The sequence below is a fragment of the uncultured Alteromonas sp. genome (genome assembly GCF_963976965.1).
Taxonomy (GTDB): Bacteria; Pseudomonadota; Gammaproteobacteria; order Enterobacterales; family Alteromonadaceae; genus Alteromonas; species Alteromonas naphthalenivorans.
The window spans coordinates 57672-115342 of record NZ_CAXBMP010000012.1; the positions used below are offsets into that span (position 1 = coordinate 57672).

Below are 57671 nucleotides of genomic sequence, written 5' to 3' on the forward strand. Positions count from 1 at the left end.
TGGCTGATGATGACGATGAGGAAGCCGAAGAAAGACCCGAGTACGTAGTGTTATCTCAAGAACGGATGCTTGAACACGATATCGTGACTGCATCGGCCGCATCAGGAACATTATCGCTCACAACCAGAACCTTTGGGCGGATAGTTCATGATCCTGCGTCACTGAGTCATATTCGTGCCCGCTTCGACGGTGTTGTAAAACGTATCATGGTGAATATTGGAGATAAAGTAGAAAAAGGTGACACGCTGGCAATCATTGAGTCAAACGAGAGTTTAAATCAATACTCAATCACCTCACCGATGTCTGGAAAAATCATAGCTAGACACGCCAATGATGGTGAGCTCACCAACGGTCAAGTGCTGCTTTCTGTTGCTAATTACTCTCGCGCAATTGCTCAATTGGCTATTTTCCCCAAACAACGTACTCATATTGCCGCTGATATGGAAGTCACTTTAAGGCTTGAGGAATTGCAGCAACAATCAAGTATAAGCCACATTACGTCCTCACCAGATGACAAACCCTATTCTATCGCGTTTGTGAACGTTAATAATGGCAGTGGTTATTGGCCTTTAGGCGCTATGGTAGAGGGTAATATTCAGATTGGTTTCCAAGAAGTCAATCTGGCACTCCCCAAAAGTTCAATACAAGAGTTAGATGGGCAAACCATTGTTTTTGTCAAAGAAGGGGAACGATTTTACCCCCGCCAAGTAAAACTTGGGAACACGGACAACCGTTTAGTAGAGATTGTGAAGGGCGTGCAAATAGGCCAGCAAGTCGTTGTAGAAAATAGCTATCTACTAAAAGCTGATTTATTAAAAATGGAGGCGGGCGATGATGACTAATTACTTGCGCATTTATTGTCAAAAGCAAAGCCAAGTCCATAAAAACGGTGAGGTGAGAGCATGATTGCACGAATACTCCGTCTATCCATTGAGCGCCGTGGTGTCATGATGTTGTTCGCCTTGTTTGTCGCCTTTTTTGGTATGTACAGTTACAAACAACTGCCGATTGATGCTGTGCCTGATATCACTAACGTGCAAGTGCAGATAAATACCGCAACCCCAGGTTACTCGCCTTTGGAGACTGAGCAACGCATAACGTTTATAGTTGAAACCTCGCTGGCCGGTTTGCCTAATTTATCGTATACCCGCTCGATATCACGCTATGGCTTGTCGCAAGTCACAGTCGTGTTTAAAGAGGGCACCGATTTATATTTCGCACGAAATCTCGTCAACGAGCGTCTCACCGCCATCGCGGCGCAATTGCCAACAGGGTTAACCCCTGAAATGGGCCCTATCGCCACAGGCTTGGGTGAAATTTACATGTACTCGTTAAGTGCTGAGCCTCAGGCGCGACAGGACAACGGTCAACCCTATGATGCTATGGCATTAAGGGAGATCCATGATTGGGTAGTTAAGCCCCAATTGTCGCTTGTTGAGGGGGTGACCGAGGTTTATGCGGTAGGCGGATTTGAAAAGCAATATCATGTGAATCCTAATCCAGTCGCAATGATAAACTTTGGGATAAGTACAGGTGACCTTCTCAGTGCGCTAGAACGCAACAATGCGAATCAAGGCGCTGGTTTTGTAGAACAAAATGGGCAACAAGTACTGATCAGATCGGAAGCCCAACTGAAGGGCATCGACGATATCGGCCAAGTGGTTGTTAAGATCATTGATGGCGTACCGGTAAAAATTCAAGACATCGCCCAAATCAACCTCGGTAAAGAGCTGCGCTCTGGAGCCGGCACGTTAAATGGCCAAGAAACAGTGATTGGCACGACAATGATGTTAGTGGGAGAAAACTCTCGTACGGTCGCCAAAGCTGTGGACAGTAAGCTCGAAACCATTAAAACAAGCTTACCCGAGGGCGTTATCCTTGAAGCGGTTTACGATAGAACAAGCCTCGTTGACAAAACCATCGACACAGTACAAAAAAACCTCGTCGAGGGCGCTTTACTTGTCATCGTTGTGCTATTCGTTTTGCTTGGGAATGTGCGAGCTGCACTTATTACAGCCGCTGTAATACCCATGGCAATGCTTGCCACGATATCGGGTATGGTCAAAACCGATGTGTCTGCTAACTTAATGAGTTTAGGCGCACTGGATTTTGGCTTGATTGTCGATGGCGCAGTTATCATTGTTGAAAACTGTATCAGACGATTATCCGAATCCCAGAAACAAAACGGCGCTACTCTACCGCTCAAAGAAAGGCTGAATGTTGTTTATGAAGCCACTAATGAAGTCATACGCCCCAGTTTGTTTGGTGTATTGATCATTACCATTGTTTATATCCCCTTGTTCACGCTCACTGGCGTCGAAGGTAAAATGTTCCACCCCATGGCAGCGACCGTGATAATGGCTTTGCTTGCCGCAATGGTATTTTGTTTTACCGTAGTGCCTGCGGCGATAGCAATTTTCATGAGAGGTAAAATTAGCGAAAAAGAAAGCCCAATTATTAAAGGTGCAAAGGCAGTCTATCGTCCTGTTTTAACCGGAGCGCTGCGTTTTAGATGGCTAGTGGTAGTAGCAGCGAGTGCTTTGGTTGTCGGCAGTTTATGGATGGGCAGTAAATTAGGCTCCGAGTTTATTCCCCAGCTCAATGAAGGTGATATCTTAGTACAAGCCATTAGGATCCCTGGGACAGGGGTAGAACAAGCAGTTGAAATGCAAAAAACTCTTGAAGCGAAACTTATGCAGTATGAGCAAGTACAGACGGTATTCGGTCGCACGGGTACGGGTGAGGTCGCCACCGACCCTATGCCACCAAACATTACTGATACGTTTGTTATTTTAAAGCCTAGGGAGCAATGGCCCGATCCATCAATGACAAAAGCTGAGTTAGTGAAAACGTTTGAAGAGGACTTGTTTACTTTGCCCGGCAATAATTATGAATTTACGCAACCTATACAAATGCGTTTTAACGAATTGATTAGTGGCGTAAGGGCAGATTTGGGGATAAAGCTATTTGGGGATGACTTAGATACGCTCTTTGCATCTGCTTCTGACATTTTGACCGTTATTTCAACGATTGAAGGAGCTGATGACGCGAGGCTTGAGCAGGTAGAAGGCATTCCAATCTTCACCGTCACACCAAAGCCTGATCAATTGGCACGCTTTGGTTTGGATATAGCCGACTTGCAGTTATGGCTCAATGCTGCGACAGGTGGAGAAACCGCTGGAATGATTTTTGAAGGCGACAGACGCTTTGAGATTGTCGTGCGATATGGCGACGACATTCGAAATGAACTCACTCAGCTTGAGAGCGTTCCCATCGTCACGCCCTCTGGTGAGCATGTACCGATAAGCGAATTAGCCACACTGGCATTTAAAGAAGTACCTAGCCAAATAAGCCGGGAAAATGGCAAACGTAGTATTGTTGTCACAGCAAATGTGCGTGACAGAGATATTGGTTCTTTTGTCGAAGAAGCGAAAGCGAGGATAAAAAATGAAGTCAATTTGCCAGCTGGATACTGGCTTGATTATGGTGGCACCTTTGAGCAGCTTGAAAGTGCAAGCCAACGCTTGACTATTGTAGTACCTGTCACCTTATTTGTGATTGTGACTATGTTGGTAATTGCGTTTGGCTCAATACGTGACGCTTTAATTATTTTCACTGGCGTCCCGTTGGCACTGACGGGTGGTGTTATGGCGCTTTGGTTACGGGGTATGCCATTGTCGATATCTGCTTCAGTAGGATTTATTGCCTTGTCAGGAATTGCAGTGCTCAATGGTTTGGTGATGTTGTCGTTTATCAAGCAACGTTTGTTGGAAACGGGCGAATTGATGAACAGCATCGTTGAAGGCGCACTTATTCGTTTGCGGCCAGTATTGATGACGGCACTAGTGGCAAGCCTCGGATTTGTACCCATGGCGCTGAATACAGGTATTGGTGCAGAAGTACAAAGACCGTTGGCCACTGTTGTGATAGGCGGCATTGTATCATCGACACTACTGACGCTTGTCATTCTTCCGGTTCTTTATCGCATAGTATATGCAAAACGAGAAGGTGTTCTTAATTAGAGTAGATGAAGTAATCAGAACTTGTCATTGATTACTTCACCTTTTTGCTTGATAAAACATTATAAACGTATATTCTAACTTGCATTAATATGTGTGTATAGGTATATTGGAATATATGAATATAAAAGAAATGCGACGGTCTGCCGAAGTAGCATCGGAACTAATGAAAATTTTATCGAACGAAAATCGACTTATGATCCTGTGTCAATTAGTCGATGGTGAAAAATCCGTGGGTGAATTAGTTGAATTATTGGACTTAAACCAACCCACCGTATCACAACAGTTATCTAGAATGAAAAACCAAGGGCTTGTCAGTTATAGAAAAAATGCGCAGACAGTGTATTACTCACTCAAAGGTGAAGCGGCGCAAAAAGTGATCACAGTGCTTTATGAGCTCTATTGTGAATAGCCAAACATAGATACGTAAATAAGAACGATGTATCCCGATAGGTACGTCAATAACGAACGTTTTTAAGTAGAAAGGTAGAGAGGTTATATGAAAAATTTAATAGTAAAGAGCGGCTTATTGATAACGTCTATAAGCACCAGTAGTGTAGCTTGGGCTCAGCAAACAGGTCGGTATTATGACCATAATATGATGTGGGGTGGTAGCGTTTATGGTTGGCTTTTTGGCGTCTTTATGATGCTTTTGTTTATCGCGTTGGGTACCGCTGTGGTGATGCTAGTTGTGAAAGCGCTTGGAGGTCATAAAAAACAATCCGTGTCTACACAATACGACGAAAACACCGATGCGATAAGTATTCTGAAGAAACGGTTCGCAATGGGTGAAATTGATAAAGACGAGTTTGAGCGAACGAAGATATTGTTGGAGCAATAAATTTTAAAATACTGTAAGTGGTTGTTATACCACATGTGCAACGACAACAACGGTGAATTGAAATGAGTAAGTTACAGATAAAAGCATTTTTTGATGATGAGACCAAAACTGTGACCTATGTGGTTTTCGACCGATTAACAAAGGATGCAGCCATTATCGATCCTGTATTTGATTTTAACATGGCATCAGGTGAATTGAGCACGGACAGTGCAGATACTCTGATCCAGTTTATTAACGAAAGTACACTTAATTTAAATTGGATTTTAGAGACGCATGCGCATGCAGACCACATTACATCGGCAACCTATTTGCAACAAAAGTGCGGTGGGAAAATAGGGATTGGTGAACATATCAAGGATGTACACGATGCGTTTGGAGAAACGTTCAACTGTAAAGAACAGCTCACCTGCAATATTGAGCTGTTTGATTGTCTATTCAAAGATGGCGATGTTATTGAACTGGGGCAATTCAATATAGCCGTTATCCATACGCCTGGCCATACACCTGCCTGCGTTAGCTACAAAATAGAAGATAATGTTTTTGTTGGAGATACGCTATTTATGCCGGACTTCGGGACAGCAAGAGCAGACTTCCCGGGTGGTGACGCCAAAACGCTGTATCGCTCAATACAGCGAATACTATCGTTACCTGATGATACTAAAATTTACGTCGGCCATGACTATAAATCACCAGATCGAGCAAAATATGCATGGGAATCCACGGTAGCAGAACAAAAACGTGGTAACGTTCATGTTAGAGACGGAAAGTCTGAACGTGAGTTCGTTCAAATGCGCTCGGATAGAGATGCCGAGTTAGCTGTCCCTAAATTGTTATTTCCATCCATTCAGTTAAATATTCGTGCTGGAACACTCCCCATCGCTGAAGATAACGGTATCGCTTATGTGAAGGTACCGTTAAGCATGAGTAAAGGCTAATCATGCTTAATTTAAGTGTTTGGCTCGCGGCATTACTCATGGGTGTGTTGCTTGGACTATTGGGAGCGGGGGGCAGTATTCTCACGGTTCCAATACTAGTGTATCTTGCTGATCAACCCGAAAAGCTAGCAATCGCTGGGTCATTATTCATCGTCGGCATGACTGCATTAGTCGCATGCATAGCCCACAGTCGTAAAAACCATCTGCACATACAATCTGCGCTGTTTGTTGGTATTCCAAGTATGATATCTGCATCCGGTGGGGCCTATCTCTCTCAGTTCGTAGAAGGGGAAGTGCAGATGATCACACTTTCTCTAATAATGCTCTTAGCTAGCTTAGTGATTCTTTTCCCAGTTAATCTGAACAGGGATTCGTCATATACGACATCCTATTCTAAGGCTAAATTGTCTATTGCTGGTCTATTAATAGGATTGATAACGGGTTTTGTGGGGATTGGTGGTGGATTTCTTATCATTCCAGCCTTATTGATCTTCTCAAAGTTAGCAATGAAACAAGCAATCGGTACAAGTTTATTAATCATTGCCATGCAAGGTTTTTCAGGCTTTGCTAAACACGCATTTTTACTCAAGCAAAATGCAGAGCAATTAAATTGGATGCTTATCATGTTAATCACTGTGTTTTCGATTCTTGGCACTTTAGTTGGCTTTAAAGTAAGTAAGCGGATGTCACAATATCACTTAAAAAGGTTGTTTGGTTTATTGCTGCTTCCGCTCTCTGGTTTTGTGCTGTTCAACAATATTTAAGGAATTGTTATGGAGATTATTTCGATTACTGATAACTATTCCGTATCGGGTGAATTGAATAGAAATACTATCGAAAAATTGGCGAATTTAGGCGTTGGTAGCTTAATAAATGTGCGCCCTGATGGTGAAGAGCAAGGCCAAATGTCAAGTCGAGAGTACGCCGCTATATGTCAAGATTTCGGACTGACCTACATTCATATCCCAGTGACGAGCGGTGAATACAGTGATCATATAATTGCAGAGTTTAAACTAGCGATACACGGTGATCTTGAGCAAGCGAAAGTACATTGTGTCTGCCGCACGGGCACTCGGGCCGTGCATTTATGGGCATTGATGAATCGTGCCTCGAAGACTTTTGAAGCGTTAAATTCTTTAACCACTCCTAAAGGATACGAGCTTATTGCAATCAAAGAGCAGTTTATTCATTTTTGTAAGAAAAACAGGTGATGTCAGGGTGTTAAAGTTGAAAGATATCAAGAGAGATCTATTGGATTTAAGTTGTGATCGGGCACCTGCTCCTATTGAGAAAGCCTTACCAGTTATCAAAGCATTAGCAAATAAAACTCGGCTGTTAATTATTGATTTATTACTGACAACCGAGCGAAGTGTAGATTCAATTTCGTTTCAATTGGCATTACCGCAAGCTGTTGTTTCACAGCATCTAAAAATTTTAGCTCGTAGCGAATTAGTCCGTTGTCATCAACAAGGTAGGCAACGTATATATGGTGTACACCGAAAACATGCCTTACTTATTGGTTTAATTTTCGAGTTAATGTCAGAAAAAGGGAATGGTTAAAATGCGCGAATTCAAGTTCGAAGTGCACCACTCACTAAATTAGGCCGCTCCGCGTAATTGATTAAATACAACTTCAGGTTGTTTGTAACCAAGGCACTTCCTTGGTCTCAAATTCAGAGCACGTTGTGCTTGCGCAATCTGCTCATCTGTTACCGTGCTTAGGTCTGTGCCTTTGCTAATGAACTGCCGCAGTAACCCGTTAAAGTTCTCATTTAAACCTCGTTCCCAAGACGAATAGGGATTGGCGAAGTAGACGTCTGTTTTCAGCTTTTCAGCAACCAACTCATGAGCACAAAATTCCGTGCCGTTGTCTGCGGTAATCGTGTGCACATGCCTGCGATAGCGCCATAACATACCAACCATTGCACGACTGACTTCCGCTGCGCTCTTCGCAGGCACCTTACGAATTAGGTAGAACTTACTTTTCCGCTCGACCAGACTCACAATCGCACCTGTACCGTTTTTGCCTAATACGGTGTCTGCTTCCCAATCGCCAAAGCGTTTCTTTCTATCAACGATAGCAGGCCTATGCTCAATACCAACGCGGTTAGGGATAATCACTCGCTTCGCGCGACTGCCTTTTCGATACTTACGTCGGCCATGGCGCAGCTGTGTGTGTAACTTGCCTCCCGATAATTTATCGCGTTGAACATACCCATAAATCCACTCATGACTAACTGGATGGCCGATAAGTTTACCCACACCGGCTATTTGCTCAGGACTCCACTTTTCAGTCAGGCCAAACTCGACAAAGACAATAGTAAGTGCTGATACACGATATTTTGCTGCACTTCGCCGTCGCTTAACCGTTTTTGATTGCGCAACCTCAGGAAGATAATGTGTACCGCGAATTCTATTACGCCGAACCTCTCGACTTATCGTACTGTGGCTAACTTTCAAACGATTTCCGATTTCTCGATAACTGAAACCCTCGCGTAAGTAGGCTTCTATCTGGTATCGTTGTCCCTCGATCAACTGCTTGTAACTCATGGTAACTACTCTTGTTTTTTGGCGATTACAGAGTACCACCAACAGGCAGTTGATCTCTTCTCACCATTTAACCAAGAGTGGTGCACTTATTATCTGAATTCGGGTGAACTTGATTGCAAAAAAGATAATACATCACTGTACGTCCTCACCAAGATTGGTCTATGTTTTATTGCTACTTATAACCACTGTATTCATCGCACAAATCCCGAGTATCATAATCGATACTGACCCGGAAAATATGCTTGATGAAACCCATCCTGCTCGCCTATTTCATAACGAAGTGAAGACTAAATTTGCAATGCACGATTCCATTGTGGTGGGTGTTGTAGATACTCAGAGTGACAGCGGTATATTCACCTCTCGAACATTGAAAGACATTTTTGAAATTACAAAACAAATCATGGCTTTTGATGGTGTGATTTCAGCGGATGTGATGTCGATATCAACGGTTGACAACATAACTCAAAATGACTCCGGAACGATACGATTCGAATGGCTTATGTCTAAGCCGCCAATCAGTGAATTTGAGGTTATGAAGATTAAGCAAAGTCTTTCTCGGTTACCACTGTTACAAGAGACGCTTGTGTCCAAAAATGGCAAAGCTGCCGCGATTTATATCCCTATTAAAAATAAAAATGAAAGTTTTAGAATTGCTGAGAAAATCCGCTTAGCGACTAGTTCTCTGAGTGGCAATGCTAAATGGTACGTGACAGGATTACCAGTAGCTGAAGATCAGTTTGGTGTGGAAATGTTTAATCAAATGATAGTTGCTGCACCTTTAGCGGGTCTCACAATATTTATATTGTTGTTAGTGTTTTTTCGTAATCTTCCTCTGATCATTGCACCGATGATAGTTGCAATGGCGACAGTCTTGATAACTATGGGGGCTTTGATTGGAGCCGGATTTACTGTGCATATCATGTCTTCAATGATTGCAATTTTTTTAATGCCAATTGCAGTCGTAGACTCTGTGCACATATTATCCGAGTTTAGCGGTCGTTACAAACCCGGCAATGATTTGAAAGAAACCGTTGAGGGGGTTGTCGGGCATTTATTTACACCAATGTTATACACCTCAATCACTTCGTCCATAGGTTTTTATTCCTTGATGTTAACCCCAATTCCACCGGTTCAAATATTTGGTGCTTTTGTAGGGACGGGGATCTTACTCGCATTTTTAATCACCATCACGTTCATTCCGGCATTTCTAACAAGATTGTCAGATAAATCTTTGAGATCGTTGCAAACCACCATGCACTCGAAGGAAAGCAGCAATAAACTGCTCCGCTTTGTGAAATCTACTGGAAGATTCGCGATAAAGAACCGAGTGTCGCTTCTCTTTGTTTTTGTCGCAGTTTTTGTCGTTTCTGTTTGGGGGGTAAGTAAAATTCAAATAAATGACAACCCTGTTCGTTGGTTTAAAACTGATCACGAAATTAGAGTAGCGGACAAAGTACTGAATGAGAATTTTGCAGGCACATATGATGCCTATATGGTTTTGACGTCTACTCAACCACTATTATCTGTTGTGGAAATATTAAATAAAGAACTTCCACACACTTTATTTGAGTGGGTGAAAGAGCAGTCCGATGCGATCATAGAAGCGAGTCTTCATACTCAATATCAAAACATGATCATCATTATTGAGGATAAACTTTTCACTGATCTATCAGGTGAAGAAGTCAATTATTTAGAGAATACGTTGCAGCAACTGGAAACGACGTTAAGTAGATCTAAAGCATTTCAGTCACCAGAACTGCTTCGTTATATTGCTGACTTGCAAATCCATCTAAATGGATCTGGTTTAGTTGGTAAATCTAATTCACTGGCAGATGTCACCAAACTGGTTGCGCGTGAGCTTCGGTCAGGTGAGAGTAAAGATTATCAAATTCCGAATTCTCCTCAAGCAGTTGCCCAAACATTTTTACAATATCAATCCTCACACAGACCAGATGATCTGTGGCACTTTGTGACTCCTGATTTTCAACAAACACTTGTATGGTTGCAATTGAGATCTGGAGATAACCAAGATATGAGTCGAGTGGTTAATCTTGTAGATGAGTATATAGAAAAAAATCCGCTTCCGAAATTTATAAAGTTGGATTGGGCAGGTAAAGCTTATCTTAATGTTGTATGGCAAGAAAATATGGTTGCTGGAATGCTTGACAGCCTTATTAGTGCTTTCGTAATTGTGTTTATTATTATGGTGGCTTTATTTCGTTCCCTGATATTTGGCTTGTTGGCAATGCTTCCACTCACCATTACCATCACTTTTATTTATGGACTTATTGGAATTATCGGCAAGGATTACGATATGCCAATTGCCGTTTTATCAGCATTGACACTAGGACTATCGGTAGATTTTGCGATTCATTTTCTAGAGCGTGCAAGAGAAACGTTTAAATCTACGCAAAGCGTTAAAAAAACTTTTGATTTAATGTTCGAGGAGCCCGCAATCGCGATATCTCGCAACGCAATTGTAATCGCCCTTGGATTTACACCTTTGTTATTTGCGCCACTCGTACCGTATATCACTGTTGGTGTTTTTCTTGCAAGCATCATGGCAATTTCGGCATTGGTGACGTTGCTTATATTGCCATCGGTCATGATTTTAGGTGCTCGTTGGGTTTTTGGTCAGTCATTTAGAGGAGAATAGAAGAATGAAGGTATACAAAATAGCAATAGCAACAACGTTGTTAGCTTTAGTATTGAATAGCGTTGTTTATAATGCTGATGCGGCTATCACGCAGTCCGTTAATGTAGATGAAATAGTGCGAGAAGCAGAGAAGGCTGCCTACTATTCCGGAGAAGACGGCATTGCCGATGCGCGGATGCTGATAATAGACGCACAAGGTCGTAAGCAAATGAGGCAATTTACTATTTTACGTCGTGACATCACTGATAACGGTGATCAGCAAATGATGGTGTTTTTCTCTAGGCCATCTGATGTTAGGGACACGGTATTTCGTGTTGAAAAGCATGCAGATTTAAAAAAGGATGATGATCGTTGGTTATATATGCCAGCGTTGGATCTGGTTAAGCGTATATCGGCTGGGGACAAACGAACTTCATTTGTGGGCTCTCATTTTTTCTATGAAGATGTATCTGGCCGCACAGTCTCTGAGGATAACTTTGAATTAATCGAAGAAAACAAAAAGTACTATGTATTAAAAGGAGTGCCTCTTGACAAATCAACTGTAGAGTTTGATTACTATTCTGTTACGATTGATAAGAAAAGCTTTTTACCCATTCTCATTAACTTTTATAAGGAAAGTGATGACAACTATCGACGAGTAGAGGCTGTTGAAATTCAGGATGTACAAGGATTTCCTACCGTAGTGCGTTCCAAAGTTTCAGACCTCAAGACCGGTGGGTATACGTTGATGGAGTTTAGGAACATAAAATACAACGTTGGCCTTGATGACGACGTATTCAGCGAGCGCAGTTTACGCAATCCCCCTAGACGTTGGCTAGACTAACGCTATGATAATGAGCCGGTTTAACAAAGAGGACATGCAAAGGCGCTTGCTTCAGCGAGTTCTGAGTATAATCATATTCATTGTTTGTGTTCATGGCGAGGTATATTCCAAACCTTTTCCTGAACCATATGAAGATGATTGGGGAATGATTGATTGGGAAGAGGAAAGTGAAGACATTTATCAGCTGAGCGGATTTCTAGAAATGGCTTCAGGCGTCCGCTTGTCGAATGATCCTATTATTGGAACAGACAAAACCCTCAGTGATCTACGTCTACAAGTGCAGTTTGATTATGACCTTCAGGCCTCCCAGTTTTCTTTTGTATCAGACGCATATTTTGATGGTGTCTTGGAACAGACAAGAATAAACATCAGAGAAGCTACATGGGAGGCTCGCCTTGGTTTTTTGGGTGCATGGGGAAACAGATTTGATGCGAAGGTTGGTCAACAAGTTTTGACGTGGGGAACTGGAGATAATGTTTTTTTAAACGATCTTTTTCCGAAAGACTTTCAATCATTTTTTGCGGGACGAGAGGTTGAATATTTAAAGTCTCCATCATTGTCTGCAAAGGTATCGGCGTATTTTGATGTGTTTAATCTAGATGTAGTTTTGACACCTGAATTTGAACCTGACGTATACATCAATGGCGACTATTTTTCATTTTTTCTCCCCACTGCAGCCACTCAGGTAGCATTAGGTTTTGATGTCACTCCTCCCCTGAGACCCCAATCGCCTGAGTATGCGTTGAGGCTATATAAATCGGTAGGCACATCAGAGTACGCGGGGTATTTTTACAGTGGATTTCATAAAAGCCCTAATAGTCTTACACAAGACTATAGACCTACATTTTCATCATTGAACGTCTACGGAGCAAGCTTTCGCACTACGTTGGGAAATGGTATATTTAATGCCGAATTTGCTTATTACGATTCGGTTGATGATAAAAATGGCGATAACCCGTTAGTACCTAATGGGCAAGCTCGATGGTTACTCGGATATGAACAGGAAATTGTTGGAAACCTCGAAGGAAGCCTCCAACTATACACCGAAAGCATCCTCGATCATCAAGCGTTGATTCAAAATTCACTGACGCCTAAATTTGAGCCTAAACAACATCGAGTATGGTTTACGCAAAGATTGCGTTATAAAGGTATGCAGCAAGCATTGGTATTAAATGCCTTTAACTTTTATTCAACCACAGATAAGGATGGTTATTTAAAAGTTAGTGCAGAATATAGCCCTGTTGATTTATGGCGATTATCAGGTGGTTTAAACATTTTTTATGGTAAACAACCTTTTACTTTTTGGGGACAGTTCGAGGATGCCTCAAATTTTTTTGTTCGTTTTCGGTATTTTTATTAAGGAGTTGTCATGTCTTCAGAGAGAGCACTCACTGCATTTGCAGGTTTTATGGTTTTGTTGTCTGTTATTCTAACTATTTGGCTACACCCATATTTCGTATGGTTCACTGTTTTTGTCGGCGTAAATTTGTTCCAACAAAGCTTTACGGGCTTTTGTCCAGCAACCATTATACTCAAAAAATTATTCGGTCTTAAAAGTGAGAGGGAGATTGCGCTTGAAGCTGTATCTACACATCGAGAGTAATGCAAAAAAGTCACTATTCAATAGATATAAGACAAGATAAAGAACGGGGTTTTATATGCTAAGTGAATCCATACAAACATAATAAGGTAAATGCATTATTGGAAATTAAACATGCACAGTCATAATCATTCACATAGCCATACGCACTCAGATGGCAATTCAGACGATGCATCAAAGCGCATTGGCTGGGCGTTCCTTCTAAATGTGGTGTTCACCATCATCGAATTTATTGGTGGTTGGCTAACCAACAGCACCGCTATCATGGCTGACGCGGTGCATGATTTGGGCGACAGTTTGTCGATTGGTACTTCTTGGGGCTTAAATAAACTTAGCGATAAAGATGCCAATCGCACTTTTTCCTATGGCTATAAGCGGTTTTCACTATTGGGGGCGTTAATCAACGGAGTTGTATTGACCATAGGCTCTATTTGGATCTTGTTTGAAGCAATCCCTCGTTTAGCAGAGCCTGAAATGCCCCAAGTAGAGGGAATGTTAGCCTTATCTATTTTTGGTATGGCAGTAAACGGTTTTGCCGCTTATAAACTAAGCGAAGGAACGTCATTAAACGAACGAGTGCTTAATTGGCACTTGTTAGAAGATGTTCTCGGTTGGGTGGCAGTATTTATCGTATCCATCGTCTTAATGTTCAAGCCTTGGGCGATTTTAGATCCCATCTTATCCATTGGCTTCACTTTGTTCATCCTCTTCAATGTGTTTCGTAACCTAAAAGAAACCCTGATGCTATTTTTACAGGCAACGCCAGATGAAGAGCAAATGTCAACAATCCGAAACGACTTGCTTGCAAACGATAAGGTAAGCGACCTCCATCATTTTCATATTTGGTCGTTAGACGGAGAGCGCAATGTTATGACTGTCCACCTTGTCTTAAAAGGAGAAGTTAGTGTTGAACACATTCAGTCATTAAAAGAGAGCATACAAAGCTCATTAGCCAAGTATCATTTTGAACATACTACAGTTGAGCTAGAATTTGCCGATGAACAATGTCGTGACGAAATGAAATAGGTTTGGTATGCTACTTGTTATGAAAAATTTAAAACGTATATGTTACATCATGATCTCGCTGATACTCTTTCAGTCGTTTTCTGCTGTGGCCAATTCGTTAGATTTTGATGCAATAGACACTCAACATTTGCAACATGAACACAATCATGCTGAGCATGATAAGAGTTTGTCATCAACAAGTACGCAAGATGCAAGTACCGACCAAGTACAGGGGCAGCATAATCCAGCCGACTGTCATCACTGTGGTCATTGCCATGGTACACATGTTCAGTGGGTCGGTCATGACAGTATCAATAAACACCATCACGTGGTGTCAAACCACAACTTTAACTATCTAGATGCTCTTATAGACGCACCTATCAACCGCTTACTGCGCCCACCTAAGCAAAAATCCTAAATTCTGTTTAAAGCTAGTCGCGATAACCTTAAACGCGACGTCCGTTATTATTTAATTTTAGGATTATTATGAATCTTACTCATTTTATTGGGCGTGACCTGCATGTCAGGTCGCCACTGCTATCTGCGCCTTTTAAGCGTATTCAAACAACAAAAGCCACATCATTGAGACGGCTTAGCTTACTTACATTTAATGGCACCAAACTGCTGTGCACTTGCTTATTGTTTGTACCGATTTTTGCTCATGCGCAAAATCAGAACTGGGAAAGTTGGTTCTCTTCACAGATAAACAAACATCCCGATATTGTCGCGGCCAAAGAACAATTGTTAAGCACAGGTGCGCTCGCTGATGCTTCTGAACGAGCCCTTTATAACCCTGAATTGTCAACTGACTATACGCGTAATGGCGATAACAATGACTACAGCGTGGGTGTTGAACAGACAATCGACCTTTGGGACAGGCAAGGCGCAAGGCGACAAAAAGCGGGTTTTATGCGCACTGCTGCACAAGCTCAATACCAAGAAGTCGTTTTAAACAAATCAGCTGATGCTATTGATGCATTAATCAATTGGCGTGCAGCAAGAAGTGCCGCTGTAATTGCAAAATCACAACAACAGCAACTTAATTCGTTACTTGAATTGGTCGAAATACGTCAAGCGGCTGGTGATCTAGGGAGTATCGATGCAGAGCTTACCTTTTTGTCGTTATCGAAACAATTTGCTCAAGTGGCGGGAGCAGAGGCTCAACTTCAAATGGCCGAAGCAATGGTGCGGGAGTTACTTCCTGATTGGGAGCCAGAGCGAGGGATTATACCCGACGACTTTTGGCCTTCTAATGCTACATATCCGTCTGATGAAGAATTACTAAAACACCCAAAAGTAGCAAGCGCTTATGCGCAATGGCTCACGCAAAAAGAAGAAGCAGAAGTCACTAGACGTAGTGCAAAAGCAAATCCTACTTTTGGTATTAATGCAGGGCAGGAAGCGCGAGAAAACACCGTTGGGCTGACCTTTTCCATACCGTTAAACATTCGCAACGATTACAGTGCAGAAACTCGCGCCGCAGAACGCATGGCGTTAGAAACTGAAGCACGTTTTAGAGCGCAGTATCGGAAACTTCGTTTCGATTTAAAAGGAGCGTTTGGCGCGTGGCAAAGCTACAACCTACAGTTTACGCAATGGCAATCATTGGTAAAGGGTCGCATCGAGAGTAGTGGTGATTTGTTAGAGAAGCAGTGGCGCAGTGGCGATTTATCAACGACTAACTACCTTATTGCACTGAATCAACGCGCAGAAAGTTTACTGTCTGGCATAGAGCTCGAAAAGCAAACGCGCATAGCATTAAAAAATCTCATGCTGCAATCAGGTCGTCTTATCGACTTGCCCCCAGTTCAACACGATTTCTCAATTGAGTAACAGGATTAACAAAATGAATAAAACAGTATTAGCAGTTTTCATCGCCACATTTGTCGGCGCTGCACCAAGTTTCGCACAAAAGTCTGATCAACAGCATGCTCACAATGAAACGGTAACAAGCATCGATAAAAGCATAAAAGATAAACATGACGAACATACTGATGATGGTCATGAAGAACATGAACTACAAGATGGTCAAAAGCTTGATGAGCATGGAGGCGAGGGTGCCGATGAACATGATGATCACGAAAGCGAACATGCTCATGATAAAGGTGAAAACGAGGATAAAGATGATGAAGAGCATGATGAAACTGCTTCTGCATCGTTAGACTCCAATCAAATGGCATTAGCCAACATTAAAGTAAGCACACTAAGCCCCAAAATTGTCAATTATACTTTGTATGCACCGGGTGAAATATTTTCAAACGGCTATAGCAGCTATAGAGTATCACCCAGAGTGGCATCCGTTGTCACGCGTCGTCATGTGGCATTGGGAGACAGGGTAAATAAAGGCCAAGTGCTTGTCACGCTTTTTAGCGAAACCGTTGCGCAAGCACAAGCCAATTACCGAACAACATATCCAGAATGGGAAAGAGTAAAAGGACTTGGTCGAAAAACTGTTGGAGAGCAGCGCTACATTGATGCAAAAGCTAATTTTGAAGCGGCTAGTGCAGTATTAATCTCATATGGTTTATCCGATGCAGATTTGAAAACGCTCACCTCACAGCAATCAATAGCATTAGGAGAATATAGCTTACGTGCTGAAATTGATGGCGCGGTACTCAGTGACTCGTTTGAACAAGGTCAGCGTATTGATGCGGGAGAGCCGTTGATCTCGTTGGCAGATGAAAGTGAACTTTGGGTAGAAGCGCATCTACCATCGAATATTAACCTGCGGTTAGGTGCAGGTTCTCCGGCACAAATCAAAGTGGGAGACTTCACAGTTGATGCAACGGTTACACAAGAGGCACATACCATTGACCCAATTACTCGAACGAGAACGGTTCGGCTATTAGTGAGCAACCCTGAACATCGTTTGCATCCTGGTCAATTTGCCGAGGTGTATTTCCGTTTTCTGACAAAAATGCCGGTAATGGCTGTTTCAGAAAGTGCGCTAATGCGAGGGCCCGATGGAGACTGGATGGTATTTGTAGAAGATCATCCCGGCGAGTTTTTACCCGTCGAAGTTGAACTTGGAAGAGCGCTTGGTGGCTTGCGGGAAATAACCGGTGTAGAGCCGGGTTCTCGCGTAGTAAGCGAAGGTGCTTTTTTTGTCGCTTCACAAATCGCTAAAGGCGGTTTTGACCCACACAACCACTAATTAGGAGGAGTCTTTATGTTTAATAAATTAATTGATTGGGCTGTTACTAATCGTTTGTTAGTGGTGATTGCTCTGACAACGTTAATAGTCAGCGCGGTTTTTGTTATTCCAAAACTGAATTTGGATGCATTTCCAGATGTCACCAACGTGCAAGTATCTGTCAATACAGAAGCACCGGGGTTAGCTGCCGAAGAAGTAGAGCAGTTAATTACTTATCCAATAGAAGCGGTGATGTATGCCTTACCGGATGTGATGGAAGTGCGCTCTATTTCCAAAACAGGTCTTTCAGGTGTGACCGTTGTGTTTAGCGAGGACACAGATATCTATTTTGCACGTCAATTGGTATTCGAGCGTCTGCAAGCGGCTAAAGAGTTAATTCCCGAGGGCGTCGGTACGCCAGAAATGGGACCCAACACATCAGGATTGGGGCAAGTGTATCAGTATCTATTGTTGGCTGAGCCCGATTCAGGCCTAGACGCTATGGCGTTGCGTAGTTTAAATGATTGGGTGGTGAAATTGCTGCTGCTTCCTGCCGATGGCGTAACGGATGTGCTCTCTTTTGGTGGGGAAGTACGCCAATACCAAGTTAACCTCAATCCATCTCAATTACTTGGATATGGCTTGACTCAAGATATAGTGATGGAAGCACTTGAGCGGAATAATACCAATGTGGGGGGGTGGTATATGAACCGAGGGCAGGAGCAACTTGTGATAAGAGGCACTGGCTGGTTAGATCATGGCGAGGAAGGGTTAGAGCAATTACGTCAGGTACCTTTAAAAACCGTAGACGGAACAACGATTACTGTATCCGATGTGGCGAACGTTGAGTTAGGTAGCGAAATTCGTCAGGGTGCTGCCACCATGACCAGAAAAGACGCCGACGGTAACATTCAAAACTTAGGTGAAGTCGTCTCAGGCATTGTACTTAAGCGCATGGGAGCTAACACGAAAGCCACAATTGATGGCGTCAATGCTCGTATTCAGCGAATTAACCAAGCATTGCCTGATGGCGTGAGTTTTGAAGTATTCTACGATCAAGCTGACTTAATTACTCAAGCCGTGGATACGGTTGTAAATGCGCTAATGTTAGCGTTCGTATTTATTATTGTTATTCTAGCTTTATTTTTGATGAATCTACGAGCCACGTTTTTAGTCCTGATTTCGATCCCTATTTCTATTGGTATTGCCTTAATGGTCATGTCGTGGTTTGGACTTTCTGCCAACCTTATGTCGCTTGGGGGCATTGCAGTGGCAATCGGCATGCTAGTAGATGGCTCAGTGGTAATGGTTGAAAACATGTTTAAACACTTGACTCACACTGATGCTGAGCATGATCACAAGAGACAATTGGGTGAACATGTTGAAGATGATGATCCATTAGACTCGTCCCATGATACGCACGGTATCGCTTTGCGATTACAAGAAGCGGGCAAGGAGGTAGCCCGGCCTATCTTCTTCGCAACAGCCATAATCCTTGTGGTATTCATGCCTTTGTTTAGCTTTGAAGGCGTTGAAGCAAAATTATTTCAACCAATGGCTATTAGTATTATGTTGGCCATGCTTTCGGCGGTATTAGTTGCACTGATTATTGTACCGGCATTGGCGACGTATCTATTTAAAAAAGGCGTGAAACCACGAGAAAGCGTTGTGTTGAAACCTTTAGACGCGGGGTATCGCAAAGGGCTATCGTGGGCAATTTTGCATAAAAAAGTAGTGATTGGAATTGCTGCAATTATGGTAGTCGCTGCTGGTGTAGTGCTTCCTCGGCTTGGCACAGAGTTTGTACCAGAACTGGAAGAGGGCACCATTAACTTGCGTGTTACTTTAGCGCCTTCATCTAGTTTAGATACTGCCCTAGAGGTCTCCCCTAAGCTTGAGAATATATTAATGGGGTTTCCAGAAGTCACCTATACATTGTCGCGTATCGGTCGCGCCGAAATAGGAGGCGATCCTGAGCCTGTAAACAATATCGAAATTTATATCGGGTTAAAGCCAGTGCCTGAATGGACAAGTGCAAGTAACCGCTATGAACTGCAAGCGTTAATGGAAGAAAAAATGGAGCAACATCCGGGTTTGCTCTTCAATTTTTCTCAACCTATCGCGACAAGAGTGGACGAGTTGTTATCGGGTGTAAGAGCTCAACTTGCCATTAAATTATTTGGACCTGATCTTGACATCTTGGCTGAAAAAGGCCAAGCCATTGAAGCTTTAGTAAAAGAAGTTGAAGGTGCAAGAGATGTTGCTATGGAGCAAATTGCCGGTGAATCTCAACTGATTGTGACACCGAATCGCCGCGCTCTGTCGCGCTATGGGTTGGCCGTGGGTGATGTAATGGAGCTCGTAAGCGAAGGTTTAGGTGGAGCCAGCGCTGGCCAAATCATCAATGGTAATGAGCGCTATGATATTTATGTCAGGCTTGCTGAACAATTTCGAAATAACAGTCAAACGATAGCCGACTTGCGCTTACAAACTCCGTCAGGTGCATGGGTTCGTTTAGGAGATGTTGCAGAAGTGACGATTGCTTCTGGTCCACCGCAAGTCAGACGTGATGACGTACAGAGGCGAGTTGTTATCCAGGCAAATGTTCAAGGTCGAGACATGGGTAGCGTGGTGGCAGATATTCGTCAATCTATTGATGAGCAGCTAGCACTGCCTACTGGCTATTCAGTGGATATTGGCGGGCAATTTGAGAATCAACAACGGGCGCAGAAACGATTATCACTAGTTGTGCCGCTTTCGTTGGGCTTAATTGCATTACTACTGTACTTTGCTTTTGCTTCGTTTGGTCAGGCAATGCTGATCCTCGTGAATGTGCCTCTAGCTGTGATAGGCGGAGTATTTTCACTTTGGTTATCAGGGCAATATCTTTCTGTACCGAGCTCCGTAGGTTTTATTACCTTATTTGGAGTGGCGGTCCTAAATGGGGTGGTGATGGTAGAAAGCATCAATCAGCGCATTGCAGACGGATTATCAGTATCTGACGCTGTATTCGATGGTGCTACATCAAGACTTCGGCCAGTGTTGATGACGGCGATTACATCTGCGCTAGGGCTAATTCCAATGTTAATGTCTAACGGCGTGGGTGCTGAAATCCAAAAACCGTTAGCAAGTGTTATTGTAGGCGGCTTAGTAACCGCGACATTTTTGACGCTCTTTGTACTGCCTGTGCTTTTTGCCTGGTTTTCAAAAGGGAAGTTAAAAGATATGGCAAGAGCGCCTTCCTAAGCTCAGCTGGCCTGCTGTGTGCGATGAGCATCGGCAGGCTGATTATCACTTTATAAGGGGTTCACCCATTAAGCTGCCCTGTCAAGTAAACAATAATATGCGTTTCCCCTTGGTTCTGGCGGTTCAAGGGTTTTCGATGTCCAATATCCGCCTCTATTCATCTCGTTTTTTAGTCGGACAGCGTCTATTCTTGCTCGCACCAGTCTACCGCATTAATCATTGCAGAAAACGCCAATTAGATCTGTTCCAGGCTAGGGGAATTGGACACTATTCTGGCATCACTTGAACACCAGTTCAGGTGAGACTTAGCACACTTTTTCCCTGATTTCGAGAATTCAATGTTTAAGTAAATCGGAATACGACCGTCAATCTAGAACTCCCGTTTTAACGTCATACAATTCACGTGTCTAATATTACTCATTACGTGATTTACTAAAGTATAAATTATCAGTCATTGCGACATTGGTTGTGCGCCATATTGCTAATGATAGGTATTCGTATTATCATTAGCTAATTAATGCAACTTCTTTTTTACCTTATCACTACCCACCAAGGAATACTTTTTATGCAAACAAAGCTAACGCGCTTAACTTTGTCAGTTTCGACCGCACTACTATCTTTCAGTTCACTAGCTCAAGAAACACCCGATGTAGGCGAGGCGGGTGACAAAATAATGCCTGCTATAGAAGTTATTCGCGTAATAGGCGACAGCACCTCCGCTCTTTTAAAACAAACGGGTAGCGTTGTTATTATCAATCAAGATCAAATTGATAAAATTCAACCCTTGTCGACACAAGATGTTTTGCGAAGTATTCCCGGTGTGAATATTAAAAGTGAAGAAGAAACTGCCATAGTGTCTAACATTGGTATTCGGGGCCTTTCAGCAAGTGAATCTAAGTCTCTACTTTTAGAAGATGGCGTGCCCGTTGCACCGGGTCTTTTTATTGGTAACGCCCGTTATTTTAATCCCCGTATTCAGCGTGTAAGTCAAATTGAAGTACTGAAAGGCTCAGCTTCACTTCGCTATGGCCCATCCACAATAGGCGGCGTAGTGAATTATAAAACTAAAACACCCGATGATGGTGTCATCCTCACTGGCCGTGCTGGTTCCTTTAATATGCAAGAAATTACTGTAGAAGCGGGTGGCAAAAACGAAGACGAGGATGCATTTGCTGGTGTTTTAGCAACCCGCGCTAGCAGCGATGGCTTTATGGATAAAGGCTATGATATGACCGATGTAATGGCAAAAGCTGGTGTTATTTTTGACAATGGTCAAAAGTTAGGCATTAAACTATCGCGTTATGAAAATGACGCAAATATCTCTTATCGTGGATTATTACTAGCTGAGTATGAAGCGGGTGAAGACTACAACCCTGCACCAGACGATTACTACTTAACCGAGCGTACAGCGTTTGATATTAATCACGAATGGTCATTATCTAACGACGCAACCCTAAACACCCTTGTTTATTGGAGTGACGTGAGCCGCGATTATTGGCGTTATAGTGTTGATACTGAGGCCTCAAACGAGGCCAATAGTTGGGTATATACCGACAGTTTAACCGGAAATAATCGCTCGTTTGAGCGCGTTGGAATAGAAACTCGCTTGACTTTAGAACACAGCCTTATGGGTGTAGAAGCCAACAGTGAATTTGGCTTACGTTTCATGCAAGAGGAGTCAAACGACACCCGAATTCGAGCGCTGCGCAGCTCCGATCGCACAGGAGCAAACGATCGCCACCGTATTGATTCGGCGCAAAGCTATGCCGGCTATGCCCAAAGCCGTATTCAATTAAGCAATGCTTTTGCTTTTACACCCGGCCTTAGAGTAGAGTCCTATGAGCAAAAAAGAATAATACTAACCAACGATAATGCAGAAGCAACAACCAGCAACACCGAAATTCTACCCGGTGTTGGCGCAACTTACGACTTGAATGATTCGGCACAAATTTATGGTGGTGTTTACCGCGCTTTCTCGCCCGCTTCAAACGGTGTGGCACTTGACGGGCTGAGCGATCAAAACTTAGATGGAGAGCGTTCAACTAACTATGAGCTAGGCCTCAGAGGAAAGCAGGGCGACATTACTTATGAAGCAGCCGCTTTTATCATGGACTTTAGCAATCAAGTGGTAACGGGTAATAGCGACCCTAATTTGTCTCAGTCCAACGGCGGTGAAACTGAACATTTAGGTATGGAATTGCTGTTAGCCTATGATATTGGTAGTGGCTTTTATATTGATACTAACGCTACGTTTATCCCAACTTCAGAATTTAAAACAGGAGAAAATAGTGGAAACCGACTTCCGTATGCGCCAAAAGTAATTGCCAATGTTGCTTTGAGTTATGAAAGTGATAAGTTAAGCGGGGCATTAACCGTGCATCATCGAGGCGAACAATATGGTGATGCAAGCAACACAGTAGACATACCTGATGATGCCGCGGGTGGCATTTGGGGTGGCTTGTTACCTGCTTATACCTTGTTAGATGTAAACGCTAGTTATACCGTTAACAAAAATATGAAGGTATTCGGCGCTATCAAAAACCTAACTGATAAACGCTACATCACCGGCATGCGACAAGGTATTTATGTTGGCCCTGAGCGTTCGTTTGAAATTGGCGTAAATTATCGGTTCTAGTGTATACTTTTAGACAGAAATGCACTAATTCCGCATTATTGTTGCGGGATTAGTGTTATGCACCTTTGGTAACCGTTAATTTGTATGTAAAACTAAAACACGGTTAGCAGCTGGAACAAATACACGCAACATGATCAGCCGCCAATACCGAAGAGACTTTTCTTAGTAAGTTCAGCATCGCTTTATTATGGCTTATCGTTGTATCGATAAATCGCTTATTATCATTTTATGTGTCTCTCAGATTTACGCTCTAGCCAAGCTAGAGTGCTTAAACTATTGAGTCATGTCACCTATTCATTGTTCATATCAGACAAATACTGGAAGAAACAGGGGAATTGGTTCGTTCAATTATTGACAGCGCACTAACGCGGTTACGGCCGATATTGATGGCCGCATTGGCAGCAAGCCTTGTGTTCGTGCCCATGCCGATCAACGTGGATACTGGCGCAGAGGTATAACGGCCTTTGGCCACAGTGGTCATCGGCGGATAATATCGTCAACCTTGCTAACACTGGTAGTGCTGCCTGTTTTGTTTCGATTGGTTTACAAAAAGCTTGTTGTGTACTGAGCTGGGGCATTCGATATGAGTTCGAGTGCCCTCTTATTAATTGCGCTGTTTATATTACAGTTTAGAACATTCTCGAGACTGACAATATAGCGCAAAAAGGCCTAATCCGACGAGAATAATCAGAGGATGAAATAGCAAGTTGTGTACAACCGATTGTTCCCAAATAAAGCTATGTGATATAGCGCTGATAATGAATATCAGGCCAATTACCAGCAACCAAATGCGGTTAAAAATGGCATGTGAAATAAAGACTTTACTCTTACGTTGTTGGTTATTCATTGTGCTCTCCTAAAGCTTGTTTGAACGGATGTAGTCGATTCGCCGGTTCAAACTATGCCGTAAAATATTTTCATATAAAAAGGATTTGAATCCCTTTAAATTATTACCATGGGCTTGATAAAACGTATCGGGAGAATCAAAAATGCCAAAATCATCGACAATCCCTTCACTTTGAATGAAAGTGTTTTTTCCACACCAAGCAATGTTAGGTGATTGCAGGTTTTTAGTGGCGATGGCGTAACCTGAAAACGTCGTAGCTTTTGGGAATCGCTTTTGAACACTGTTTAAATAGCCGTTATCGAGAATAAAGCCTTCCAACGAGATCCACTCTTTGTCATGTTGTACTTCTACCCAGCTATGAATGATTAGCCGTGGGGCGAGTATATACAGTAAGCCCGTGATAGCACCTTTTTGCAATCGCTTATCGATGGTAAACCCATGCAAACGACATGCAATACCGGTTGCCCTTAACAGTGCCATCAGTAAGGTTGCCTTGGTATTGCATTGACCAAGACCATCTTTAAGCACCTCCGAAGCAGCTATATCATCACGTTTGTTATACCCAAATGCGACATCGTTTTGTATAAAGTGGTAAATAGCACCAATACGCTCAGAGGTAGTCAGTGACTGCCACTCCTTTTCGGCAATAAGCGTCTGAATAGCGGGCGTATCGAAATCAAGTAGGGGAGTGGCTTGTAAATAAGTGGCGTTGATAGGTGACATTAGCGTGCCTCCTCTAGTCTTGTAACAAACTCATCAAAATGTATGGGTTTACCGGCGCGAACGGGTATGAATTCGCCGGTAAAGTGTTCCTCAACCAATACCAATGCTTGGTCGCTTGTATCGTGAGCACCTAACGCAACTATGTCGAATTTTTGTGACATTAACGCAATATCATTAAGTACATCTTGTTTACTGATGGGAGAAAAAAGCCCGCTACCTGACGCCAAACGACGCTGTATATCTATACCAGCAATATGCAGCCGGCCTGTTTCAAGTGGAAAATGTACATCGCCGATTAACGCATATAGAGGAGCCTCAAAATGTGTTTCAATATGGGTTATCAGCGCAGTCAGTGTTTGATGACCACACCCGACAACTACCACGAGTCCTTTGTTTTCGAGATGGATCACCAAGGCTTGTTCGTCAACTCGGCCCAAGACTAGCTGTCGAGGAATGGGGCCGGTTGACGCCAGTGAATCCATGAGTATCGTCGGCTTGTCGATAGTCGTTACATCCTTGCCAGGATAGCTAAGTGGGATGGGGGCAAAAATAGACGTATTCACCAGTGCTGGTTGGTTAAAACCAAAGCCTATACTGCTTTTTTCTTCCCATGTACGCCCACCAATATGATCACGATGGAAATGACTAATAAAAACAGTATCAAGTTCATCAGTGTTTACATCAAGGCGCTGTAAGTTTTGCTCAAGTGGAGATTCTTGTGCTTGTTGTCGGTTGTGTCCCAGATCAAATAACACGGTGTGCTTATCCGTTTGCACTAAGTATGAAACACCAGCCTCTGTGGCAAACCCCGGCTCCCCATAAAAATTAACCACGGGCGTGACACTCAGTCTGTGTGTACTTTCTCCAATCGATATGGGTGTAAAGCGCTGAGATGTCCAGTATTGCGATAATGCACTAGCGGATGACTGGTGGCGAGCGTCAAAAATAAACAATGAAGCAATCACGCACAGTGCGATCACACAAAAGATTATTGCTCGCTTCATCACATCACGCCATACATTGTAATCGGCTAAAACCGGCGCGAGATCGGGAGGGAGGGGCATAGGTTTGAGCGCCGATACGTTACTACCTCCGGTATTACCTTTTGGCACCCACCCCAAAAGATAGCCTGGGATTGTTGCAACGATCCTGAGCAGTTGTCCAAAAATTTCACGGACATCCCGTTGTTTTAGTCCGATCTTCAACATTAAAAGATGAGCGTGTATATGAGGAATAAGATAACGTTGACCCAGAATATGCGCACGCTCTAACGCGATGAAGGCAGATGATAAATCTCCTGTTGCTTCGAGTTCCCGAGCCAATTTCTTTGAGCGTTCATATTCACGTTTTAGAAGTGGTTTCATAATTTTGCTGCCTTCAAACTGTCTATGAACCGGAATTATTCAAGGTTTTAGTCGAAGGGTATTGAACAAATCGCCTGTATTAAGCAAAAGCGCCTATTGTTTATCCATATTTTGGGTTTGTCCTGGTGTTACGCCAATAGTGTCGCGCAGAATTCGTGTAAAATGAGCTTGATCGGCAAAGCCTGCATCATAAGCGGCATCCGCTAAGGAAGCGCCTTTTGCTAATGATTGAAATGCCAAGTTTACCTGTTTCCATACAATGATTTTTGAAAATGGGACGCCAAGGTAGTGTGTCGATAAGGCGCGAAGTCTAGAGACTGAAAGACCTACATGTTTCCCGATAAGCTCGACAGTCGGGCGCTTATCGATACTGTTGAGATAAGTCATCGCCGAGATTAGTCGTGCGTCAATGACACTGTTATTTTGATGATAAAGTGTTTCCAGCTTATTCATCATGTCACGCAAAGGAATATCCGCTAACAACGTGTCTAACATTTCCAGAGAGAGGCTTTGTACTATTAAACCTTTTTGCTGAGAGGGTTGCAGAGCGTCGGCAAAAAAAGAATCTGGTTCAATAAGTAGAATGACGATGGGTGATGATGTAGTAATTCTATGTTTAACACCTGAGGGAATTAACCACCCATTACCTTGTTTTTCAAATGTGTTGTCATCGGTAACAGTAATGCCTGCGCCTGCAACCAACTGCAGAGCGGCATGGGCATGCAAATTATTTTCTGCGCTCATACCTCGAAACGCAATCCAGGTTTCACCAAAACAATATTCGCCTTGCCATTTCAAATTAAATTTACCTTTGTTCGTCAGAGAGGAAAGGTTTATTATCACCGTCGAACATCCTATCTTTAAAATCCTCCTATGTCTAATACGGTTTAGTATTAGACATAACGTATGCAGGTAAGTTATAGTGTTTGCATCTTAACTAACAATCACAACACTCTTGGCAATCACAAAACCTACACCGTTGTTTCCCACGTATACTGAGCTGGCAGAGCTCAGTCTGTCTGACTATCCACAACTAAGTTCATTCTTAGATAAGCAACCAATATGGATGAGACAGCACTGGGACTGGGCGAAAGAATATCTTTTATATATCGGTCGCAACAAATCACAGCACACGTATGTGCGTTTTCGAAATGACATCGAAAAGTTTCTACTGTGGGTCTTCATGGTGGATAAGCAGCCAGTAGACGACTTACGTAAAGCAGATATTTTGCGATACATTGATTTTTGTGTGGCGCCACCAGTTAAATGGATAAGTACGCAGCTCCATGATCGATTTAGCCTCAATAACGGATATTTTGCTTCAAACCTTAAGTGGACGCCGTTCAGACAAACGCCGCCAAAATACGATAAGGAAAGAGTGCTCGATCCGAAAAAGTACCAACCGTCATTGCAAACCCTCGAATCTACCTTTGTGGCATTAAGTTCTTTTTACCGTCATCTCATCGATGAAGAAATTTGTTTCGGCAATCCTATTCCATTAGCAAAACGTGACTGCAAATATATGATTAAAGACAGTCAGGTGAAAACGATCAGTCGATTAACGGAGCAGCAATGGCAATATCTCTTGGATACTGCGGTTGAGATGGCAGATAACGATCCGCTTGTGGAACGCAATTTATTCGTTATTGCTACCATGAAAACCCTATTTCTGAGGCTTTCAGAGCTTTCAGAGCGCCAAGACTGGACACCGTTAATGAGCCATTTTTGGACTGATGAGGACAATAACTGGTGGTTTAAGGCCTATGGAAAAGGCAAAAAGATTAGAGATATCACGGTACCACCGGGTTATCTCACGTTTTTGAAACGATATAGAGAATGGCGTGGACTGTCACCGTTACCATCCAAAGGTGAACAAACCGTTTTGGTCGAAAAAATTCGCGGTCGCGGTGGTTTAACGAGTCGTCAAATTTCCAGGCTTGTACAGCATGTTTTTGATGAGGCTTTCGACAAGATGAAGTCTGAACATGGAGTAGAAGCCGCACAGAAATTAAATGAAGCAACGACACATTACTTGCGTCACACCGGTGCCAGCATGGAGATTGAAAGAGATCGTCCACTGAAAGATTTATCCGAAGATTTAGGGCACTCTAGTAGTGCAACGACCGATACGGTTTATGTCCAGGTAGAACGAAAACGACGTGCATCGTCTGGTAAAGACAGAAAAGTCGAGTAGCTAATGCGAAAGACAACATGCTACATGTGCGATGCCTTAGCGACAACGAAGGAGCATATTCCTCCGAAAGCATTGTTTCCAAAACAAAAAGATGTGCTTAGGGAGCTCAGTCTACGCAAAGAATTAATTACGGTACCATCTTGCGAGGAACACAATAATAGTAAGAGTAAAGACGATGAGTATTTAGTGTTTTGTCTGTCTACGTGCTTTCATGGAAATGACATAAAAGAGCAGCTGTTTAATACCAAGATCATGCGAGCAATTGACCGTCGACCTGACACATATTCGAACTTTTTAGATAACTATCAACGTGTAATGCTGAAACATCCCGATGGAAAAGTAGAACACACTGCAGCGTATTCAATCGACCTAAGACGTTTTGACAGCGTGTTATCGCACATAGCATGTGGATTGTATTACCATCACACTCAAAGTAAGTGGGAAGGCGCCACGCTTGTTATGAGCAATGAATTACGTGATTTGAGCTCTATAAATTCTGATGAAGTAAATAGAATAACTGACGATACTATTGAGCGTGTAACATCGTTCTTAAGCGAGACAAAAAATTTTGGAGCAAATCCAGAGGTTTTCTATTATAAAATTTATGATGATAGGCCCAAAGGTTTTGTAGTTTTAATGACATTTTATTCAGCGATATCTGTCGCGGTAACGTTAAGTGAAAACTTTAAAACTAAATGACCTATATATAAAAAACAGGTACTTACGTTAAAATATCGAATTTCAGTGACCTAAACGGTAGTTCAGCCTATCTATGTAGGTAGGCGCGTTCATGTGTCGATGCATTCCCAACTCTCTATCCCGCTGTGGCCAGTACTAAGGCTGTTCCCTGTCCTAGGTTTAGGTGTGTTTTACCGATATGTTTAAATTTATTTGGCTGAAATGGAAACTACTTTCTAAAGGACAATCTTAAGGAAAATGATTAGAAGCTTACCGTGGATTATGTACTTACTATTAAATTTGCAGCGTGGCGAACATTATTAATAGTTTATTGCGGCTTTATAAATACGTTACGTATGGTTATTACTAACGACGCTTTATTAAGCGTGTTGAGTATTTTTATATGGAAAAAAATTAGTCAGTTATTTTATTTATGTGCTTGTGTGTCTCAACGAGACCTTATCGTGTTTATGCATCAATGATAATGTCAGGGTTATTATTAGTAATTAGATTTGTTTAACAACACGATATTCATATTTTAGCTCCATCTAATTTAACGCGGTGATTATCTAGTACTTCTTATTTACTTTTCTTGCCGCTGGTAAGACACCTAACCTTTTTATAATTCAAATTTTATACTTTGTGTGTTGCATCAATTTTTATTGTGTCTTTTAGAGAGGATATTTTATGCCTAAAAACAACGTATACAGGCTGTAAGGTGTTTATTGATAAGTGATGCTAGTTGAATATACGCTTAACCTAGTACTGAATATGTTAATTGTTGGGAGTAATATTAGCCTCAGTAAAGTTGAAACTTGAGTAATTTTAACGCGCTCCTACGTGAAATCTAAGCGCATAATAGAGGTATATACCGTTAAATTTTACGTAGCGCACGTTTAATAAATAGCCGATTAAAAAAGAAAATGTGGTTATTACCATTACAGCTGTATATAACAACAGTTTAAGTGTGTAGAATCGGGTTAGTATAGGGCTACTTCAGTAATTTCACGCATGATAACTGTAATTATCATGCATGAAATTAGTTAGCCAAATTGTCGTGAAAACAATGAGTTAGTTAGATGTCGTCTATATTCAAACCTGGTTCAAATACACAACTGTCTATTGTCGATGGTGACAGTACCAATACAGAACGAGCTGAATATGTTGATGCGTATTTTCGTGACATATTTACAAAGCTACCTCGCAATACCCAACGCGCTTATATCAGTGACTTTAACGACTTCGCCATTTTCTGCCAGTCAGAACGTATCGACAGTTTTAGTGATGATTTCTCTCATAACGAATACGCAATTAAACGCTATGTAGAAGAACTGTGTAAGTCTCCCCTCGCCTACAGAACTATCAAACGCCGCCTATCAGCGCTGAGTAAATTTTTAGGCATTGCGAAACTTCCGAATCCTATCATCCAATCGGTGTATCTGCGGGACTTCGTTCGTTTGTCACTTATTGAAAATCGTAAGTTCCAACTTAGTCATAACCAAGCCGTTCCGCTTACTATCGATTTATTGGACGAAATAAACAATAAGATTATTCCAGACACATTATTAGAAATGCGCGATTTAACGATTATGAACTTAATGTTCGATGCACTCTTACGCGCTGATGAGCTAGTACGTGTATGTGCTGAGCATATTAGTAGACGCAATAATGCATTGTTAGTTGTTACATCAAAGTCTGATCAAAGCGGCAAGGGTTCACATCGATTTATTTCTACTAGTACTATTAATATGGTTGATGAATATATTGCAGAGGCTAACTTTGATGCTAAGACACAGAGCGAAAGACTAATTGATGATCCTCGCCGCATAAACAAAGGTATTCTTTTTCGCCGTGTTTCAAACCGCGGGCATGCGCTGCTGCCTTATAACGAACAGCCAAATACACATCAACATTCACCATTAACTGAATCTTCAATTCTCGATTATTCCAGTGTTTATCGAATATGGAAACGAGTTGCTGCCCGTGCAGGAATAAAAGAAAACATTACGCCTCATAGTGGCAGAGTTGGTGGCGCAGTTTCACTTGCAGAAAATGGTGCTACCTTGCCCGAACTCCAATTGGCCGGAGGCTGGCAGTCCCCTGAAATGCCTGGTCACTATACGCAACAAGCTAATGTGAAACGAGGCGGAATGGCTAAGTTATCAGAAAAATTTAAACGTTAATTTTAGGTTTTATTCAACTGCCCGTGCTCGATATTGGATTTACCTCGTTATTTGTCCTAGTTGTGTAATTCTTTGGGATAGAACACTAATTGCATATCTTATTGATATTAATAGTGTTAACCTATTCATGAAGTTACGCGTAACTTTTTACACTGTGCGTTCCCGTCTTTCCCCTTCTCTTTTCCAAATCTCCCACTTCTTTTTCCGTGTTTGCTATCAAAATTGAACCCAATTATCGAATGGCTTCGTATCAACTAGCATAGGTATTAAAAAAGGAAATGTTATGTCTAATGGTATTAACCCGTCACACGGTAAAACAATTGCAGAGCTCGTCATTCCATCTAAAACGTGGTCACTTCATCCGGAAAAGAAACCAGCATTTACTTCAATTGATGAAGCCATTGACTACTTTGCTGACAACAATGAGCCGCTTTATATCAAAGTGCCATTTGTCGATGAGGAAGATAATGTACTCGTTCATGTGAATTCTAGCGGCGAGGATGTGGTGTTCACTATTTCCGATTTAAATCACGGCGGTGAAAGTCGTGTTGATGCATCACATTTAAAGAACTTAAGTAGTTCTGTGGTAGAGCTAATTGAGCAGAGTTATGACAATAAGAAAAGCCCAGAAACTATGTAATAGGTTAGCCATCTTATTGTAGATAAACGTACATCTTCTCAAATCTACGTTTTTAATATTTTTACATCAAGATGATTCCCCATGTTACCAACACGAGTATCAAACTGATAAATACCGCCGCCGATCCAATATCTTTGGCCTTCCCTATCAGTTCGTGCATATCAGTACTTACGTGGTCTGATAGTTTTTCCACGGCAGTGTTAAGTAGTTCTGTGATTAGTACGACAAACAGTGAGAAGAGTAACAACACTCTTTCGCTGTTTGTTACTTCAAGCATGAACACAATGGGAAGTAATATTGCCATTGCTACAACTTCTTGCCTAACCGCGGCTTCGCTGGAAAATGCCGCTTTTATTCCTCTATAAGAGTAGATAGTAGCAAAATAAAAACGAGTAAAACCCGAGCGCTTTGGTGGCATAACGTTACAGTGTTTATTCATAATTCCTAGACACTAACTTATTTAAATGACAGATATGTTAAGAGTCGTTCAGAGCAGGTATCAATGTCATTCGCTATGTCTCAGTGTTTAGATTTTTACCGCTAACACATCTCTTTTTACACCGTGCAGCACAGCATTTGCTGTCGAGCCTAGTAGAAGCCGAAGACCACTTTGACCATGTGTGCCTATCACAATCAAATCGGCGTTTAACTTTTCAGCTAAGTGATGTATTTCATCTGCAGGTGAACCAATTTCTACATTTACGTTAGTATCTGGAATATTGTTGATTGCCGCAATGTCTTTCAATTTTGTCATTGCTTGTTCTTGTACGTCTTGTGAATAGTCACGTTCCAAAAATAGTCCGTATGGCTCAACGTTAGTCTGTGGAAATGCCACATAAAGTAGATGAACGTTTTTTGGATCTGGTGCTACCCGCAGGGCTTTCGCTAAAATTTGCGAATAGTCTGAAAACACATCTATAGGTACTAAAACAGTCTTGTAATCGTCCATTAGTTCGTTCCATTAACGGGAGTGGATAATCACAATATAGTTAACTTCTCTTCACATTTCTTTGATTGAAATCAATTCGCCGTTCTAGTTTTGCACCATAATGAAATTTCAGAATAATAAAGTTGGAGTCGTGAACATGGCAAAACTTACTACTGCATTACCATTAATCGCGTTGTTATTGGCGGGATGCGATTTAGGACCAGACTCGCCTCGGGGGTTTAGCTTACCTGAGGGAAATGCAGACGCTGGTAAAGTGGCATTTCAGAAGTACCAGTGTACAGACTGTCACCAAATAGAAGGCATAACGATGCCAGAAGATCATGCTTATCTAGTGCCTAAACCAATCCCTCTAGGGGGAAGCAGCGGCAGGATCACAACCTACGGAGAACTGGTCACCAGCGTGATAAATCCCTCACATAAGTTAACGCGTAGGCAGCCTGTTAGTATGACTTCCGTAGATGGAGAGTCTCGCATGCGTAATATGAACAATGTACTTACTGTTCAGGAACTCATTGATTTAGTTGCTTATTTACAACCTAAATATAAAGTCGTCCCCTATCGAACTTCTGAGTATCGTTTGTATCAATTACGCATGCCAGAACAAGATGCTCAAAGTGGAAATTAAGACACTGATTTCGTTTCTTCTTCTATTTCAGCCAATAAGCTGCACGGCATAAAGCTATCAGAATTAGCTTCTTTGACGTGCAGCTTGAATCGCTCTGGAATATCATCACCTAACAGTGTACCGGTTTTCACTAGTGGAAAAATCTCGTCGTAACGTGCGATACTTGCTTGGTCTACCCGTCTAAATATATGCGTGCGGTTTAATTCTGTTGTACTTACATGGCCGGTTGAAGACAGCATATCCATTAACGCATGCAGCGTCTTTTTGTGAAAGCGATACACTCGCTCAGATTTGTCCGTTACATCTAGCCCTTTCGCCAGCTTTGGATCTTGCGTTGCAACGCCGGTTGGACATTTATTAGTGTTACACGAAAGCGACTGCACACAACCAAGCGCTAGCATCATACCTCGTGCACTATTACAAATATCTGCGCCCAAACTTAAGTTTTTAACAAGTTGAAATGCTGAAATAATTTTACCTGAGGCAATAATTTTAACTTGTTTTCTTAAGTCGAAACCAATCAAACAATCGTCTACAAATGCCAGTGCTTCTCTAAGCGGGAATCCAATTGAGTTTGTGTATTCCAACGGGGCGGCGCCTGTACCACCCTCACCGCCATCTACGGTAATAAAATCGGGTGTAATACCGGTTTCTACCATGGCTTTACACATGGCAATAAATTCACTTTTTCTACCTAACGCGAGTTTAATCCCAATAGGCTTGCCGCCACTTAGATCGCGTAGCTTTTGTATATAATCAATCATCTCTAACGGCGTAGAAAAAGCGCTATGACGAGGCGGTGAATCTACTTGAGTACCTGGCTCTACGCCTCTAATTTTCGCTATTTCGGGTGTATTTTTATAAGCCGGTAATATACCGCCATGGCCGGGTTTAGCGCCTTGGCTTAACTTTATTTCAATCATTTTAACTTGCGGCAAACATGCTTTTTCTTTAAACAGGTCGGCATCAAACTTCCCGTCTTTGGTTCGGCACCCAAAATAGCCAGTACCAATTTGCCAAACAATGTCACCACCGTTTTCTTCGTGATAAGGCGTTAACCCACCTTCCCCAGTGTTATGGAAAAAGTTCCCCTTCTTTGCGCCCTTGTTAAGCGCCAGAATGGCATTTTTAGACAAGCTACCAAAGCTCATCGCACTGATATTTAGAATACTTGCAAGATAAGGTTGCTTACAGTCTTTTCCACCAATTGTTACCCTTGGATCGTGGTTCATTTCATCAATATCACGGGCCGATAATGAATGCCCTATCCATTCATAACCATCGTCGTAAGTATTTAATTGGGTGCCAAAAGGAATTGTTTCTCTGCTGTTTTTAGCTCGTTGGTACACAATAGAGCGAAACATACGTGAAATAGGTGCGCCGCCAGTATCTGATTCTAAAACATACTGCTGTATAAAGGGCCGCAGTGTTTCAACGGTCCAGCGAGTTCTTCCAATTAATGGGAAGTTTTTTAGAATCGAATGTTTGTTCTGGACTGTGTCGACGATTGCTAAAACGAGTAACATCACGGTTAATAATAGAAACCACCACGCTGGATGCCAGTAAAAACCTACCAGTAGGTTAAAAATAAATAATGCCGTTAAGGCTCCTAAGATTTGATTTCGCATAGCTACTCCATGTGTGATTATCAGTTTTTACTGTTCCAACACAATTTTGGGTTTTATTAAGCGGCATGTTTACGTATTACTATATCTTTAATTGCTAAAACCTACAGTGATATAAACGCAACATAATGGTATCTATCTTTTCCCATTCGCTCGTGTTTCATTACATGCTAATCTAAACACTTCTATATACATCAGCGTGTTGAGCATTTTGTGTGATCGCCGCGCTAACTAATGTAAGAATGTGAGGTAGAAATGTCATGGCTTAAACGGACTACAGACATTTCTATTGGTACTAATTAATCGAAATGGTGAAAGGTAATTCATGGAGTATGCATTTCTTCTGTTCGCATTTGTTTGCGGTTTAACGGTTAAACTTATTGGGATCCCCCCGTTAGTAGGTTACTTAGTCGCGGGCTTTTTACTCAACTTTTCAGGCTACACGCTCACTGATGATCTTACCAAGATAGCCAACTTAGGTATTACCATCATGTTGTTCACTATTGGTTTAAAGTTAAACATTCGCGACTTAAGTAAACGCGAAGTATGGGCCGGTAGTATTACCCACACCCTCATCTGGGTGGGCATCGTGACTTGCGGTGTATATGGCATTGCTGCTGTAGCCAGCCAGTATATAGAAGGGCTAACGTGGCAAAGCGCTACGCTGATTGCTTTTGCGTTAAGCTTCAGCAGTACGGTTTGTGTTATTAAGGTGCTAGAAGAAAGCGGTGAAAGTAAAACCCGTCATGGCCGACTTGCCATTGGTATTTTGGTTATGCAGGATGTGTTTGCTGTTATATTTTTAGTGGCTGCCACAGGCAAACTCCCTTCGGTGTGGGCACTTGGGTTGTTGGCACTTATTCCCGCGATGCCGCTTATTAACCGTGTTATCAATAAGTCAGGTCACGGAGAGTTACTCCCTCTTACTGGGTTCATTCTTGCCTTAGGCGGCTATCACCTATTCGAGCTGGTGAATATCAAAGGCGATCTAGGTGCTCTGATATTTGGCATTATGTTAGCGCAACATGAAAAGGCCAGTGAGCTTGCTAAATCGTTGCTTAGTTTCAAAGACTTATTCTTGATAGGCTTCTTCCTTACCATCGGGCTGACCGCGCTTCCTGATTTCAATATGATTATTATCGCATTGGTATTCTGTTTGTTTATCCCTATAAAGGCCACCCTATTCTTTGGCTTATTTACGTCACTTCGATTACGAGGCCGAACGTCTTACTTAAGCAGCCTAGTGCTGTCTAATTTTAGTGAGTTTGGACTTATTGTAGGCGCGCTTGCGGTATCTCTGGGTTTATTGGCTGAAAGCTGGTTAGTAGTGATTGCACTTTCATTGTCAGTCTCTTTCGTTATTACTAGTGTGCTGTATCGCACCTCGCATTCTCAATATCATAAATATAAAGACACGATTAAACGTTTCGAAAAAAACCGCCGGCTTAAAGAAGACATTTACCCTGCTTTGCACAAAGCTGAGTTTTTAGTATTGGGAATGGGACGGGTTGGGCAAGGTGCGTTTAATGCGCTGTCTAAACTTGCCGAGGTGAGTGTATGGGGTATGGACGCCGATAGAGTGAAAGTAAAGCAGATGGCCAGCGAAGGCTTAAACGTTATTTGCGGTGATGGTGAAGATGTAGACTTGTGGGACAACCTAGAACTTAAAAATGTTCACTTAATTTTATTAGCGCTGCCTTCTATACAAGATGCAATCAATATCACCCGTCAGCTTAGAAACGCGGGTTATACCGGTAAAGTAGCAGCGATCGCACGGTATGAAGATGAAGTTAATCATTTGCTAGAACAAGGCGTTGATAAAGTATTTAACTTTTTCACCGAGGCGGGTTTAGGTTTTGCCGAAGAAAGTTTAGCCTATGCAAATACGCAACAAAAATAGTCGACTATTCTTAATGCAAACAAAGGATGAAGTGATAACCATTTCTATTTGTATGCCTTTGTTTTTAAAGTAATTTTTTGACATTTGCGTATTTTCACTCTACACTAGCGTCATATTGATAATTAAGGTTTTTATTATGCAAGGTGACAAACAAGTCGTCGCGAAGCTGAATGATGTACTCACCAGTGAGTTAACGTCTATAAATCAGTACTTTCTGCATGCACGTATGTTCAAGAATTGGGGCTTACAAGAGCTCAATGAAAAGAACTACAAAAAGTCGATTAAAGACATGAAGCAAGCAGATGAGTTGATTGAGCGCATTCTATTTTTAGAAGGGTTACCTAATCTTCAAGCGTTGGGCAAACTTTACATTGGTGAAGATACTGAGGAAATGCTGAGCTGCGATGCCAGGTTCCAAAAAGAGCAGCTACCACTGTTACGTGAAGCTATCGCGCTGTGCGAAGAGAAGCAGGATTACGTTACGCGCGACATCCTAGAATCAATTTTAGAGTACGAAGAAGATCATTTAGATTGGATTGAAACTCAAGAATATCAAATTGGCGCTATGGGTATTGAAAACTACCTTCAGGCGCAAGTAATGGGAGATGACTAATGAAAGGTAATCAAACCATCATTAAAGGTCTAAACGAGCTACTTTCTTACGAATTGGCCGCTATGGATCAATACTTCATTCATTCTCAAATGTATTTAGATTGGGGGCTCACTAAACTTTATGAGCGTATCGATCACGAATTTGACGATGAGCGTGGCCACGCCACTAAACTTATCGAGCGTATGCTGTTTTTAGAAGGCGTACCAGACATGGTCACGCGAACTGGCTTTAAAGTAGGTTCAGATGTACCTGAAATGCTTGAGAGCGACCTTCGTGTTGAATATGAAGTAGATGCAAAACTTAAAGAAGTCATCGCGCTATGTGAATCTGAAAAAGACTACGTAACACGTGACATCTTAGTTGTACTGCTTGACGATACCGAGCGCGATCACGCCCATTGGTTAGAGCAACAACTTGGCTTAGTGAAACGCCTTGGCTTGTCTAACTACTTGCAGTCTCAAATGTAATTAATACTACATTGTCGTTTCGAAGTTCAGGTAGCTTGGTGCTGCCTGACCTTCTATATTTAACCGCAATTGCCATTTCATTTTTTCTTCGTTACAGCTTCCCAACATAAACCAACCTGACCATTCGCCATTGTGTTTATTTTCAAGCAGCACGGGCACTTTACCCATGTACATGTTCACGCCCTCTATCCAAGCACTTTCTATCTTTGTGCCTACAGGTAAATCGAGTACTAAGGTAATAGAGGTTTCAGGTTCTACTTTCTCTGAAAATTCCGCGTAAGCATGCCTGCCATGTATTAAAAATTCACAGTGCTCGTTGACAAATGTACAGCTCTCTCCTATTTCCTTTATGGAGCCCGAAGAAGGCGTAGCGGACATTTGGTATTGATGCACTGCAAATACACATACTGCAACGAGAAAAATGCAAAGCGGGGTAAGCCACCTTTGTGAATAAAATGATCTCTTTTTGTTACTGTTATTTAGCATTTCTTAAATTTTGTATATTTCTTCATTGATGGAGATCAAGCTCAGGTAGTTTATGGTATCTTTTTGTAATTAAAAACCTTATCATCCGCGTACCAACTGGCTTGGAGACTATAATTATTACTCTTTCCGAGCTCGGTGTGAAGCGTTATTCCGTTGCTTTCGCATGTCTAGACCGTACTTGAACGGCTGTTGGAGACCATAGTTCATTTGAAGTGGAAGATTCATTAAAATGAGTGAAATAAGCCAAGCACAACCTGACTACAATTATAAAGTAGTTAGGCAATTTACCATTATGACCATAGTCTGGGGTATCATTGGTATGGGCCTAGGGGTATTTATTGCCGCGCAATTATTTGCACCTATGCTTAACTTTGACACACCATGGCTAACGTTTTCGCGTCTGCGTCCTTTGCACACCAATGCCGTTATTTTTGCCTTCGGCGGCTGTGCGTTGTTCGCAACGTCATACTACATCGTTCAGCGTACCTCTCAGGTTAGACTGTTCAGTGACAAACTTGCTGCATTTACGTTTTGGGGCTGGCAAGCCGTTATCGTATTGGCAGTAGTTTCTCTACCTTTAGGTTTAACCAGCTCGAAAGAATACGCTGAACTAGAATGGCCAATCGATATATTGATTACGCTAGTCTGGCTCGCTTATATCATTAACTTCTTCGGAACCCTAGTTATCCGAAAAGTGTCGCATATTTATGTTGCGAACTGGTTCTTAGGGGCGTTCATGCTTACCGTTGCTGTATTGCACATTGGTAATAGCATGGCCATTCCGGTGTCTTTCACTAAGTCTTATTCATTGTATGCAGGCGCAGTAGACGCCATGATGCAGTGGTGGTACGGCCATAACGCAGTAGGTTTCTTCCTAACTGCTGGCTTCTTGGGCATGATGTATTACTTCGTTCCTAAGCAAGCAGGTCGCCCAGTTTACTCGTACAGATTATCTATTGTTCACTTTTGGGCATTGATTTCATTGTACATTTGGGCTGGTCCTCACCACTTACATTATACTGCCCTACCCGATTGGACACAGTCGCTAGGTATGGTGATGTCTATCATTCTATTCGTTCCTTCTTGGGGCGGAATGATAAACGGTATAATGACGCTATCTGGTGCATGGCATAAATTGCGTACTGACCCTGTATTACGTTTCTTAATTGTTTCATTGTCTTTCTACGGTATGTCTACCTTCGAAGGCCCAATGATGGCAATTAAAACAGTTAACGCACTGTCTCACTACACAGACTGGACTATCGGCCACGTACACTCAGGTGCACTAGGTTGGGTAGCCATGGTATCAATTGGTTCTATTTACCACTTAATACCTATCCTGTTTGGTCAGCCAGCGATGTACAGCACACGTCTTGTTAATGTTCACTTCTGGTTAGCAACAATTGGTGTGGTGCTATATATCGTAGCAATGTGGATGTCAGGTGTTCTTCAAGGGCTAATGTGGCGTGCAGTAAATGCTGACGGTACATTAACGTATAGCTTTGTCGAATCGCTTGAAGCGTCTAAACCTTTCTATGTGGTTCGTTTCATTGGTGGTTGTTTCGTGGTTACTGGCATGCTTATCATGGCCTACAACACATGGAAAACCGTTCGTGCCCCTAAAGGTAGTATCGCTGCTGATGTTACAACTCAGCCAGCGTAATAAGGAGACGACATAATGAAAAATCCACATGAGTTAATTGAAAAAAATGTCGGCCTGTTAACCGTGCTAATCCTTGTTGCGATTAGCTTCGGTGCCATGGTTCAAATTACGCCGCTGATGTTTCAGCAGCAAACAATGGAACCGGTAACAGGCTTACGTCCTTATACAGCATTAGAATTAGAAGGCCGTGACATCTATATCCGTGAAGGATGTGTTGGTTGTCACAGTCAGATGATTCGTCCGTTCCGTGCCGAAACAGAACGTTACGGTCACTACAGTGTTGCTGGTGAGTCAGTATGGGAACACCCTTTCCTTTGGGGTTCTAAGCGTACTGGTCCTGACCTAGCACGTGTTGGTGGGCGTTACAGTGATGAATGGCATCGTGTTCACCTGCTTAATCCGCGTAACGTGGTACCTGAGTCGAATATGCCTGGTTTCCCATGGCTTGCAGAAAACAAACTTGACGGTAAGTTAACCGCCAAGAAGATGGAAGTTTTCCAAGGCTTTGGCGTACCGTATACCGACGAAGATGTCGCGGGAGCACAAGCGGCAGTACAGGGTAAATCTGAAATGGAAGCCCTTATTGCATACCTACAATCTCTTGGCACACATTTGAAATAATATGGATCAAGGAATAGTAGGTAGCATTTTTACTGTCATCGTCTTTGTTAGTTTCATTGGCATAGTTTGGTGGGCTTTTAGTAGCCGCAACAAGCAAAAGTTTGATGAAGCGGCGAATTTGCCTTTCGCAGACGAAGACAAAGAAAAATCAAAAGAAGATTAGCAGGAGTCTCGAACTTATGAGTATGTTTTGGACAATATGGATTTCAGTGATAACCCTAGGGTTAATCATTGGTTGCTATTTCCTTCTGCGCTGGTGTTTGTCTAACCAAACAGGCGTGCCAGAAGGAGAATCAATGGGGCATGAATTTGACGGCATCGAGGAGTTGAATAACCAACTTCCTCGTTGGTGGACAATCATGTTCTACATGACAATCATTTGGGGTTTTATCTATCTTGCCCTTTATCCTGGATTGGGTTCATACGAAGGCTTATTTGGCTGGAAGAGCTCAAACCAAGGCATATTGACGCTTGAAGAATCGGCGCAAGCGCGTATCGATGCAAAAGAGCAAGGCAAGTTTGTAGAGTACGATCGTGAGTTGGATTATGCAGCTGAAAAGTTCGACCCAATTTTCGAAGCGTATGCGCAAATTCCTGTTGAGGAGCTAGCGAACGACCCTGAAGCGAATAAAGTAGGACAGCGTTTGTTTATGCAAAACTGTTCTCAGTGTCACGGTTCTGATGCTCGCGGGCAAAACGGTGGTTTCCCTAACCTTACTGATAACGATTGGTTATATGGTGGTTCGGGTGCAAAAATTGTTGAAACCCTAACGTTAGGCCGTAAAGCCGCTATGCCAGCATGGATAGATGTTATGGGTGAGCAAGGCATCGAAGAAGTGGTTGAATATGCATTAAGCCTAAGCGGCCGTGATGTTGACCAGCAACTTGCTGATGCAGGTAAAGTTCGCTTTGCTGCATGTGCTGCCTGTCATGGTATGGACGGTAAAGGTAACCAAGCACTTGGTGCGCCTAACCTGACTGACAACATTTGGTTATATGGCGGAAGCCATCGTGCGGTTACTGAAACACTAACCTACGGCCGAAATGGTGTTATGCCTTCATTCAAGAAAACCTTGGGTGATGACAAAATCCACGTTGTTGCATCGTACGTTTATAGTCTTTCTAACGACTAAATTCGTATAACCAACAATAATGCTAAAAAGCCTCGTTATCACGGGGCTTTTTTTATGAGAAAATACACATCTTCAACTGGATGCCTTATTTTTCCTATCGCGCCGGTTTTCCTGTAGTAAACGAGTTGATGTAATTAATGAATACACCCTGGTATAAACAATTTTGGCCCTGGTTCCTTATTGCTGTTCCCCTAATTACATTAGTAATGGGTGGCGTGTTATTGAAATTGGCTATTTCAACCGAAGACAGCTTAGTAGTAGACGATTATTACAAAGAAGGTAAAGCCATTAATGCCCGGCTAGATAAAGAAGCCATCGCGAAACGCAAAAACATAACAACAGAGTTAACCATTACTGATGGCAGTATTGCAGTAAAATTCCATTCAGGTATTCCTCAAGAAGGAAACGCCCTTAAATTGAATTTTTATCATGTGACCATCGAAGAGCGTGATGCAAGTGTATTATTAAGTCGTGATGCTAATGGTATTTACCGTGGTTTTGTCGAAAAGGACTTAACCGGTAAATGGCAAGTCTCGCTTTCTCCTGTAGACGACAGTTGGAAAGTACAAAATACGTTGCAACTTCCCTACTCTGGCGCCATCAAGTTTAATCCGTAATGAGCGAAAACCTTTGTTACCATTGCGCGTTACCTAACGATGCAACACACAAATATGAAGCAGTAATATTAGGGGAAACCAGGCAGCTCTGCTGCCCTGGTTGCCAAGCTGTTGCTCAAGCCATCGTTGATAATGGCTTAGAAGATTATTATCAGTTTCGTACTGAGCCAGCCCAAAAGTCAGACGATGGTATCTTAGAAAGCCTTTCTGCGCTTAACGTTTATGACGACCCAGCCCTTCAAGAAGAGTTTGTTTTTGACGAAGGACAGCACAAGCAAATACAGCTAACCCTTGAAGGCATAACGTGTGCAGCGTGCGGTTGGCTGATTGAAAAGCAGCTTTCAAAAGTATCAGGTATTGCGCAAGTCGCCGTAAACGTTCAAGAGCGTCGCGCACTAATAACCTGGGAACCCGATGTTATTAAACTTAGCCAGATACTCACCACACTAAAACGCATAGGGTATGTTGGCTCACCGTTTCACCCAGATGAACATGAAGCGAGTTATAAACGCGAGCAAAAATCGTTTATTAAAAAGTTAGGCTTGGCAGGCATCATGACCATGCAGGTGATGATGCTAATGGCTGGGCTTTACTTCGATTGGTTTGGTGCCATTGAACAAGAAACCCGTCAATACTTTTATTGGGTTGCACTCACCCTTACCACCCCCGTAGTACTTTATTCAGGAAGCGCGTTCTATTTAGGTGCTTTGAAGGCAATAAGCGCAAAAACCGTGAATATGGATGTGCCTGTCACCCTCGCGGTATTTGGCACCTACTTTGCGGGTTTACGTTCCACTTTGCTTGAGCAAGGTGAAGTGTATTTTGAATCCATATGCATGTTTATCTTTCTACTGCTGTTGAGCCGATTCCTTGAACATAGAAGCAGGCACCGTGCGGCGCAAATTTCAGCCAATATGATGCAATATATTCCGGTTTCAGCGGCTAAAATTGAAGGTGATGGCAGTATCGTTCAGATCCTTGCAAAGCAATTAGCGCCCAATGATGTAGTACTAGTGAAGCCCGGTGAGACCATCCCTGTCGATGGTATTGTGCTAGACGGTACCGCTGCGGTTGATGAGTCTATGTTAACGGGAGAATTTAACCCCGTCAGTAAATCGGCCAGCCATGTAGTTTACGGCGGTACAGTAAACCAAGATGGCACACTAACGGTTAAAGTGACCCAAAGCTTAAAGCATGCCTTGGTCAATCAAATCGTGCGTTTACAAGCTAGCGCCATGGCAAGCAAGCCAAAAGCTGCGCAGATTGCCGATAACTTTTCCCGTTACTTTGTGTTCTCGGTATTGCTGATATCGGCTTTAACGTACAGTTATTGGTCGTTTGTGGGCAGTGAAGATGCTTTTTGGATCACCATCTCTGTATTAGTGGCAACCTGCCCTTGTGCGCTAGGCTTAGCCACACCTTCAGCGTTAACCTGCGCTATGGCGAAGCTGAATCGTCAGGGCATTTTGTTAAAGCGCGCTGACGCCTTAGAGCAACTTAACGATATTGATACCATTGCCCTTGATAAAACCGGCACACTGACCGAAGGTAAGTTCTCATTGCAACAGCGCTGGTTTGCTAAAGGGGTAGATCCAGTGCAGGTAATGGCGCTAACTACATTGTTAGAGTCTCGTTCTGAGCACCCTATTGCCCGTGCCTTCGACAACGATAATGTTAAGTCAAAACATAGAACCCTGCCTAATACCATGAACGGATTTACCGTTACACCAGGTGGCGGCATTAGTGGTGAGATAGACAACGTCGTTTTTACTATGGGTTCAGCCGTATTTTGTAATTTATCAACCACCTCAAAGGTAGATATACCGGCAAATGTGTTTTTGTGTGCCGACGGTGTATTAATGGCCGCGTTCTGCGTAAATGATAGCTTGCGGCAAGATGCCTTAGCGACACTCACCGCACTGAATGAACATCAATTAGTGGTGCTAAGTGGCGACACACAGAAAAACGTTGATGCACTTACTGCTAGTTTACCAATCAACTTAGCAAAGGGTGGCTTATCACCGGAGCAAAAATATTCACAGGTGCATACTTTGCAAAAGCAAGGTCGCAAAGTCATGATGATGGGCGACGGTATAAACGATGCCCCTGTTCTTGCTAGCGCAGATGTGGCGGTTGCGGTAGGAAACGCCACAGATGTGGCCAAAACAGCCGCCGATGTTATTTTGCTAGGAGACAGCTTGCTATCGGTGCCAACCTTATTTTCTGTGGCGAAACAGGCAAAACGTAAAATTCAGCAAAATATTGCATGGTCAGTAGGTTACAATATTATCATTCTACCCTTTGCAGTGTCGGGGTTACTCTCTCCCTGGATGGCCGTGGTTGGCATGTCACTGAGTAGTATTATTGTGGTCACCAATTCAACGAGGTTATTAAGTAAATAATATGAGTATCATTTACGTCTTAATTCCCATCGCTATTATTATTGTTGCGCTGGCACTGGTTATCTTTTTCTGGGCGGTAAAAACCAATCAGTTTGAAGATCTTGATAGACAGGGCTACAGCATTTTGTTTGATGATGATTTATCAGGTGATGAAAAGAAGCTAGCCGAGCAGCGAAAGCAGTTACAACAACGCAAAGAAACAGATGACAGAGATTAATATATTCTCTGCTTTTTTCATTGGAATTGCTGGCGGCGTGCATTGTGTGGGTATGTGCGGTGGTATTGTTGCCGCACTACGCACAGTAACGCCAAGTAATGAACCGGCATTACCCTACACCCTTGCCTATAATTTTGGCCGTATCCTCAGCTACACATTAGCCGGCGCTATTACAGGCGCTGTCGGCCAAATGGCCACCGAGTTTGTGCCTATTGCTAAACCCGTTTTATCTTTGATTAGTGGCGTTATGCTGCTGCTATTAGCGTGTTATTTGGGAAAGTGGTGGCAAGGCTTGAATTATATTGAAGCTATGGGACGCGGCTTATTTAAAGCTATTCAGCCAATATCTAAACGATTTCTTCCATTCAAAAGCCCGGTTTATGCACTACCCTATGGTTTTATATGGGGCTGGCTACCCTGCGGGTTGGTCTATTCCACGTTAACGTGGTCATTAGCATCGGGGTCGGCCGTTGACGGCGCTGCCATCATGTTATTTTTTGGGTTAGGTACTCTGCCCACTTTGTTAGCTGCAAGCGCAGGTAGCCAGTACCTAATAGCTGGTTTTAGGCACCCCGTGGTAAGACAATGCTTTTCCGTAATAGTGGCTATTTACGCTCTCTTTTTAATTTATGCAGCAATTTCATAAACAAAAGAGTAAGATTAATATTAAGTCGACCCTATTTATAGTTTGAACCTATGAGCAAAGGAAGCCAATTCTCAATTCATTGTCAAAATTGCAGTTTCAGCCACTTGTGTTTGCCCGTTGCGCTAAACAAGACTGAGATTGAATCTTTAGATGATATTATTGAGCGAAAGAAACCCCTTCACAAGAGTGATTTGCTGGTAAAGTCGGGAGATAAATTCAACTCTCTTTACGCAGTACGCACGGGCTCTTTTAAGTCTTTCGTCACCAATTCAGATGGTGAAGAGCAGATTACAGGTTTTCACTTCCCTGGCGATATTATCGGCTTCGATGCCTTACGGGAAAATAAGCACCAAAGTTATGCTCAGGCATTAGAAACCGCCATGGTGTGCGAATTACCGTATGAAACGCTTGATGAAATGTCGGTTCAATTTCCTAAGTTAAGACATCAAATAATGAGTTTTATGAGTGCGGAAATTAAACAAGATCATGATCTCATGATGTTGCTTAATAAACGCTCAGCGGAAGAACGTCTATTGTATTTCCTCTCTCAGCTTTCTCAACGTTTCGAAGAACGTGGATTTTCAAATAAAGAATTTCACCTAACCATGACTCGAAATGAAATTGGGAACTATCTTGGTCTAACTATTGAGACCATTAGCCGCCTGTTAAGCCGTTTTCAAAAAGAAAATATTATCCAAGTGGACGGTAAACTCATCACTATTTTAGATTTTGATGAGATGTCACAACGTTTAACGTCTGTGGTTGCACCTAATATCGCCTGTAATAGCTAATCTTCAAAGCTTTTGATCTAAAACAAGTTACGTAATAGCAAATAGGTATTACACTTAAATTGTAGCAACCAAAATTCTGACTATGTTTGGAGGGGTTATGATTAAGTATGAGCGTATTTTAGCGGTTATTGAAGCCGATAGAGAAACCCAACCTGCGCTTAGCCGTGCATATGAACTTGCCAAAAAGACAGGTGCCTCTGTCACCGCCATGCTGGTGGTTTACGACTTATCTTACGATATGACAACCATGCTTAGCCCTGATGATCGTGAAGCCATGCGTGATGCGGTCACTAAAGAACATGCTGGATGGTTGAAAAAAACTTTAGACGACTTAGGTTTTTCTAAAACAGATATAGTTGTGGAATGGAACAACCGTGCCTTTGAAGCTGTGGTGCATTATGTCATCGACAACAGTATAGATTTAGTGGTAAAAGCAACTAAGCGCCATGACGATTTAGCTTCTGTTATTTTTACTCCTACAGACTGGCATCTACTTAGAAAATGTCCCTCCCCCGTATTATTGGTTAAAGATCATGAATGGCCTGAAAATGGTGAAATTATTGCCGCGGTAAATGTAGGCAGTGAAGACGACGAGCATGCCTTACTTAACGACAAAATCACGGTGATTGCTAACGATTATGCCGCGCTGCTCAGCGGTAACGTAAATTTGGTAAACAGCTACCCAGCTACGCCGCTAAATATTGCTATTGAAGTTCCTGAGTTTGACCCAGACACATACAACAACGCGGTAAAGCATCATCACGAACTTGAGATGAACACACACAGCGAGAAGTATGCTATCGATAGTAAGCGCTGTTATGTGAAGGAAGGCCTTCCTGAAAAAGTCATTCCAAAGATAGCCAAAGATATAGACGCTGAACTTGTTATCATAGGTACGGTTGGCAGAATAGGTATTTCTGCGGCTCTCATAGGTAACACCGCAGAACATGTTATTGATGAACTTGTGTGTGATGTACTGGCAATAAAACCAGACGGCTTTATTTCGCCCCTTTCACGGTAATTCAGACAGGTTCATAAACAGCCTGTCGGCACTGTTTGCTATCTTTGCGCTATAGCTTTAAACGCTATTGGTTTTTGTTAGAAGAGAGGGCCAACAAGATTTAAAAAATCTTCACCTCGCACATTCAATTTTACTTGATTACTGTATAATGGTTTTTTTCGCAGTAACCAAGCTATTGATATGAACAGTGCAGGCACAAACCGTGCGGACGCTCCGTTAACCGCGTCTCAAAATAAACAAAAATACAGCTTTAATAAGCTACAAAAGCGACTTCGTCGAAATGTAGGCAAAGCGATTGCTGATTTCGGCATGATTGAACATAACGATAAAGTGATGGTGTGCTTGTCTGGTGGTAAAGACAGTTACGCTATGCTTGATATTCTTATGTTTTTAAAACGCATTGCGCCAATTCATTTTGACATTATAGCGGTTAACCTTGATCAAAAGCAGCCTGGATTTCCAGAGCACGTACTTCCTGAATACCTCGAGAGTGTAGGTGTCGAATACAAAATTGTAGAAGAAGACACTTATTCTATTGTTATGGACAAAGTACCTGAAGGTAAAACCACGTGTTCGCTTTGTTCACGATTACGTCGCGGTATTTTATACAGCACGGCTAAAAAGCTAGGCGCCACTAAAATTGCCCTCGGCCATCACCGTGACGACATGCTAGAAACCTTCTTTTTAAACATGTTCCATGGCGGTAAGCTTAAATCAATGCCACCAAAGCTGGTTAGCGATAATGGTGAGCACATTGTCATAAGGCCCCTTGCTTATTGTACTGAAAAAGACATTCAGCGTTATTCTGATGCCGTAGAATTTCCTATTATTCCTTGCAACTTGTGCGGGTCTCAAGAAAATTTGCAGCGTCAGAACGTAAAGGCCATGCTACAAGATTGGGATCGCCGTTTCCCTGGGCGTATTGAGTCAATGTTTAGTGCGCTTCAAAATGTAGCGCCGTCACATTTGGTCGACAAGAATTTGCACGACTTTAAAGGCATCTCTACACAGAACGGGCCGGTTGAAGATGGTGATATTGGTTTCGATCCCCCCAGCTTTGCGTCGCCCAATGAGCCTACTGACGACACGGTTCACGTTATCAATTTGATGGAATCAAACTAAATGAAAATTGGTCTAGCATTAGGTGCGGGTGCCGCAAGAGGTTGGACCCACATTGGTATTATTCAAGCATTAGAAAAGCTGGGTATTAAAATTGACGTGGTGGCAGGTTGCTCTATTGGTGCCTATGTTGGTGCCGCTTACGCTAGTGGTAAGTTAGAAGGCCTTAAAGAGTGGTCTTGTTCTTTGTCAGATTGGCAGGTACTTGCTTTGATGGGCGTTGGTTTACGTAGGGGCGGTATTGCTAGCGGGCGAAAAGTGTTTGATAAACTTGCCAGCGAATTTTGTGCCCCAACCTACGAAGCAATGGAAAAACCGTTCGCCTCCGTGGCTACCGATTTGTACACAGGTCGTGAGGTAGTGTTTAGTTCCGGCGAGATTGGCAATACCATTCAAGCTTCGTGTGCTATTCCTGCCCTATTTGCCCCAGTCGCCCATGGCGATCGTTGGTTAGTAGATGGCGCGGTGGTTAATCCAGTGCCTGTTAACCTGTGTCGTCAGCTTGGTGCAGACTTTGTTATTGCCGTGAACCTTAATGCTGACTTCAGGCCCCTTAGGCTTGAAAAATTACGACTCGATCACGAAGAAAACCAAAGAAAAACCGAAGACTTTTTCACTAAAAGCCAAAACGTGCTTAAGCAGTGGTTCTCACCTGATGGTAAAGAAAAAGCAGAAACGGAAACTGAAAGTGAAACCGATAGTAAACATAGCGAGCAAAACGAAGGCGTTGCTAGCGACGCTATTGAGGCCATAGAAGAAACAATTTCGCCGCCACCAAATAAAGTCCCTAAAGGTAACCCTCCAGGGATTTTAAGTGTAATGAGTAGTTCGTTAGAAATACTTCAAGCAAGGGTGACACGTTCTCGTTTAGCGGGCGATCCGCCGGATATTCTGATAGAGCCCCAACTAACCGACGTGGGTATTATGGAATTTCACCGCGCACAAGAGCTATGTGAAAAGGGTGAAGAAACCATCACCCGTATTGCTGAGCAAATTAAGTATCAGCTATTAGCTTGATGCCATAGCGGTAACACGAAGTGGGGCTTTCGGTAGTGTGAGCCCTTTATTTTCGTTAATTTCACTTTGTTCTAAGTGAAGTATGCCGTTATTAATATGCAGGCCTTCTGGGGTAATATAATCCAGATTTTTATCATCAAATTGCAACATCAACCCTTTCACCGTTGGCATTAAGAACGATAAAAAGCTACCCATTTCATTGAAGAACGCTTCATATTGGCCATAGATAAAATTCAGCTCTTCTTTTGTATAACTGGCGGTTAAGTATTCACTTTTTGTTTCTAGCTGCACAGACATATCACATACATTAGCCGCTTCAGTTAAATCGATACTGATATAGGCATTTGCCAATTTTAGCGCTTTTTCCGTTGGTACAGTGAATCGGTACTCATCACTAACCTCTAATGGCATAGTTTGTTTGTCAGTGACTATCTCAGCGTTATTAATTTCACATAACCGCCCTTCACCAACACGCAGAAAACCAAAAGCGAATTGCAAAGCTTGAGTGTCTTCATTATCCAGTTTTTTTACGTGACTATAAAAACGGCTGTATTCCACATTCACCGTTTCAGCGGCAACACTTGAGGTGAGTAATGCGCCTATAAGCGCGCATGCTATACGTTTCATTCGGTTAAGAACTCCTGGTTAAACCGGATCATGGTTTGTAATTCGTCTACATAGGCCGCGCCGCGCTCAGAGTAATTCATTAATCCCTCTGCCAAGGCTACGCCAGTAATGGGGATTTGATTTGCTCTTAACCGCTCTCTGATTTCTCGCAAATCGGTATAGGCATCGTGTCTATTCAGGTTACGCATATAAGTATAAGTCGCCCGAGATAGGCTTGGGAACTTCGCGACTTCGTGCGTTGCGCCGGCATTTCGTTTACCGGGAACAAAACCACATCCTTTCACAAAGCACCAAATACCAAAGAAGTTATAACCTTTTCTAGCAAAACGACTGGTGCCCCATGCCGACTCGTTTGCCGCTTGCACGAGCACGAGTTCAGCAGGCAAAATATCAATTTTGTGAAGTAACGCAAGCAGACGAGATGTGAGCGGTTGTTCCGCCTTTACGCGGTACTCAGTTTGCAACCACTCAAGACGGCTAATGTCATCGTCGGTTAGCGGCTCTTCGTTCAAAGCCTTACGATACAACGTTTGTATGTAGTGTCTAAGGGTAAGTAAATACGCATTCTGTTTTTCAACTTCGGGGCGTAAGTAATCGAAAAAGGCACTTTTCTTTTCTTTAACGTCGGTATACGCAGAAAAGTCGGGAACAGGTTTTGTGGCTTCAGGTGTTTCTGGAATATCTAAAATATCGGGCTCGCGCTTAGTTAATATAAGCGCGTTAATGACTATTACTGCCAATACAGCAATAGTAATTAAAACAATTTTTAGCGTTTCCCGTTTATGCATCGAAGCTCGACTCATTCGTTTTACTTTGAACAGTTTGGCTGGGTGTATATTCACCCTCTTCACCAATCATCTCTTCATACAACAACCCTAGCATACTAAAATACAGGGGTAGAACCCACACAAGGGACAAGCCTAATGTAAACGGAACGGAAATAAACAATATAATAAAAATGGCAAACACACCGGCTAACTGTGCCCAATAAGCATTGAAAACCCGGCAAGATAAAATAATGGCACGAAGCGGCGTTAACGATTTATCAGCAACCAGCATGAGTGAAAAAGAGGTCGCCATCCAAAAATACACACCAGGTACCACTAACAATACCAAGCCAATTTGTACCACTATGCCATTCACCAATTGAGTAAGGGCTAATGCGAATATCAAAGAGACGTAGCTGAAAATAGAGAAAACCGTGGTTTTTTGACCTCTGGCATGGCTCACCCCCATCATATACAACCCGCCAATTAGTGGTGCAACAATGAAAATAGCCACAATTTCAATTAACGATTGGTGTTCAAAAATGAAGGTGCCGTCTTCATTGAAAGTAATGAACTTCTGAGCAACAAAACCGAGTACGACAAACGTAAGAAATAGGACTAATGAAGCTTGGAATAAGCTTAAAAAATTTGCTTTAGCCAAACCATTAGCGCGAGAAAACAACGATTTAATATCGAAATCATATTGCTTTGAAAGTGTTCTTTCTAGCTTGCTTGTTGGCTGGTTATCTTTAAAAGGCATTTTATTATCTGCCACACGATCCTCTACTGCTGCTATCGAATTTAACCGCCGCATTATACATAAATATGGCGATTAACCCCAATTACCACGTGTTAGTTGATTAAATGTAATAACCAGCGTTTTGCCTCAAAGCATAAATCTATGAGTGAAACGTTAGCCCAAGACTAATTTTGCGGCCAAGCCAACCAGTAAAACGCCCATTGCACGGTCGAGCCAGTACCCTTTTTTCCCAATAAGTTGAGCAATTTTACTGGTACTAAGTAGGTAGGATAGAAAACAAAACCAAAGTCCTGTTGCTATGGCTAAGTAAATTCCATAACCAAGCTTGATTGAAAAAGGCGTGTCGATATCAATAATAGCGGTGAACAACGATAAGAAGAATAAGGTTGCTTTGGGGTTTAAGCCATTTGTTAAAAAGCCAATCCAAAGTGCTTTTTGTGCAGATATTTGCGAGTTAGCTTTTTTATTATTGGCCGCCTTGTTATTAGCTAGCTTAGTTTCATCCAGATTATCTACGCTGTTGCTTACCCCTGCCTCGCCGCCTGCTGGCGGTTGGCTAGGCCCGCTTTTTAGTGCGCCATACGCAATATACAATAGATAACCCGCAGCAAGATAACTAAAGGTTTTGAAAAGCCATGGCGTAGTGGCAATAACTACACTTAAACCCACCAGTGAATACCCAACGTGTAGCAAAATCGCCAGTCCAATGCCAACGCTTGTATAAATAGCAATACGGCGACCGTACGCGAGGCTATTGCGAACCACTACCGCAAAATCAGGGCCTGGGCTAGCTACTGCAACAAGGTGCACTAGGGCAATGGTCAAAAATTCATTCAGGTAAGGCATATATTTTTAATATTACTCTATATTTTAGGCGCTCAGTGTCAGTGAGCTTTCATGCTAGTAAAGCGTCTTTAGCCATGAATTTTTTCAAATCATAACTTTATTTAAAGATCATATTCTTTAATTAACCGCGTTACAAACGCTGGGACTATTTCAGTGGCATTGCCGCTAATAGATTCATCGAATAACCAATTATTCGCACTGGGTTCTAAATTTAATTCTATGCATTGTGCGCCCGAGTCTTTCGCATTAATCACAAACCCCGCGGCAGGATAAACATTTCCTGAGGTTCCAATGGCTAAGAAGATATCTGCGTTCGCAATATCTTGTGAAATTTCTTCCATATAAAGGGGCATTTCACCAAACCATACAATGTCGGGTCGTAAAGTGGCGGTATTACAACAGGCACAAACAGTTTGGCCGTCGAACGCAGTTTTGCATTCAAAAGTCTTATTTGTTGTTACGCAACGGCTAGACAGTAATTTTCCGTGCATATGCAAAATACGTTCGCTGCCCGCGCGTTCGTGCAAATCGTCGACATTTTGCGTGATTAATGTGAATCGGTCTTTCAATGCGCGTTCAAGTGTCACTAGCGCTTCATGAGCAGCATTGGGATTGACGCAATCCGTAGTCAATTGCATTCTACGTTCATTATAAAACCGATATACAAGTTCAGGGTTACGGGCAAAAGCTTCGGGCGTAGCCACGTCTTCCACACTGTGCTCTTCCCATAATCCGTTGTTATCTCGAAACGTCTTTAATCCAGATTCTGCTGAAATTCCTGCACCAGTTAACACGACAACGCGAGGTGGTGTATTCATAAGCTCAATTCCTTTGAAATATATACACGTAACACGACTACCCTAAATTAAACGAAGGTTAATCTTTCACTACTGGAAAAGTGGCGTTTGCTCCCCACTCAGACCAAGAACCATCGTAAATAGCAACATCATTTGCACCGCACATGAGTGCAGCAACGCCAATAATACACGCCGTAACCCCTGAGCCGCAGGTACAGATAATGGGCTTCGATAAATCAATATTGGCTTTGGCAAAAACATCTTTTAATTTTTCAACGCTTAAGAAAAAACCATTCTCTAACAGCGCTGTGAATGGAAGATTGTAAGCACCTGGCATGTGCCCCGAACGAATCCCAGGGCGAGGCTCTTCTACTTGCCCGTAAAATCGCGCTTCACTTCTGGCATCGACTAGTTGAGCATCGGTATTAATCGCTTGAATAACCGCTGAACTATTTACAAACCATTTGCTCTGCGCATTACTTTCATACTTAAAATGTGAGGGAATACGTTGTTCTGATACTGGTAAGTTTTTTTCTTCCCACGCTACTTGGCCGCCATTTAACAATTTTACGTTCTCATGCCCCATGGCTTTAAGCATCCACCAAACACGAGGGGCGCTGTACATACCTCGGGTATCGTAAACCACTACAGACGAACGTTCGGTTAAACCTTGTCGGCCTAAGTACAAAGCAAAGTCAGATTCGGTTGGCATACTATGAGGAAAACCCGTAGTGTGAGCACTGCCCTCGCCGTCTAAGTCTATATCCACAGAGTTTGGCAACACCATGGCATCACGAGAATCAGGCGTTTTGGTAACCGGGTCGTCCATAACCGCACGCACTAAAATGATGGGTTCATCTTGCAGTTGCGTGGCAAGCTGTTGAACATTAACTAACATCGACATATCACCCTCTCCATTGAAATGCCCACGTAACGCTGTGGGCATTACTGGTTTGAGCTATTTACGCTTTATATTCTTAATTACAAAGCAGCCATTGCTGAATCGTAGTTTGGTTCTTCCGTGGTTTCAGCCACTTGCTCGGTATAAAGTACCTTACCGTCGGTATCAATCACAACGACTGTTCGTGATAGCAGACCAGTTAGCGGCATAGAAGTGAACGCCACACCATAGTCGTCACCAAAACTTGTACGGAAAGTAGAACCGGTAATCACATTTTCAATGCCTTCTGCACCACAAAAGCGGCCAGCTGCAAACGGTAAGTCAGCAGATACGCAAATAACTTGTGTATTGTCTAGACCAGCTGCTTGTTCATTGAATTTACGCACTGACGTTGCACACGTGCCTGTATCGATAGAAGGGAAAATGTTAAGAATAACGCGTTTACCCTTAAGATCAGCGAGGGTTACTTCACCTAAATCCGCTTTTACTAATGTGAAGTCTGGGGCTTGCTGCCCAACTTCTGGAAGCGAACCTACAGTTGAAACTGAATTACCTTGAAACGTAACTGTTGCCATGTTTTTCTCCTTGGGTTTTGATTGCTTAACCTTATAGTTAAGCGCGAATGCACGCAAGATAAGGGTTACTTAACTTGCGCCTTTGCAAATTCAATTTTGTGACTTAAATGGGGCTTCCCTTTTAAGTATTGGTGTCGAAAAATACTGAAGTATTTAGCTAGCGCCGTAGCCGCTTCAACTTCACCTGCCAAATCTAACACGTTTATTCCCACCTCTGCAGTGCAATGCTGGAATTCTCGTGTAGATTCTCGCAACAAGTAATTCGATGATATTTCAGGGGATACGCCCAGCACCGGAAACTTATCTAGGTACGGGCTTTTACCAAACATTTTTCGCGCCTCACGCCACGTGCCGTCTAAAAATATAAACAATGGAATTTTGTCTAATTTATCTTCCGGCTTGGGGATGCAACGCGCTGGCTCAGCATACTCGTGAGGAAATATAATGATGGGTTGGTATTTAGGGTTGCTTAGTAACGTCAGTAAATCTGCATCGGGTTCGGTTCTGTGCCACACAAACGCGTAATTTTCAGCTACCACATCCGCAATTAATCGGCCTGTGTTGGTTGGCTTGTAGTATTCGCCCTTGTACATGATGAAAAGTACCGCACAGGATGCTTGTGGTTCAGGCTTATCGGCACAAATACACGCGTTTACAGGCAGTAAACAAATATCGCAACGGATAACTTTACTACCCCGCGCATTGAAAGCTCGCTTTGCTCGTTTGAGCTCAGACGTTCTAAGCGCCAGAATGGAATTAATATGTGGAAGCACGCAGTAAACTCAATAAGATTAGAGTGATATGGTAGCACAGAGCGTGAGTTAGCCGTAAAGCAAAATACTGAAATTAATTAGCGAATTATAAGCTTTAAGAATATATATTGGATGTATTTAGATATGTAGAAAATGGTGCCCGGGGCCGGACTTGAACCGGCACGTCATTACTGACGAGGGATTTTAAATCCCTTGTGTCTACCAATTTCACCACCCGGGCATCGGGGTAACCTTTCGGTTGGGGTGTCAGGCGTAGAAACCTGTTGTAGCATTAAAGCATTATGGAGGCGGAACCCGGAGTCGAACCGAGATCCACGGATTTGCAATCCGCTGCATAGCCATTCTGCCATTCCGCCGTAATACTAGACTTTGGAGCGGGAAACGAGATTCGAACTCGCGACCCCGACCTTGGCAAGGTCGTGCTCTACCAACTGAGCTATTCCCGCATTTAAAGTCTTACATTTCGTTTCGTTGTTGCCGTCTCGAAATGTGCGGTGAATTCTACCTGTAACGCTGAAAGAGTCAATACGAAAAACAAGGAAATATGCAATTTTGTGATCGTTTGCTACATTTTTATTCACATTGTTCAATAGACGATCAAATCTTATCTTTTAAACCCGCACTTAGGTGTGGCCACGCAGCACGGGAGTAAATAATCATTGACCAAATTGACAGCACTGCAGCGATATAAAGTAAAATATGTCCTAGGGTTACCCAATAAAGTGGAATGCCCATAAACGATTCAAGGCCAGATAATAATCCAATAATGGCTAACATTTGCGCAGTCGTTTTTGCTTTGCCAATAAATGACACTTTTACCGCTTCCCTCACACCATTTTGTCCCATCCACTCTCTTAGCGCAGAAACATAAATTTCTCGCACTAATAGTGCAATGGCTGGAATAGTAATCCATAAACTACCGTAACTGTGGGTAATCATTAATAATGCAGCCCCCACAATAAGCTTATCGGCAACAGGATCGAGGAAAGCACCAAAAGGCGTAGATTGTTCAAGTTTTCGGGCTAAGTAGCCATCGAACCAATCGGTAATCGCCGCAAGCCAGAAAATAACTGCGCCAGCTTCGTGGGCCCAACGCCAATCTAGAAAATAAACACCAACAAACACAGGAATAAGAATTACTCTGAATAGAGTAATTAAATTTGGAACCGTCCACATAAATACATCTCAAAATTTTCGCCTAATATAGGCAGGTTTAGCGCAGCTTTTTTTAAGCCTTCAATTTTTAACAGATTACCGCAATTTACGTATTAATGCGCGTATTGGATGAGATTAAAGATGAAGATGATCGTATATGGTGTCAGCTAACTCTTTGCTAATACCTGGTACGCTGGCAATTTCATCTTTACTGGCCTTTTTAAGCCCTTGCAGCCCGCCCATGTATTTCAACAATGTTTGGCGACGTTTAGCCCCTACTCCAGGTATGGTTTCTAAACTTGATGTGGTTTTCACCTTTTGACGGCGGTTTCTGTGCCCAGTAATAGCAAAGCGGTGAGATTCATCTCTTATATGCTGAATAAGATGCAAGGCGGGTGAGTGGCTGTCCATAGGCACGGTGTCGTGGCTATCGGCCAATATAATAGTTTCTAACCCCGGCTTACGGGTTGTGCCTTTCGCTACACC

Annotated in this window: 58 protein-coding genes and 3 tRNA genes (2 of these 61 cut by a window edge); 39 read left to right on the top strand and 22 right to left on the bottom strand. The window is 42.6% G+C overall.

Features of this window, described 5'->3' with window-relative positions; all coding sequences use genetic code 11:
• The 8 genes from AAC006_RS11095 to AAC006_RS11130 all read left to right on the top strand — a co-directional run.
• Window positions 1-842, top strand: the 3' portion of a protein-coding gene (locus AAC006_RS11095) for an efflux RND transporter periplasmic adaptor subunit (protein ID WP_100971747.1). 94 nt of this gene lie to the left of the window's left edge; the window shows 842 of its 936 coding nt (coding positions 95-936); its start codon lies off the left edge, out of view; its stop codon occupies window positions 840-842.
• A 60-nt stretch (window positions 843-902) separates the two neighbouring features.
• Window positions 903-4022 carry a CusA/CzcA family heavy metal efflux RND transporter gene (locus tag AAC006_RS11100; protein WP_126873345.1) on the top strand — a complete coding sequence of 1040 codons (3120 nt, stop codon included), beginning with the start codon at window positions 903-905 and terminating at the stop codon, window positions 4020-4022.
• A 163-nt stretch (window positions 4023-4185) separates the two neighbouring features.
• Entirely contained in the window at window positions 4186-4431 is a 246-nt protein-coding gene (locus tag AAC006_RS11105; protein WP_260563535.1) for a metalloregulator ArsR/SmtB family transcription factor, read from the top strand.
• A gap of 87 nt (window positions 4432-4518) precedes the next feature.
• Complete coding sequence (locus AAC006_RS11110; protein ID WP_020746018.1) at window positions 4519-4860, top strand: SHOCT domain-containing protein; 342 nt, start codon at window positions 4519-4521, stop codon at window positions 4858-4860.
• Between the two features lie 62 nt (window positions 4861-4922).
• Window positions 4923-5795 carry an MBL fold metallo-hydrolase gene (locus AAC006_RS11115; protein ID WP_020746019.1) on the top strand — a complete coding sequence of 291 codons (873 nt, stop codon included), beginning with the start codon at window positions 4923-4925 and terminating at the stop codon, window positions 5793-5795.
• 2 nt (window positions 5796-5797) lie between these two features.
• On the top strand, window positions 5798-6559 hold the full coding sequence (locus tag AAC006_RS11120) for a sulfite exporter TauE/SafE family protein (protein WP_020746020.1): 762 nt from the start codon (window positions 5798-5800) through the stop codon (window positions 6557-6559).
• A gap of 9 nt (window positions 6560-6568) precedes the next feature.
• Complete coding sequence (locus AAC006_RS11125) at window positions 6569-7006, top strand: sulfur transferase domain-containing protein (protein ID WP_020746021.1); 438 nt, start codon at window positions 6569-6571, stop codon at window positions 7004-7006.
• Window positions 7007-7022: 16 nt separating this feature from the next.
• A complete protein-coding gene (locus AAC006_RS11130) occupies window positions 7023-7355 on the top strand; it encodes a metalloregulator ArsR/SmtB family transcription factor (RefSeq protein WP_185864187.1) in 333 nt (110 codons plus the stop codon).
• 39 nt (window positions 7356-7394) lie between these two features.
• Here the strand turns inward: AAC006_RS11130 and AAC006_RS11135 are convergent, their stop codons facing one another.
• On the bottom strand, window positions 7395-8345 hold the full coding sequence (locus AAC006_RS11135) for an IS30 family transposase (protein WP_126873343.1): 951 nt from the start codon (window positions 8343-8345) through the stop codon (window positions 7395-7397).
• Window positions 8346-8583: 238 nt separating this feature from the next.
• Here AAC006_RS11135 and AAC006_RS11140 point away from each other — a divergent pair, with 238 nt between their 5' ends.
• The 11 genes from AAC006_RS11140 (at window position 8584) to AAC006_RS11190 (ending at window position 23901) form a co-directional block, all read left to right on the top strand.
• The gene (locus tag AAC006_RS11140; RefSeq protein WP_020746023.1) at window positions 8584-11001 is read left to right on the top strand and encodes an MMPL family transporter; all 2418 of its coding nucleotides are present in this window, start codon (window positions 8584-8586) and stop codon (window positions 10999-11001) included.
• Window positions 11002-11005: 4 nt separating this feature from the next.
• On the top strand, window positions 11006-11824 hold the full coding sequence (locus AAC006_RS11145; RefSeq protein ID WP_020746024.1) for an outer membrane lipoprotein-sorting protein: 819 nt from the start codon (window positions 11006-11008) through the stop codon (window positions 11822-11824).
• Between the two features lie 145 nt (window positions 11825-11969).
• The gene (locus tag AAC006_RS11150; protein ID WP_126873342.1) at window positions 11970-13184 is read left to right on the top strand and encodes a hypothetical protein; all 1215 of its coding nucleotides are present in this window, start codon (window positions 11970-11972) and stop codon (window positions 13182-13184) included.
• Window positions 13185-13193: 9 nt separating this feature from the next.
• The gene (locus tag AAC006_RS11155; RefSeq protein ID WP_020746026.1) at window positions 13194-13427 is read left to right on the top strand and encodes a DUF2892 domain-containing protein; all 234 of its coding nucleotides are present in this window, start codon (window positions 13194-13196) and stop codon (window positions 13425-13427) included.
• Between the two features lie 111 nt (window positions 13428-13538).
• Entirely contained in the window at window positions 13539-14450 is a 912-nt protein-coding gene (locus AAC006_RS11160) for a cation diffusion facilitator family transporter (protein WP_020746027.1), read from the top strand.
• 19 nt (window positions 14451-14469) lie between these two features.
• Window positions 14470-14847, top strand: coding sequence for a hypothetical protein (locus tag AAC006_RS11165; RefSeq protein WP_071981290.1), 378 nt, complete (start codon window positions 14470-14472; stop codon window positions 14845-14847).
• Between the two features lie 68 nt (window positions 14848-14915).
• Window positions 14916-16262, top strand: a complete 1347-nt coding sequence (locus AAC006_RS11170) for a TolC family protein (RefSeq protein WP_288389430.1) — start codon at window positions 14916-14918, stop codon at window positions 16260-16262.
• Window positions 16263-16275: 13 nt separating this feature from the next.
• A complete protein-coding gene (locus AAC006_RS11175) occupies window positions 16276-17583 on the top strand; it encodes an efflux RND transporter periplasmic adaptor subunit (RefSeq protein ID WP_126873340.1) in 1308 nt (435 codons plus the stop codon).
• 15 nt (window positions 17584-17598) lie between these two features.
• Window positions 17599-20808, top strand: a complete 3210-nt coding sequence (locus AAC006_RS11180; RefSeq protein ID WP_339891335.1) for a CusA/CzcA family heavy metal efflux RND transporter — start codon at window positions 17599-17601, stop codon at window positions 20806-20808.
• Between the two features lie 565 nt (window positions 20809-21373).
• Complete coding sequence (locus AAC006_RS11185; RefSeq protein WP_012518524.1) at window positions 21374-23443, top strand: TonB-dependent receptor; 2070 nt, start codon at window positions 21374-21376, stop codon at window positions 23441-23443.
• Window positions 23444-23778: 335 nt separating this feature from the next.
• Complete coding sequence (locus tag AAC006_RS11190) at window positions 23779-23901, top strand: efflux RND transporter permease subunit (protein WP_012518525.1); 123 nt, start codon at window positions 23779-23781, stop codon at window positions 23899-23901.
• Window positions 23902-24065: 164 nt separating this feature from the next.
• Here AAC006_RS11190 and AAC006_RS11195 read toward each other — a convergent pair whose 3' ends face one another.
• The 4 genes from AAC006_RS11195 to AAC006_RS11210 all read right to left on the bottom strand — a co-directional run bounded on the left by AAC006_RS11195 (window position 24066) and on the right by AAC006_RS11210 (window position 27175).
• Complete coding sequence (locus AAC006_RS11195; protein WP_012518526.1) at window positions 24066-24290, bottom strand: hypothetical protein; 225 nt, start codon at window positions 24288-24290, stop codon at window positions 24066-24068.
• Between the two features lie 9 nt (window positions 24291-24299).
• Window positions 24300-25013, bottom strand: a complete 714-nt coding sequence (locus AAC006_RS11200; RefSeq protein ID WP_012518527.1) for a transglutaminase family protein — start codon at window positions 25011-25013, stop codon at window positions 24300-24302.
• Window positions 25013-26377, bottom strand: coding sequence for an MBL fold metallo-hydrolase (locus tag AAC006_RS11205; protein WP_012518528.1), 1365 nt, complete (start codon window positions 26375-26377; stop codon window positions 25013-25015). The genes AAC006_RS11200 and AAC006_RS11205 overlap by 1 nt, the downstream gene beginning before the upstream one ends.
• Before the next feature lie 93 nt (window positions 26378-26470).
• On the bottom strand, window positions 26471-27175 hold the full coding sequence (locus tag AAC006_RS11210; RefSeq protein WP_015067768.1) for an AraC family transcriptional regulator: 705 nt from the start codon (window positions 27173-27175) through the stop codon (window positions 26471-26473).
• 157 nt (window positions 27176-27332) lie between these two features.
• Between AAC006_RS11210 and AAC006_RS11215 the strand changes: the two genes are divergently transcribed.
• From AAC006_RS11215 to AAC006_RS11230, 4 genes are all read left to right on the top strand, one after another.
• Entirely contained in the window at window positions 27333-28571 is a 1239-nt protein-coding gene (locus AAC006_RS11215) for a site-specific integrase (RefSeq protein WP_049588607.1), read from the top strand.
• A 3-nt stretch (window positions 28572-28574) separates the two neighbouring features.
• Window positions 28575-29270 carry a hypothetical protein gene (locus AAC006_RS11220; RefSeq protein WP_126873338.1) on the top strand — a complete coding sequence of 232 codons (696 nt, stop codon included), beginning with the start codon at window positions 28575-28577 and terminating at the stop codon, window positions 29268-29270.
• Window positions 29271-30328: 1058 nt separating this feature from the next.
• Complete coding sequence (locus tag AAC006_RS11225; protein ID WP_339349190.1) at window positions 30329-31432, top strand: tyrosine-type recombinase/integrase; 1104 nt, start codon at window positions 30329-30331, stop codon at window positions 31430-31432.
• Between the two features lie 283 nt (window positions 31433-31715).
• Complete coding sequence (locus AAC006_RS11230) at window positions 31716-32072, top strand: hypothetical protein (protein WP_339349189.1); 357 nt, start codon at window positions 31716-31718, stop codon at window positions 32070-32072.
• Between the two features lie 61 nt (window positions 32073-32133).
• Here the strand turns inward: AAC006_RS11230 and AAC006_RS11235 are convergent, their stop codons facing one another.
• Together AAC006_RS11235 and AAC006_RS11240 are read right to left on the bottom strand one after the other, a co-directional pair.
• Window positions 32134-32511: a diacylglycerol kinase gene (locus AAC006_RS11235; RefSeq protein WP_339349188.1), complete on the bottom strand. Its 378-nt coding sequence runs from the start codon at window positions 32509-32511 to the stop codon at window positions 32134-32136.
• A gap of 87 nt (window positions 32512-32598) precedes the next feature.
• Window positions 32599-33021, bottom strand: a complete 423-nt coding sequence (locus tag AAC006_RS11240; RefSeq protein WP_013784105.1) for a universal stress protein — start codon at window positions 33019-33021, stop codon at window positions 32599-32601.
• Window positions 33022-33157: 136 nt separating this feature from the next.
• Between AAC006_RS11240 and AAC006_RS11245 the strand changes: the two genes are divergently transcribed.
• Entirely contained in the window at window positions 33158-33646 is a 489-nt protein-coding gene (locus AAC006_RS11245) for a c-type cytochrome (protein WP_339349187.1), read from the top strand.
• On the opposite strand, the gene AAC006_RS11250 is transcribed toward AAC006_RS11245, so the two are convergent.
• Window positions 33643-35274: an FMN-binding glutamate synthase family protein gene (locus AAC006_RS11250; RefSeq protein WP_126873334.1), complete on the bottom strand. Its 1632-nt coding sequence runs from the start codon at window positions 35272-35274 to the stop codon at window positions 33643-33645. The genes AAC006_RS11245 and AAC006_RS11250 overlap by 4 nt on opposite strands.
• Before the next feature lie 322 nt (window positions 35275-35596).
• On the opposite strand from AAC006_RS11250, the gene AAC006_RS11255 reads away from it, so the two are divergent.
• From AAC006_RS11255 to bfr (AAC006_RS11265), 3 genes are all read left to right on the top strand, one after another.
• Window positions 35597-37171 (top strand): cation:proton antiporter family protein, encoded by a 1575-nt coding sequence (locus AAC006_RS11255; RefSeq protein ID WP_126873333.1) that lies wholly within the window; start codon window positions 35597-35599, stop codon window positions 37169-37171.
• A gap of 136 nt (window positions 37172-37307) precedes the next feature.
• Complete coding sequence (gene bfr, locus AAC006_RS11260; protein ID WP_057791831.1) at window positions 37308-37784, top strand: bacterioferritin; 477 nt, start codon at window positions 37308-37310, stop codon at window positions 37782-37784.
• On the top strand, window positions 37784-38251 hold the full coding sequence (bfr, locus tag AAC006_RS11265) for a bacterioferritin (RefSeq protein WP_057791833.1): 468 nt from the start codon (window positions 37784-37786) through the stop codon (window positions 38249-38251). The genes bfr (AAC006_RS11260) and bfr (AAC006_RS11265) overlap by 1 nt, the downstream gene beginning before the upstream one ends.
• Before the next feature lie 6 nt (window positions 38252-38257).
• On the opposite strand, the gene AAC006_RS11270 is transcribed toward bfr (AAC006_RS11265), so the two are convergent.
• Window positions 38258-38644, bottom strand: coding sequence for a hypothetical protein (locus AAC006_RS11270; protein WP_260563534.1), 387 nt, complete (start codon window positions 38642-38644; stop codon window positions 38258-38260).
• A gap of 322 nt (window positions 38645-38966) precedes the next feature.
• Here AAC006_RS11270 and ccoN point away from each other — a divergent pair, with 322 nt between their 5' ends.
• From ccoN to AAC006_RS11330, 12 genes are all read left to right on the top strand, one after another.
• Window positions 38967-40400, top strand: a complete 1434-nt coding sequence (gene ccoN / locus AAC006_RS11275; protein WP_013784112.1) for a cytochrome-c oxidase, cbb3-type subunit I — start codon at window positions 38967-38969, stop codon at window positions 40398-40400.
• Window positions 40401-40415: 15 nt separating this feature from the next.
• A complete protein-coding gene (gene ccoO, locus AAC006_RS11280) occupies window positions 40416-41021 on the top strand; it encodes a cytochrome-c oxidase, cbb3-type subunit II (protein ID WP_013784113.1) in 606 nt (201 codons plus the stop codon).
• Window position 41022: 1 nt separating this feature from the next.
• The gene (locus AAC006_RS11285) at window positions 41023-41184 is read left to right on the top strand and encodes a cbb3-type cytochrome c oxidase subunit 3 (RefSeq protein WP_013784114.1); all 162 of its coding nucleotides are present in this window, start codon (window positions 41023-41025) and stop codon (window positions 41182-41184) included.
• A gap of 16 nt (window positions 41185-41200) precedes the next feature.
• Window positions 41201-42154: a cytochrome-c oxidase, cbb3-type subunit III gene (ccoP, locus tag AAC006_RS11290; RefSeq protein ID WP_041452524.1), complete on the top strand. Its 954-nt coding sequence runs from the start codon at window positions 41201-41203 to the stop codon at window positions 42152-42154.
• 137 nt (window positions 42155-42291) lie between these two features.
• Complete coding sequence (locus AAC006_RS11295; RefSeq protein WP_013784116.1) at window positions 42292-42771, top strand: FixH family protein; 480 nt, start codon at window positions 42292-42294, stop codon at window positions 42769-42771.
• On the top strand, window positions 42771-45173 hold the full coding sequence (locus AAC006_RS11300) for a heavy metal translocating P-type ATPase (protein WP_126873331.1): 2403 nt from the start codon (window positions 42771-42773) through the stop codon (window positions 45171-45173). The genes AAC006_RS11295 and AAC006_RS11300 overlap by 1 nt, the downstream gene beginning before the upstream one ends.
• 1 nt (window position 45174) lies before the next feature.
• Window positions 45175-45390, top strand: a complete 216-nt coding sequence (gene ccoS, locus AAC006_RS11305; RefSeq protein ID WP_013784118.1) for a cbb3-type cytochrome oxidase assembly protein CcoS — start codon at window positions 45175-45177, stop codon at window positions 45388-45390.
• A complete protein-coding gene (locus AAC006_RS11310) occupies window positions 45377-46036 on the top strand; it encodes a sulfite exporter TauE/SafE family protein (protein ID WP_013784119.1) in 660 nt (219 codons plus the stop codon). The genes ccoS and AAC006_RS11310 overlap by 14 nt, the downstream gene beginning before the upstream one ends.
• A gap of 50 nt (window positions 46037-46086) precedes the next feature.
• A complete protein-coding gene (gene fnr, locus AAC006_RS11315; protein ID WP_041452525.1) occupies window positions 46087-46827 on the top strand; it encodes a fumarate/nitrate reduction transcriptional regulator Fnr in 741 nt (246 codons plus the stop codon).
• Window positions 46828-46924: 97 nt separating this feature from the next.
• Window positions 46925-47848, top strand: coding sequence for a universal stress protein UspE (gene uspE / locus AAC006_RS11320; protein ID WP_126873330.1), 924 nt, complete (start codon window positions 46925-46927; stop codon window positions 47846-47848).
• Window positions 47849-48028: 180 nt separating this feature from the next.
• Window positions 48029-48970: a tRNA 2-thiocytidine(32) synthetase TtcA gene (gene ttcA / locus AAC006_RS11325; RefSeq protein WP_339891342.1), complete on the top strand. Its 942-nt coding sequence runs from the start codon at window positions 48029-48031 to the stop codon at window positions 48968-48970.
• The gene (locus tag AAC006_RS11330; protein WP_013784123.1) at window positions 48971-49984 is read left to right on the top strand and encodes a patatin-like phospholipase family protein; all 1014 of its coding nucleotides are present in this window, start codon (window positions 48971-48973) and stop codon (window positions 49982-49984) included.
• Here the strand turns inward: AAC006_RS11330 and AAC006_RS11335 are convergent.
• From AAC006_RS11335 to uvrC, 13 genes are all read right to left on the bottom strand, one after another.
• On the bottom strand, window positions 49976-50611 hold the full coding sequence (locus AAC006_RS11335; protein ID WP_013784124.1) for a DUF2987 domain-containing protein: 636 nt from the start codon (window positions 50609-50611) through the stop codon (window positions 49976-49978). The two genes, AAC006_RS11330 and AAC006_RS11335, sit on opposite strands and share 9 nt — an antisense overlap.
• A complete protein-coding gene (locus AAC006_RS11340) occupies window positions 50608-51399 on the bottom strand; it encodes a glucosaminidase domain-containing protein (protein ID WP_126873375.1) in 792 nt (263 codons plus the stop codon). The genes AAC006_RS11335 and AAC006_RS11340 overlap by 4 nt, the downstream gene beginning before the upstream one ends.
• Window positions 51392-52153 carry a stress protein gene (locus AAC006_RS11345; RefSeq protein WP_260563533.1) on the bottom strand — a complete coding sequence of 254 codons (762 nt, stop codon included), beginning with the start codon at window positions 52151-52153 and terminating at the stop codon, window positions 51392-51394. Before AAC006_RS11345 ends, AAC006_RS11340 begins: the two co-directional genes overlap by 8 nt.
• A 138-nt stretch (window positions 52154-52291) precedes the next feature.
• The gene (locus tag AAC006_RS11350; protein WP_126873327.1) at window positions 52292-52984 is read right to left on the bottom strand and encodes a LysE family translocator; all 693 of its coding nucleotides are present in this window, start codon (window positions 52982-52984) and stop codon (window positions 52292-52294) included.
• A gap of 101 nt (window positions 52985-53085) precedes the next feature.
• Window positions 53086-53802, bottom strand: a complete 717-nt coding sequence (gene cobB, locus AAC006_RS11355; protein ID WP_126873326.1) for a Sir2 family NAD+-dependent deacetylase — start codon at window positions 53800-53802, stop codon at window positions 53086-53088.
• A 58-nt stretch (window positions 53803-53860) separates the two neighbouring features.
• Window positions 53861-54685 carry a sulfurtransferase gene (locus tag AAC006_RS11360; RefSeq protein WP_013784129.1) on the bottom strand — a complete coding sequence of 275 codons (825 nt, stop codon included), beginning with the start codon at window positions 54683-54685 and terminating at the stop codon, window positions 53861-53863.
• Window positions 54686-54762: 77 nt separating this feature from the next.
• Window positions 54763-55257, bottom strand: coding sequence for a thiol peroxidase (gene tpx / locus AAC006_RS11365; protein WP_013784130.1), 495 nt, complete (start codon window positions 55255-55257; stop codon window positions 54763-54765).
• Window positions 55258-55322: 65 nt separating this feature from the next.
• Window positions 55323-56006 carry a tRNA-uridine aminocarboxypropyltransferase gene (locus AAC006_RS11370; protein ID WP_041452868.1) on the bottom strand — a complete coding sequence of 228 codons (684 nt, stop codon included), beginning with the start codon at window positions 56004-56006 and terminating at the stop codon, window positions 55323-55325.
• A gap of 157 nt (window positions 56007-56163) precedes the next feature.
• Window positions 56164-56250 (bottom strand) — tRNA-Leu (locus AAC006_RS11375).
• A gap of 62 nt (window positions 56251-56312) precedes the next feature.
• Window positions 56313-56386, bottom strand: a tRNA-Cys gene (locus AAC006_RS11380).
• 14 nt (window positions 56387-56400) lie between these two features.
• Window positions 56401-56476: transfer RNA gene (locus AAC006_RS11385), tRNA-Gly, on the bottom strand.
• 151 nt (window positions 56477-56627) lie between these two features.
• Window positions 56628-57206, bottom strand: a complete 579-nt coding sequence (pgsA, locus tag AAC006_RS11390) for a CDP-diacylglycerol--glycerol-3-phosphate 3-phosphatidyltransferase (protein WP_013784132.1) — start codon at window positions 57204-57206, stop codon at window positions 56628-56630.
• A 114-nt stretch (window positions 57207-57320) separates the two neighbouring features.
• Window positions 57321-57671, bottom strand: partial view of an excinuclease ABC subunit UvrC gene (gene uvrC, locus AAC006_RS11395; RefSeq protein ID WP_208805405.1) — the end only. 1467 nt of this gene lie beyond the right edge of the window; only the last 351 of its 1818 coding nucleotides appear in the window; the start codon falls outside the window, past its right edge; the stop codon is at window positions 57321-57323.

Coding starts and splice junctions, on each gene's coding strand:
- AAC006_RS11100 (WP_126873345.1), top strand. CDS start 903: ATGATTGCACGAATACTCCGTCTATCCATTGAGCGCCGTGGTGTCATG.
- AAC006_RS11105 (WP_260563535.1), top strand. CDS start 4,186: ATGAAAATTTTATCGAACGAAAATCGACTTATGATCCTGTGTCAATTA.
- AAC006_RS11110 (WP_020746018.1), top strand. CDS start 4,519: ATGAAAAATTTAATAGTAAAGAGCGGCTTATTGATAACGTCTATAAGC.
- AAC006_RS11115 (WP_020746019.1), top strand. CDS start 4,923: ATGAGTAAGTTACAGATAAAAGCATTTTTTGATGATGAGACCAAAACT.
- AAC006_RS11120 (WP_020746020.1), top strand. CDS start 5,798: ATGCTTAATTTAAGTGTTTGGCTCGCGGCATTACTCATGGGTGTGTTG.
- AAC006_RS11125 (WP_020746021.1), top strand. CDS start 6,569: ATGGAGATTATTTCGATTACTGATAACTATTCCGTATCGGGTGAATTG.
- AAC006_RS11135 (WP_126873343.1), bottom strand. CDS start 8,345: ATGAGTTACAAGCAGTTGATCGAGGGACAACGATACCAGATAGAAGCC.
- AAC006_RS11140 (WP_020746023.1), top strand. CDS start 8,584: ATGCTTGATGAAACCCATCCTGCTCGCCTATTTCATAACGAAGTGAAG.
- AAC006_RS11145 (WP_020746024.1), top strand. CDS start 11,006: ATGAAGGTATACAAAATAGCAATAGCAACAACGTTGTTAGCTTTAGTA.
- AAC006_RS11150 (WP_126873342.1), top strand. CDS start 11,970: ATGATTGATTGGGAAGAGGAAAGTGAAGACATTTATCAGCTGAGCGGA.
- AAC006_RS11155 (WP_020746026.1), top strand. CDS start 13,194: ATGTCTTCAGAGAGAGCACTCACTGCATTTGCAGGTTTTATGGTTTTG.
- AAC006_RS11160 (WP_020746027.1), top strand. CDS start 13,539: ATGCACAGTCATAATCATTCACATAGCCATACGCACTCAGATGGCAAT.
- AAC006_RS11165 (WP_071981290.1), top strand. CDS start 14,470: ATGAAAAATTTAAAACGTATATGTTACATCATGATCTCGCTGATACTC.
- AAC006_RS11170 (WP_288389430.1), top strand. CDS start 14,916: ATGAATCTTACTCATTTTATTGGGCGTGACCTGCATGTCAGGTCGCCA.
- AAC006_RS11175 (WP_126873340.1), top strand. CDS start 16,276: ATGAATAAAACAGTATTAGCAGTTTTCATCGCCACATTTGTCGGCGCT.
- AAC006_RS11180 (WP_339891335.1), top strand. CDS start 17,599: ATGTTTAATAAATTAATTGATTGGGCTGTTACTAATCGTTTGTTAGTG.
- AAC006_RS11185 (WP_012518524.1), top strand. CDS start 21,374: ATGCAAACAAAGCTAACGCGCTTAACTTTGTCAGTTTCGACCGCACTA.
- AAC006_RS11195 (WP_012518526.1), bottom strand. CDS start 24,290: ATGAATAACCAACAACGTAAGAGTAAAGTCTTTATTTCACATGCCATT.
- AAC006_RS11200 (WP_012518527.1), bottom strand. CDS start 25,013: ATGTCACCTATCAACGCCACTTATTTACAAGCCACTCCCCTACTTGAT.
- AAC006_RS11205 (WP_012518528.1), bottom strand. CDS start 26,377: ATGAAACCACTTCTAAAACGTGAATATGAACGCTCAAAGAAATTGGCT.
- AAC006_RS11220 (WP_126873338.1), top strand. CDS start 28,575: ATGCGAAAGACAACATGCTACATGTGCGATGCCTTAGCGACAACGAAG.
- AAC006_RS11225 (WP_339349190.1), top strand. CDS start 30,329: ATGTCGTCTATATTCAAACCTGGTTCAAATACACAACTGTCTATTGTC.
- AAC006_RS11230 (WP_339349189.1), top strand. CDS start 31,716: ATGTCTAATGGTATTAACCCGTCACACGGTAAAACAATTGCAGAGCTC.
- AAC006_RS11235 (WP_339349188.1), bottom strand. CDS start 32,511: ATGAATAAACACTGTAACGTTATGCCACCAAAGCGCTCGGGTTTTACT.
- AAC006_RS11240 (WP_013784105.1), bottom strand. CDS start 33,021: ATGGACGATTACAAGACTGTTTTAGTACCTATAGATGTGTTTTCAGAC.
- AAC006_RS11245 (WP_339349187.1), top strand. CDS start 33,158: ATGGCAAAACTTACTACTGCATTACCATTAATCGCGTTGTTATTGGCG.
- AAC006_RS11250 (WP_126873334.1), bottom strand. CDS start 35,274: ATGCGAAATCAAATCTTAGGAGCCTTAACGGCATTATTTATTTTTAAC.
- AAC006_RS11255 (WP_126873333.1), top strand. CDS start 35,597: ATGGAGTATGCATTTCTTCTGTTCGCATTTGTTTGCGGTTTAACGGTT.
- bfr (WP_057791831.1), top strand. CDS start 37,308: ATGCAAGGTGACAAACAAGTCGTCGCGAAGCTGAATGATGTACTCACC.
- bfr (WP_057791833.1), top strand. CDS start 37,784: ATGAAAGGTAATCAAACCATCATTAAAGGTCTAAACGAGCTACTTTCT.
- ccoN (WP_013784112.1), top strand. CDS start 38,967: ATGAGTGAAATAAGCCAAGCACAACCTGACTACAATTATAAAGTAGTT.
- ccoO (WP_013784113.1), top strand. CDS start 40,416: ATGAAAAATCCACATGAGTTAATTGAAAAAAATGTCGGCCTGTTAACC.
- AAC006_RS11285 (WP_013784114.1), top strand. CDS start 41,023: ATGGATCAAGGAATAGTAGGTAGCATTTTTACTGTCATCGTCTTTGTT.
- ccoP (WP_041452524.1), top strand. CDS start 41,201: ATGAGTATGTTTTGGACAATATGGATTTCAGTGATAACCCTAGGGTTA.
- AAC006_RS11295 (WP_013784116.1), top strand. CDS start 42,292: ATGAATACACCCTGGTATAAACAATTTTGGCCCTGGTTCCTTATTGCT.
- AAC006_RS11300 (WP_126873331.1), top strand. CDS start 42,771: ATGAGCGAAAACCTTTGTTACCATTGCGCGTTACCTAACGATGCAACA.
- ccoS (WP_013784118.1), top strand. CDS start 45,175: ATGAGTATCATTTACGTCTTAATTCCCATCGCTATTATTATTGTTGCG.
- AAC006_RS11310 (WP_013784119.1), top strand. CDS start 45,377: ATGACAGAGATTAATATATTCTCTGCTTTTTTCATTGGAATTGCTGGC.
- fnr (WP_041452525.1), top strand. CDS start 46,087: ATGAGCAAAGGAAGCCAATTCTCAATTCATTGTCAAAATTGCAGTTTC.
- uspE (WP_126873330.1), top strand. CDS start 46,925: ATGATTAAGTATGAGCGTATTTTAGCGGTTATTGAAGCCGATAGAGAA.
- ttcA (WP_339891342.1), top strand. CDS start 48,029: ATGAACAGTGCAGGCACAAACCGTGCGGACGCTCCGTTAACCGCGTCT.
- AAC006_RS11330 (WP_013784123.1), top strand. CDS start 48,971: ATGAAAATTGGTCTAGCATTAGGTGCGGGTGCCGCAAGAGGTTGGACC.
- AAC006_RS11335 (WP_013784124.1), bottom strand. CDS start 50,611: ATGAAACGTATAGCATGCGCGCTTATAGGCGCATTACTCACCTCAAGT.
- AAC006_RS11340 (WP_126873375.1), bottom strand. CDS start 51,399: ATGCATAAACGGGAAACGCTAAAAATTGTTTTAATTACTATTGCTGTA.
- AAC006_RS11350 (WP_126873327.1), bottom strand. CDS start 52,984: ATGCCTTACCTGAATGAATTTTTGACCATTGCCCTAGTGCACCTTGTT.
- cobB (WP_126873326.1), bottom strand. CDS start 53,802: ATGAATACACCACCTCGCGTTGTCGTGTTAACTGGTGCAGGAATTTCA.
- AAC006_RS11360 (WP_013784129.1), bottom strand. CDS start 54,685: ATGTCGATGTTAGTTAATGTTCAACAGCTTGCCACGCAACTGCAAGAT.
- tpx (WP_013784130.1), bottom strand. CDS start 55,257: ATGGCAACAGTTACGTTTCAAGGTAATTCAGTTTCAACTGTAGGTTCG.
- pgsA (WP_013784132.1), bottom strand. CDS start 57,206: ATGTGGACGGTTCCAAATTTAATTACTCTATTCAGAGTAATTCTTATT.